General features: G+C 59.5%; 55 protein-coding genes (2 of these 55 cut by a window edge). 26 read left to right on the plus strand and 29 right to left on the minus strand.

The features are described 5' to 3' along the window. From AC1RS8_RS10230 to AC1RS8_RS10240, 3 genes are all read left to right on the plus strand, one after another. Positions 1-79: the 3' portion of an ABC transporter substrate-binding protein gene (locus AC1RS8_RS10230; protein ID WP_090456239.1), read on the plus strand. The gene continues 962 nt to the left of window position 1, outside the view; the window shows 79 of its 1,041 coding nt (coding positions 963-1,041); its start codon lies beyond the left edge, outside the window; it ends in the stop codon at positions 77-79. Positions 80-591: 512 nt separating this feature from the next. Further along, positions 592-2,007, plus strand: a complete 1,416-nt coding sequence (locus tag AC1RS8_RS10235) for a purine-cytosine permease family protein (protein WP_489338710.1) — start codon at positions 592-594, stop codon at positions 2,005-2,007. A gap of 124 nt (positions 2,008-2,131) precedes the next feature. Next, the gene (locus AC1RS8_RS10240; RefSeq protein ID WP_489338709.1) at positions 2,132-3,196 is read left to right on the plus strand and encodes a GGDEF domain-containing protein; all 1,065 of its coding nucleotides are present in this window, start codon (positions 2,132-2,134) and stop codon (positions 3,194-3,196) included. 118 nt (positions 3,197-3,314) lie between these two features. On the opposite strand, the gene cls is transcribed toward AC1RS8_RS10240, so the two are convergent. Next, entirely contained in the window at positions 3,315-4,610 is a 1,296-nt protein-coding gene (gene cls, locus AC1RS8_RS10245) for a cardiolipin synthase (RefSeq protein WP_224795422.1), read from the minus strand. Positions 4,611-4,896: 286 nt separating this feature from the next. After that, entirely contained in the window at positions 4,897-6,798 is a 1,902-nt protein-coding gene (locus tag AC1RS8_RS10250) for a potassium transporter Kup (protein WP_090456231.1), read from the minus strand. 415 nt (positions 6,799-7,213) lie between these two features. Here AC1RS8_RS10250 and AC1RS8_RS10255 point away from each other — a divergent pair, with 415 nt between their 5' ends. Continuing rightward, the gene (locus AC1RS8_RS10255; protein WP_489338708.1) at positions 7,214-8,029 is read left to right on the plus strand and encodes a lytic transglycosylase domain-containing protein; all 816 of its coding nucleotides are present in this window, start codon (positions 7,214-7,216) and stop codon (positions 8,027-8,029) included. A 70-nt stretch (positions 8,030-8,099) separates the two neighbouring features. Here the strand turns inward: AC1RS8_RS10255 and AC1RS8_RS10260 are convergent, their stop codons facing one another. From AC1RS8_RS10260 to AC1RS8_RS10270, 3 genes are all read right to left on the minus strand, one after another. Then, positions 8,100-8,669, minus strand: a complete 570-nt coding sequence (locus AC1RS8_RS10260) for a DJ-1/PfpI family protein (protein ID WP_489338707.1) — start codon at positions 8,667-8,669, stop codon at positions 8,100-8,102. A 792-nt stretch (positions 8,670-9,461) separates the two neighbouring features. Next, positions 9,462-10,421, minus strand: a complete 960-nt coding sequence (locus AC1RS8_RS10265; protein WP_150814616.1) for an HlyD family secretion protein — start codon at positions 10,419-10,421, stop codon at positions 9,462-9,464. Between the two features lie 3 nt (positions 10,422-10,424). Further along, entirely contained in the window at positions 10,425-10,796 is a 372-nt protein-coding gene (locus AC1RS8_RS10270) for a DUF3302 domain-containing protein (protein WP_090456221.1), read from the minus strand. Positions 10,797-10,914: 118 nt separating this feature from the next. Here AC1RS8_RS10270 and AC1RS8_RS10275 point away from each other — a divergent pair, with 118 nt between their 5' ends. Both AC1RS8_RS10275 and AC1RS8_RS10280 read left to right on the plus strand, forming a co-directional pair. Further along, entirely contained in the window at positions 10,915-11,577 is a 663-nt protein-coding gene (locus AC1RS8_RS10275) for a VIT1/CCC1 transporter family protein (protein ID WP_090456219.1), read from the plus strand. Positions 11,578-11,654: 77 nt separating this feature from the next. After that, positions 11,655-12,737, plus strand: coding sequence for a sterol desaturase family protein (locus tag AC1RS8_RS10280; protein ID WP_489338706.1), 1,083 nt, complete (start codon positions 11,655-11,657; stop codon positions 12,735-12,737). Between the two features lie 168 nt (positions 12,738-12,905). Here AC1RS8_RS10280 and AC1RS8_RS10285 read toward each other — a convergent pair whose 3' ends face one another. Continuing rightward, on the minus strand, positions 12,906-13,346 hold the full coding sequence (locus AC1RS8_RS10285; RefSeq protein WP_102671896.1) for an Lrp/AsnC family transcriptional regulator: 441 nt from the start codon (positions 13,344-13,346) through the stop codon (positions 12,906-12,908). A gap of 139 nt (positions 13,347-13,485) precedes the next feature. On the opposite strand from AC1RS8_RS10285, the gene AC1RS8_RS10290 reads away from it, so the two are divergent. The 5 genes from AC1RS8_RS10290 to AC1RS8_RS10310 all read left to right on the plus strand — a co-directional run bounded on the left by AC1RS8_RS10290 (position 13,486) and on the right by AC1RS8_RS10310 (position 19,667). Then, complete coding sequence (locus tag AC1RS8_RS10290) at positions 13,486-16,533, plus strand: aminotransferase class III-fold pyridoxal phosphate-dependent enzyme (RefSeq protein ID WP_489338705.1); 3,048 nt, start codon at positions 13,486-13,488, stop codon at positions 16,531-16,533. A gap of 200 nt (positions 16,534-16,733) precedes the next feature. After that, positions 16,734-17,522: an ABC transporter substrate-binding protein gene (locus tag AC1RS8_RS10295; protein WP_489338704.1), complete on the plus strand. Its 789-nt coding sequence runs from the start codon at positions 16,734-16,736 to the stop codon at positions 17,520-17,522. Between the two features lie 63 nt (positions 17,523-17,585). Beyond that, complete coding sequence (locus AC1RS8_RS10300) at positions 17,586-18,233, plus strand: amino acid ABC transporter permease (protein WP_102671893.1); 648 nt, start codon at positions 17,586-17,588, stop codon at positions 18,231-18,233. A gap of 10 nt (positions 18,234-18,243) precedes the next feature. Beyond that, a complete protein-coding gene (locus AC1RS8_RS10305; RefSeq protein WP_154861997.1) occupies positions 18,244-18,903 on the plus strand; it encodes an amino acid ABC transporter permease in 660 nt (219 codons plus the stop codon). Beyond that, positions 18,900-19,667 carry an amino acid ABC transporter ATP-binding protein gene (locus AC1RS8_RS10310; protein ID WP_154861996.1) on the plus strand — a complete coding sequence of 256 codons (768 nt, stop codon included), beginning with the start codon at positions 18,900-18,902 and terminating at the stop codon, positions 19,665-19,667. Before AC1RS8_RS10305 ends, AC1RS8_RS10310 begins: the two co-directional genes overlap by 4 nt. A 117-nt stretch (positions 19,668-19,784) precedes the next feature. Here AC1RS8_RS10310 and AC1RS8_RS10315 read toward each other — a convergent pair whose 3' ends face one another. Further along, positions 19,785-20,543 (minus strand): DUF899 domain-containing protein, encoded by a 759-nt coding sequence (locus tag AC1RS8_RS10315; protein WP_489338703.1) that lies wholly within the window; start codon positions 20,541-20,543, stop codon positions 19,785-19,787. A gap of 84 nt (positions 20,544-20,627) precedes the next feature. On the opposite strand from AC1RS8_RS10315, the gene AC1RS8_RS10320 reads away from it, so the two are divergent. Both AC1RS8_RS10320 and AC1RS8_RS10325 read left to right on the plus strand, forming a co-directional pair. Beyond that, positions 20,628-21,848: a helix-turn-helix domain-containing protein gene (locus AC1RS8_RS10320; protein WP_489338702.1), complete on the plus strand. Its 1,221-nt coding sequence runs from the start codon at positions 20,628-20,630 to the stop codon at positions 21,846-21,848. Between the two features lie 35 nt (positions 21,849-21,883). Then, complete coding sequence (locus AC1RS8_RS10325; protein WP_090457930.1) at positions 21,884-22,516, plus strand: Vgb family protein; 633 nt, start codon at positions 21,884-21,886, stop codon at positions 22,514-22,516. A gap of 253 nt (positions 22,517-22,769) precedes the next feature. Here AC1RS8_RS10325 and AC1RS8_RS10330 read toward each other — a convergent pair whose 3' ends face one another. From AC1RS8_RS10330 to AC1RS8_RS10350, 5 genes are all read right to left on the minus strand, one after another. Beyond that, the gene (locus tag AC1RS8_RS10330; RefSeq protein WP_489338701.1) at positions 22,770-23,171 is read right to left on the minus strand and encodes a GFA family protein; all 402 of its coding nucleotides are present in this window, start codon (positions 23,169-23,171) and stop codon (positions 22,770-22,772) included. Positions 23,172-23,559: 388 nt separating this feature from the next. Beyond that, positions 23,560-24,420, minus strand: a complete 861-nt coding sequence (locus AC1RS8_RS10335; protein ID WP_150814604.1) for a CAP domain-containing protein — start codon at positions 24,418-24,420, stop codon at positions 23,560-23,562. A 175-nt stretch (positions 24,421-24,595) separates the two neighbouring features. Then, positions 24,596-25,261, minus strand: a complete 666-nt coding sequence (locus AC1RS8_RS10340) for a helix-turn-helix transcriptional regulator (protein ID WP_223502976.1) — start codon at positions 25,259-25,261, stop codon at positions 24,596-24,598. A 19-nt stretch (positions 25,262-25,280) separates the two neighbouring features. Continuing rightward, on the minus strand, positions 25,281-25,910 hold the full coding sequence (locus AC1RS8_RS10345) for a hypothetical protein (RefSeq protein ID WP_407516464.1): 630 nt from the start codon (positions 25,908-25,910) through the stop codon (positions 25,281-25,283). A gap of 133 nt (positions 25,911-26,043) precedes the next feature. After that, positions 26,044-26,832 carry an alpha/beta hydrolase gene (locus tag AC1RS8_RS10350; RefSeq protein ID WP_489338700.1) on the minus strand — a complete coding sequence of 263 codons (789 nt, stop codon included), beginning with the start codon at positions 26,830-26,832 and terminating at the stop codon, positions 26,044-26,046. Between the two features lie 129 nt (positions 26,833-26,961). Here AC1RS8_RS10350 and AC1RS8_RS10355 point away from each other — a divergent pair, with 129 nt between their 5' ends. After that, positions 26,962-27,906 (plus strand): aldo/keto reductase, encoded by a 945-nt coding sequence (locus AC1RS8_RS10355; protein WP_174245523.1) that lies wholly within the window; start codon positions 26,962-26,964, stop codon positions 27,904-27,906. A gap of 123 nt (positions 27,907-28,029) precedes the next feature. Continuing rightward, positions 28,030-28,683: a peroxiredoxin gene (locus AC1RS8_RS10360; protein ID WP_056727305.1), complete on the plus strand. Its 654-nt coding sequence runs from the start codon at positions 28,030-28,032 to the stop codon at positions 28,681-28,683. A gap of 141 nt (positions 28,684-28,824) precedes the next feature. Here AC1RS8_RS10360 and yghX read toward each other — a convergent pair whose 3' ends face one another. The 6 genes from yghX to AC1RS8_RS10390 form a co-directional block, all read right to left on the minus strand. After that, positions 28,825-29,712, minus strand: a complete 888-nt coding sequence (yghX, locus tag AC1RS8_RS10365) for a YghX family hydrolase (protein WP_218497703.1) — start codon at positions 29,710-29,712, stop codon at positions 28,825-28,827. Positions 29,713-29,862: 150 nt separating this feature from the next. Next, positions 29,863-30,264 (minus strand): heme-binding protein, encoded by a 402-nt coding sequence (locus AC1RS8_RS10370; protein ID WP_218497701.1) that lies wholly within the window; start codon positions 30,262-30,264, stop codon positions 29,863-29,865. 19 nt (positions 30,265-30,283) lie between these two features. After that, positions 30,284-31,501 (minus strand): glycolate oxidase subunit GlcF, encoded by a 1,218-nt coding sequence (gene glcF, locus AC1RS8_RS10375; protein ID WP_407516459.1) that lies wholly within the window; start codon positions 31,499-31,501, stop codon positions 30,284-30,286. 3 nt (positions 31,502-31,504) lie between these two features. Continuing rightward, positions 31,505-32,569 (minus strand): glycolate oxidase subunit GlcE, encoded by a 1,065-nt coding sequence (glcE, locus tag AC1RS8_RS10380; RefSeq protein ID WP_150814590.1) that lies wholly within the window; start codon positions 32,567-32,569, stop codon positions 31,505-31,507. Beyond that, a complete protein-coding gene (glcD, locus tag AC1RS8_RS10385) occupies positions 32,569-34,068 on the minus strand; it encodes a glycolate oxidase subunit GlcD (protein ID WP_489338699.1) in 1,500 nt (499 codons plus the stop codon). The genes glcE and glcD overlap by 1 nt, the downstream gene beginning before the upstream one ends. 220 nt (positions 34,069-34,288) lie before the next feature. Then, entirely contained in the window at positions 34,289-36,052 is a 1,764-nt protein-coding gene (locus tag AC1RS8_RS10390; RefSeq protein WP_218497691.1) for an L-lactate permease, read from the minus strand. Positions 36,053-36,231: 179 nt separating this feature from the next. Between AC1RS8_RS10390 and AC1RS8_RS10395 the strand changes: the two genes are divergently transcribed. After that, positions 36,232-36,468 (plus strand): hypothetical protein, encoded by a 237-nt coding sequence (locus AC1RS8_RS10395; protein ID WP_090456183.1) that lies wholly within the window; start codon positions 36,232-36,234, stop codon positions 36,466-36,468. Positions 36,469-36,506: 38 nt separating this feature from the next. Here AC1RS8_RS10395 and AC1RS8_RS10400 read toward each other — a convergent pair whose 3' ends face one another. Then, positions 36,507-36,767, minus strand: coding sequence for a hypothetical protein (locus AC1RS8_RS10400; protein ID WP_090456182.1), 261 nt, complete (start codon positions 36,765-36,767; stop codon positions 36,507-36,509). Between the two features lie 383 nt (positions 36,768-37,150). Here AC1RS8_RS10400 and AC1RS8_RS10405 point away from each other — a divergent pair, with 383 nt between their 5' ends. After that, positions 37,151-38,215 (plus strand): hypothetical protein, encoded by a 1,065-nt coding sequence (locus AC1RS8_RS10405; protein WP_489338698.1) that lies wholly within the window; start codon positions 37,151-37,153, stop codon positions 38,213-38,215. A gap of 17 nt (positions 38,216-38,232) precedes the next feature. Then, positions 38,233-38,586 (plus strand): DUF1428 domain-containing protein, encoded by a 354-nt coding sequence (locus AC1RS8_RS10410; protein ID WP_090456179.1) that lies wholly within the window; start codon positions 38,233-38,235, stop codon positions 38,584-38,586. Between the two features lie 14 nt (positions 38,587-38,600). Here AC1RS8_RS10410 and AC1RS8_RS10415 read toward each other — a convergent pair whose 3' ends face one another. Next, positions 38,601-38,795 (minus strand): hypothetical protein, encoded by a 195-nt coding sequence (locus AC1RS8_RS10415; protein ID WP_056727280.1) that lies wholly within the window; start codon positions 38,793-38,795, stop codon positions 38,601-38,603. 122 nt (positions 38,796-38,917) lie between these two features. Here AC1RS8_RS10415 and thpR point away from each other — a divergent pair, with 122 nt between their 5' ends. Further along, entirely contained in the window at positions 38,918-39,460 is a 543-nt protein-coding gene (thpR, locus tag AC1RS8_RS10420; RefSeq protein WP_489338697.1) for an RNA 2',3'-cyclic phosphodiesterase, read from the plus strand. A gap of 269 nt (positions 39,461-39,729) precedes the next feature. Here the strand turns inward: thpR and AC1RS8_RS10425 are convergent, their stop codons facing one another. The 5 genes from AC1RS8_RS10425 to AC1RS8_RS10445 all read right to left on the minus strand — a co-directional run bounded on the left by AC1RS8_RS10425 (position 39,730) and on the right by AC1RS8_RS10445 (position 45,068). After that, positions 39,730-40,827, minus strand: a complete 1,098-nt coding sequence (locus tag AC1RS8_RS10425) for a polyamine ABC transporter substrate-binding protein (RefSeq protein ID WP_489309378.1) — start codon at positions 40,825-40,827, stop codon at positions 39,730-39,732. A 178-nt stretch (positions 40,828-41,005) separates the two neighbouring features. Continuing rightward, a complete protein-coding gene (locus AC1RS8_RS10430; protein WP_090456174.1) occupies positions 41,006-41,890 on the minus strand; it encodes an ABC transporter permease subunit in 885 nt (294 codons plus the stop codon). After that, the gene (locus AC1RS8_RS10435; protein ID WP_150814396.1) at positions 41,887-42,801 is read right to left on the minus strand and encodes an ABC transporter permease subunit; all 915 of its coding nucleotides are present in this window, start codon (positions 42,799-42,801) and stop codon (positions 41,887-41,889) included. Before AC1RS8_RS10435 ends, AC1RS8_RS10430 begins: the two co-directional genes overlap by 4 nt. Beyond that, positions 42,798-43,940, minus strand: coding sequence for a polyamine ABC transporter ATP-binding protein (gene potA, locus AC1RS8_RS10440; protein ID WP_102672777.1), 1,143 nt, complete (start codon positions 43,938-43,940; stop codon positions 42,798-42,800). Before potA ends, AC1RS8_RS10435 begins: the two co-directional genes overlap by 4 nt. Before the next feature lie 366 nt (positions 43,941-44,306). After that, complete coding sequence (locus AC1RS8_RS10445; protein WP_090456170.1) at positions 44,307-45,068, minus strand: gamma-glutamyl-gamma-aminobutyrate hydrolase family protein; 762 nt, start codon at positions 45,066-45,068, stop codon at positions 44,307-44,309. A 283-nt stretch (positions 45,069-45,351) separates the two neighbouring features. Between AC1RS8_RS10445 and AC1RS8_RS10450 the strand changes: the two genes are divergently transcribed. The 4 genes from AC1RS8_RS10450 to AC1RS8_RS10465 all read left to right on the plus strand — a co-directional run bounded on the left by AC1RS8_RS10450 (position 45,352) and on the right by AC1RS8_RS10465 (position 50,724). Further along, positions 45,352-46,728 carry a glutamine synthetase family protein gene (locus AC1RS8_RS10450; RefSeq protein ID WP_090456168.1) on the plus strand — a complete coding sequence of 459 codons (1,377 nt, stop codon included), beginning with the start codon at positions 45,352-45,354 and terminating at the stop codon, positions 46,726-46,728. A gap of 184 nt (positions 46,729-46,912) precedes the next feature. Continuing rightward, a complete protein-coding gene (locus tag AC1RS8_RS10455; protein ID WP_493162559.1) occupies positions 46,913-48,403 on the plus strand; it encodes an aldehyde dehydrogenase in 1,491 nt (496 codons plus the stop codon). A 51-nt stretch (positions 48,404-48,454) separates the two neighbouring features. Continuing rightward, on the plus strand, positions 48,455-49,738 hold the full coding sequence (locus AC1RS8_RS10460) for an NAD(P)/FAD-dependent oxidoreductase (RefSeq protein WP_150814400.1): 1,284 nt from the start codon (positions 48,455-48,457) through the stop codon (positions 49,736-49,738). A 437-nt stretch (positions 49,739-50,175) separates the two neighbouring features. Continuing rightward, positions 50,176-50,724 (plus strand): cupin domain-containing protein, encoded by a 549-nt coding sequence (locus AC1RS8_RS10465; protein ID WP_007975263.1) that lies wholly within the window; start codon positions 50,176-50,178, stop codon positions 50,722-50,724. A gap of 128 nt (positions 50,725-50,852) precedes the next feature. On the opposite strand, the gene AC1RS8_RS10470 is transcribed toward AC1RS8_RS10465, so the two are convergent. Continuing rightward, entirely contained in the window at positions 50,853-51,560 is a 708-nt protein-coding gene (locus AC1RS8_RS10470; protein ID WP_489340633.1) for a CatB-related O-acetyltransferase, read from the minus strand. A gap of 340 nt (positions 51,561-51,900) precedes the next feature. Between AC1RS8_RS10470 and yecR the strand changes: the two genes are divergently transcribed. Beyond that, complete coding sequence (gene yecR, locus AC1RS8_RS10475; RefSeq protein WP_349736854.1) at positions 51,901-52,371, plus strand: YecR family lipoprotein; 471 nt, start codon at positions 51,901-51,903, stop codon at positions 52,369-52,371. A gap of 135 nt (positions 52,372-52,506) precedes the next feature. On the opposite strand, the gene AC1RS8_RS10480 is transcribed toward yecR, so the two are convergent. Next, a complete protein-coding gene (locus AC1RS8_RS10480; RefSeq protein ID WP_489338695.1) occupies positions 52,507-52,800 on the minus strand; it encodes a fructose-bisphosphate aldolase in 294 nt (97 codons plus the stop codon). 648 nt (positions 52,801-53,448) lie between these two features. Here AC1RS8_RS10480 and AC1RS8_RS10485 point away from each other — a divergent pair. Then, positions 53,449-54,252: a hypothetical protein gene (locus tag AC1RS8_RS10485; RefSeq protein ID WP_489338694.1), complete on the plus strand. Its 804-nt coding sequence runs from the start codon at positions 53,449-53,451 to the stop codon at positions 54,250-54,252. Positions 54,253-54,285: 33 nt separating this feature from the next. Here the strand turns inward: AC1RS8_RS10485 and AC1RS8_RS10490 are convergent, their stop codons facing one another. Both AC1RS8_RS10490 and AC1RS8_RS10495 read right to left on the minus strand, forming a co-directional pair. After that, entirely contained in the window at positions 54,286-55,023 is a 738-nt protein-coding gene (locus AC1RS8_RS10490; RefSeq protein WP_090456159.1) for a hypothetical protein, read from the minus strand. 190 nt (positions 55,024-55,213) lie between these two features. Then, positions 55,214-55,450 (minus strand): hypothetical protein, encoded by a 237-nt coding sequence (locus AC1RS8_RS10495; RefSeq protein ID WP_090456158.1) that lies wholly within the window; start codon positions 55,448-55,450, stop codon positions 55,214-55,216. Between the two features lie 341 nt (positions 55,451-55,791). Here AC1RS8_RS10495 and AC1RS8_RS10500 point away from each other — a divergent pair, with 341 nt between their 5' ends. Next, a protein-coding gene (locus AC1RS8_RS10500; RefSeq protein WP_349736859.1) for an anti-virulence regulator CigR family protein crosses the window boundary here: on the plus strand, positions 55,792-55,999 show its start. 239 nt of this gene lie beyond the right edge of the window; the window shows 208 of its 447 coding nt (coding positions 1-208); it begins with the start codon at positions 55,792-55,794; its stop codon lies beyond the right edge, outside the window.

A 55,999-nucleotide genomic window follows, 5' to 3' on the forward strand; every position in this document is an offset into this window, starting at 1 on the left:
GCGGGCCGTGGACGCGGAGTTCTGGGTTGACCATGGCGAGGAACTTGAACAGCGCTTCAATGCCTGGGCTGCGCGCTAACACAGGCACCACATAACCCCTGTGGGAGCGGGCTTGCTCGCGAAAGCGGTATGTCAGTCACATCGATGTTGGATGTGCCACCGTCTTCGCGAGCAAGCCCGCTCCCACAAAAAGCACAGTGCAATACCTCGGGTTCATGCTTTGCCGTCTTCGCGCAGTGGTGATGGCAGTCAATTCGGATGCAGGACCCTGTGGGAGCGAGCTTGCTCGCGATGAGGCCGTCAGATTCAACATCGCCGTTGACTGACTCTCCGCCATCGCGAGCAAGCTCGCTCCCACAGGGATTTCGTCGTTCAGTTGTCATGGCGTTCTGATCAATATTTTATTTTTATTGGTTATTTCTGCCGGTTATTCCGGAAAACCACGCAATCTTTTTTAAGGTTTAAAGGCACAAATTAACTAATTTTCCTCCTCTCGCTCTTTGTCCATGATCGCCTCCAACAAGAAATGCGCAGGTATGCCCGCGCACACCGAAGTACGAACACGTACTCATCCTTGCCTTGGAGTTCGTCATGTCCACCACCGCTTCATCCGCCCCGCTCATCGAGAAACACACGATCGGGTACGTCCCCCCTGAGGATCGCCACGGAAAGGTCAAAGATCTGTTCACCCTGTGGTTCGGCGGCAATATCGCGCCGTTGCCCATCGTTACCGGCGCGCTTGGCGTGCAGTTGTTTCACCTGAACCTGGTCTGGGGCATCGTCGCGATCATTGTCGGCCACCTGGTCGGCGGTGTGCTGATGGCGCTGCACTCGGCGCAAGGCCCGCAGATGGGCATTCCGCAGATGATCCAGAGTCGCGCTCAGTTCGGTTCGCTGGGCGCGTTGCTGGTGGTGGTGATTGCCGGCGTGATGTACATCGGTTTCTTCGCTTCCAACATCGTCCTGGCCGGCAAGTCGCTGCATGGCGTGGTCGAGAGCGTGCCGGTGTCGGTCGGCATCGTCCTTGGCGGCCTTGGCTCGGGGATCATCGGCATCATTGGCTACCGCTTCATCCACGTGCTCAATCGCATCGGCACCTGGGTGCTGGGCCTCGGCATCGTGCTCGGTTTCGGCTACATCCTGACCCACGTGCAGACCGATGACTTCCTGACCCGTGGCAGTTTCAACATTTCCGGCTGGCTGGCCACGGTGTCGCTGGCGGCGCTGTGGCAGATCGCATTCGCGCCCTACGTGTCCGACTACTCGCGCTACCTGCCCAAAGACGTGAAAGTCAGTTCGACGTTCTGGGCGACCTACCTCGGCTCCTCGCTGGGTTCAATCCTGTCCTTCGTGTTCGGCGCCGTCGCCGTGCTGGCCACGCCGGTGGGCATGGACACCATGGACGCGGTGAAACTCGCGACCGGCGCCATCGGCCCGCTGATGCTGGTGCTGTTCCTGCTCAGTGTGATCAGCCACAACGCCCTGAATCTGTATGGCGCCGTGCTGTCGGTGATCACCTTGCTGCAAACCTTCGCCCACCGCTGGATTCCGACTGCTTCGAGCCGGGCGGTACTGTCGCTGATCATCCTCGCCGGTTGCTGCGTGGCGGCCATCGGCGCCTCGGCGGATTTCATCGGGCATTTCGTTGACCTGGTACTGGCGTTGCTGGTGGTGCTGGTGCCGTGGACCGCGATCAACCTCATCGACTTCTACGCGATCCACAAGGGCGAGTACGACATCGCCTCGATCTTCCGCATCGACGGCGGCATCTATGGCCGCTTCAACCCGCAGGCGTTGTTGGCCTACGCCATCGGCATCGTGGTGCAGATCCCGTTCATGAACACGCCGATCTACACCGGTCCCGTGGCCGTGCACATTGATGGTGCGGATTTATCCTGGTTGGTCGGGCTGGTGGTCACCACACCGCTGTACTACTGGCTGGCGAACCGTGATACGGCTTATCGTCGGCGCCAGAACATGGCCAGTCTGATGCCGACCAACAGTTGAGCGGGCCTGTGGCACAGGCGTACCGGGTTGAAATGATTGTGTAATTCGGGATGGTCGTTTGCCGGGCGTATGGCTATGCTCAGCAAGTTTGCCAAACGCCAATGATAACAATCACAGTGAAACCATGAGCCAATCAGACACGCGTGCGACTGTTCTAGCGCTGTATCCAGAAGACTCCCGCGAGGCGGCGGCATTGCTCAAGCAGGCAGTGCCGCTGATGGTTCGTCACAACATTCCGCCCAACCCGGTGCACTACGCGCTCTGGTACACCTACAGCAAGGGCCAGGAGCCGGAGCTCAATCGGCACCTGGACCGGGTGGTCAACGACTTCGACTACTTCCCGCCGGAGTCGGCCGCCAAGCTGTTTCGCGAGTACATCATCCGCGATGAACTGGCGGACGCCCGCTCCGGGCAGCAGGACGCGATCAATCTGGTCGACGACATGGAGCGCGATGTGTCGCGCAGCGTGAAGGGTAACCAGGATTTCCAGGCCAGCCTCGGCCAATACCTGCAGATGCTTGAAGAGCCCGCCAGCGAGCGCTTGCCGAGCATCCTGACCCAACTGCAACAGAGCACCCGGCTGATGCAGGGGCAGCAGGAACACTTCCTCGCCCAGTTGCAATCGGCACAGCATGAAATCAAAAGCCTGCGTGACAAGCTGGAGCGCGCCCAACTGGCCGCGACCCTCGATGGCCTGACCGAATTGCTCAACCGCACCACCTTCAACCGCCAGCTTGAACAGGCCTTGAGCAACGTGGCGACGGGCGTGGCGCTGGTCATGCTGGATATCGACCACTTCAAGCAATTCAACGACCAGTACGGCCACCCCTTGGGCGACCGCGTGCTTCAACATGTCGCCCGGGTGTTGCGCGATTCGCTGCCTGGCGAAGCGTTCGCGGCGCGTTACGGCGGCGAGGAATTTTGCGTGGTGCTCAAGGATTGTCCGGACCTGGCCGCCGCGGGCGCTTTTGCCGAACGCCTGCGTTTGAAAATCCAGTCGCTGCGGGTCAAGGCCCGGGGCACCGACACGGTGCTGGACACCATCACCGCCTCGTTCGGCGTGGCCCATGCACAACCCGGCGATACACCGGAAAGCCTGGTGACCCGCGCAGACGACGCGCTGTACCAGGCCAAGCGCAACGGGCGCAATCAGGTGCGTCAGCAGCCTGACGTAGCGGTCGGGTCGTAGATTTCAGTTTCACGGGGGGCAAGGTCGCTGGCAAAAGTCTACGCTGCTTCCTGGGCATGGGTTAGCGACATACCCATCAGGGTGCAGAACAGCACATCCCGGTGACACGCCACTCAACTCAGAGCCAGTACTCCCAAAGGCGCGCCATCTGCTCCTTGGCTTTCACACCGAGCGAGCGGCTCTGCCACTTTTCCATCTTGATTTCGTTCGACTTGGCCAGATCGGCCAGGAATGCCGCCTGCATTTTTTTTCCAAACCCGGCGCCCAGCACAACAACGTTGACTTCATCGTTATGCAGGAAGCTACGCCAGTCGAGGTTGGTGGAGCCGACAGTCGACCACACGCCATCGATTACTGCTGTCTTGACGTGGAGTAGCGCGTCTTTGCGTTCGTAAAGCTTGACGTTGGCTTTCAGCAGCTCGCTGTAGTAGGCGCGTCCAGCATGGAACACCAGCCACGAATCGGTGCTGCTGGGCAGCACCAGCTTGACGTCGACGCCACGTGCTGCAGCCTCCTTGAGTGCCGCCAGCAACTGCGGGTCGGGAATAAAGTAGGCGTTAGTCAGCCATATCTCGGATTGCGCGCTACGCAGCGCCGAAATCAGCGTGGCATAGATCAGGCTGAACGGCTCATTTGGCGAGCTTCCGATGGCCCGCACCACCTCGGTGCCTTTGCGCTCCGGTGGCGGAAAGTAGTGGCGAGCCGCGAGTGGTTCGCCTTTCTGGGTAGCCCAGGTTCCGATGAACAGCTTCTGGAGTTCCGCAACCACAGGCCCCTCGATGCGCAAGTCGGTATCGCGCCAGGGCAAATCACCATTTGGGCGAGTCTTTGAGTAAGAGTTGAACGAGCTCCCCGAATAGACGCTGCTGATGTTGATCCCGCCGAGAAAGGCAATACGGCCGTCCACGATCAGCAGTTTTCGGTGGTCGCGCTGGTTCACGTCCCAGCCCGCTTTGGCCGTCACCGGATTGACTGGGTTGTACTCCAGCACCTTGACGCCCGCGTCGGTCAATTGAGAGAAAAACGCTGATGATGTTTTAAGGGTTCCGACGCTGTCACGGATCAGATTGACCTGTACGCCTTGCCGTTGCCGAGCGATCAGCGCGGTGGCGAAGCGCTGGCCGACTTCATCATCGTCGAGGATGTAGGTCTCCATGTTGATGTGGTCGCGCGCTGCTTCCACGGCTTTGATCATCGACTGGTAGGTGGTGGGGCCGTCCTGCAGCAAGTCGACCTTGTTTCCTTCCGTCAGCGGGCTGCCGACGATGGACTCTTCGATTGCGAGGTGCACGTCGAAGATGTCGGTCTCTGCGCCGGTTGGCTCGAGTCGCTCGAGAATGGCCTTGCTGCGCTCGGCTGACAGAGGCCCGTGTACCCCGTCGAGCTGCACTGGCGCAGAGGGCGCGCGAGCCATATCGGGCACTATCCTGGGCAATGTACTGCAGGAAACCACAAATGCCAGGAGCACAGCCATGCACAGAGCCAGAGGAACACACACACCCTTACATGTGGCAAAAAGATTCATCAGGCCCCCTCTTTGTGAGGACGGTGATAGCGAGTGGCGATGCCGTCACTTGCTTTGACTACTGCGTAAGGGCAGGGTTCGTCGTCAGAGAGTGCTTTTGGCCGATTGTTGCTTTTCGGGAATGGGTCGATTGCTGCCGAACAAACAAGACCGCCAGTGCGATCTTGCCAGTTCCTTACATCTCCACCTGTGTGCCCAGTTCTATCACCCGATTCAACGGCAACTTGAAGTACTTAAGGTTGCTGTTGGCGTTCTTGAGTAAAAAGGCGAAAAGGCTTTCTCGCCAACGGGCCATACCGATGCGCTTGGTCGGGATCACCGTTTCCCGGCTCAGGAAATAGGTGGTGCGCATCGGGCTGAAGTCCAGCTCGGCCAAGTGACAGAGACTCAGCGCCAAGGGGACATCGGGCTCTTCGATAAAGCCAAAGTGCAGACTGACCCGGAAGAACCCTTCGCCATACGCTTCAACCTCAAACCGTCTATCAGCACTCACACGAGGGCTGTCTTCAGACACCACCGTAAGCAATACCACTTGCTCATGCAAAACCTGGTTATGCAGCAGGTTGTGCAGCAGCGCATGCGGAACGGCATCGGACCTGGCTGTCAGAAATACCGCCGTACCTTGTACCCGATGAGGGGGCTGCGTGCGGATGCTACCGATAAACAGTGGTAGCGGCAGCGCGGTTTCGTCCAGCCGTTCAACAATGATCTTGCGGCCACGTTTCCAGGTGGTCATCAAAATGAACAGACCAATGCCAGCAATCACCGGGAACGCACCGCCCTGGAAGATCTTCGGAGCATTGGCCGCGAAGTACAGGCTGTCTACCAGCAGAAAACCGAGCAGCATCGGAACGGCCAGCCAGCGCGGGGTTTTCCATAGCAGCAGGACGACGGCCGAGGACAGGATGGTGGTGATCAGCATGGTGCCCGTTACAGCGACCCCATAAGCGGCGGCCAAAGCACTGGACGACTCGAAACCAAGTACCAGCAGCACAACACCGACCATCAACGCCCAGTTAACGGTACCGATGTAAATCTGTCCCTGCTCCTGGCTGGAGGTATGCTGGATAAACATGCGAGGGACATACCCAAGCTGGATGGCCTGGTGTGTCAGGGAAAATGCGCCGGAGATCACGGCTTGAGAAGCGATGATGGTTGCCAGTGTAGAGAGTGCGACCATCGGCAGCAGTGCCCAGCCCGGCGCTAGCAAATAAAATGGATTGCGCACCGCCTCAGGGTTTTCCAGGATCAAGGCACCTTGGCCAAAATAATTGAGTACCAGTCCTGGCAATACCAAAATGAACCAGGCGCGGGCAATGGGTTTGCGACCGAAGTGCCCCATGTCTGCATACAGTGCTTCGGCGCCCGTCAGCGCGAGTACCACTGCCCCGAGGATGGCCACACCGATTCCCGGATGAGCGATGAAAAAATGCGCTCCCCAGTATGGATTGAGCGCTTGCAGCACTTCCGGCCGCTGTAAAATGCCATAGACCCCCAGCGCACCCAGCACGACAAACCACAGCACCATCACAGGTCCGAACAGAATGCCGATGCGAGCCGTGCCGTGTTTCTGTATCAAGAACAGCGCCACCAGCACGATCACTGACAAAGGCACGACCCAGTGTTCAATCCCGTCAAACGCCAGCTGTAGCCCTTCAACCGCAGAGAGCACCGAAATAGCCGGGGTGATCATGCTGTCCCCGTAAAAAAGTGCCGCACCAAACAGGCCAAGCAGTACGAGTATTTTACTCATGCGCGGATAAGGGGCGGCTGCGCGGCGAGCCAAAGCCGTCAACGCCATGATGCCGCCTTCACCCTGGTTGTCGGCACGCAGGATGAACAGCACATATTTGATCGAGACGACCCAAATCAGTGACCAGAAGACCAACGACAGAATACCCAGCACGCCGTCGTGGTTGGCCTGAACTCCGTAGTGGCCAGAAAATACTTCTTTCAGCGTGTAGAGGGGGCTGGTGCCAATGTCCCCGTAAACCACTCCGACCGCGGCGACGAGCAAGCCCACTCCTGACGCTTTGGATTGCGAGTTTTCATGTGCTCCGATTGCTGTTTCACTCAAGGGTCGCTTCTCTCGAATTACGGGGAGGAAATACATGCCATCCTTGGGCAAAACGATGCGCCTGGGCCACTGAAGCTTCAAGGCGCATGGACGATCTAAAAAGTCGCGGCCAGTATCTTTGAGGGCGCAAACAGCAGTCGTAAAGAAAGCGTAAAAAATTTACGGCAGATACTCGAAACATCAGATCCAGTGGCTTGGGCCTGTCACGCCCCGGCCCGACGCGTCGTGCGAGCAATCAGACCTGCGTCTCGCCCGGGAACGTCGGCAGCCCGTACGTCAACGCAAGTTCCAAGACCGGTTACAAGGGGTATAACTATCAGAACAAAAGGGGGGTCACCCAGAATAGGCCCTCCAAAGGCAGCGCCCGGTCCGGGCGCCCCAGGCCTGATCGGCGCCTGCGGTGCGGAGCGATGTGATGAGTTCCAGAGCATGGCGATGGGCTCGCAAGAGCTTTCTTGGCTGCATCGAGCTGGCCGTGCTGGTCACTCCACTGTGCGCCAGCGCCATGTTCAAGTGCCAAGCCAGGGACGGAGCGATCAGCTACACCAGCCAAGCCATCGCCGGCGCCCGCTGCACTCGCCTCAATGGCATGGCGGGCGCCGGTGTCGGCGCCAAGGCAATGGCCCTGCCACGGGTTGTGCGGGACGACACCCCAGGCGCGGTGCGGATCCGGGTGTGGACTTTCATCCACAAGGGTAATCGTCAATATGTGAGCCGGCGCCCCGTCGGGATCTCCGCACGGGTCGATGTCCTTGAGCTCTATTACATCAAGGGCTGCTATCTGTGCATGGCGCCGAAGGATTTCAAGGTCGCCTCACTGCGACTGGACACCCATTCCTATCGGCGGGAGATCGAAGCCGCTTCGGGTCATTATGGTGTCGACAGGGCGCTGGTCCGCGCAGTGATACATGCCGAATCGGCGTTTCGCCCCAACGTCATTTCCGAAGCCGGCGCCCAGGGGCTGATGCAGTTGATGCCCGCCACCGCCGAACGCTTCGCCGTGGACGATCCGTTCGACGCACGACAGAACATTCGTGGCGGCGTGCGCTACCTGGCCTGGCTGCTCAAGCGCTTTAACGGCAACCAGATGCTGGCGTTGGCAGGTTACAACGCCGGCGAAGCGTCCGTGGTCCAGTACAACGGGGTGCCTCCCTACGCCGAGACGCAATCCTACGTCACCCTCGTGCAGTCCTTGACCGAACGCTATCGCAACCATAACGGCCGTCCGTGAGGGGCAGAAACCGGCCAGGAGCGGACCTCGAACACATCACCTGATCGGCTGTTTTTATAGGACGAAGCGGTCACCCGTGTTCCGCTGCCAACATTGACCTGAACTGCGAAATGATCTCTGAAGATAACCCGGCAGCTTCGAACACTGCGCAGGTAAAGCTAACGGGAGCAGGACCTGGAGCAGTTATGATGCGGTCGGCAACCACCGCTACTTGACTGCTTCGATAAAGCGTGGCCCCGTCATAACCTACGGCATTCTGTTGTAAGAAGTCAGCGCTGTTCGAAGTATGAGGGACCGTGTCGAGAAGCCCGGCCCTCGCAAGTGCCAGCGTCCCCCCACAGATACCGGCAATTGTCGCTCCACTTGAACGACTAGCATGAAGAAAGTCCCGAATATCCGGTGCATCTGCACGCTCCCAGATCATTCCACCGATGACGACAACAACGTCCGGCTTCCAGTCCAGGCATTGTTGCAAGCTGCTATCCACAGTTACAGCCAATCCGCCCTGCGAGTGGAACTGCCCCGTAGTAGAGGTGAAAAACCTGACGTCGATCCCGTAAAACGGGGATGCGGTTCCTGCAATGAAAGCGTATTCCCAGTCCGCAAAACCGGGTGTCAGTATCAAGCCCAAGCGTGCCATCAGTCCGAATCCTCCATGAAAACGAACAACATAAAGCGACAACAAACAGATCTCAACGTCGGCTTCGAGTCTATTGTGTTGAAAAAAATCCCAACGCCATCCTGACTGTTACTGGACTTGAGAAAAAATCAATGAAGTTGCCGTTGCCTCTGTAGTTCCCTCTGCAACCAGGTGCTTGCCGGTTCTTCGCCTGCCCTCCATCCACATCCGCATGATTGATCCTCGTCCTGAAAGTGAAATGAATGGAGCTACCTCCAACAGATACCATAGAGGACAACCACTGACACGCCTCTGGCCGATTGATGCAGGGAAATGGGATGACTGGAAAAACGGTGGGCAAGTCTGTGCAATCACCCAGCCGGTGGAACTGCAAACCATTCTGGCAATCGAAACCTTAAAGGGCGAGGCGGGCGTAGTATGGGTTACGCATTCGCATTGAACGCCCTGTAGGGCTGTAAAGCCGGGAGGGTTGCGTGGAAAGGGACGCGATGTTCAGGTTCCTCGCGGGCTACCTGTTGATGTGTGCCCTGCTGGCATGGGGGGTGATCCAGGCGTCTCACTGGATTGCTTCTCGCCTGCTGCTGTATTGGATTATTTAGCGCCGACCCTCGCTGCTTCGCTCCTCCTTGTCGATTCTTCCAGTACCACATTGGTGCGATCCACTGTCTGGCCTTCTCCCTCTGACCCTCAGCCTGCTCGATCAGTCGCTGCAATAACAACGCGATCAGGCCGGTTCGCTGAGCCGGCAACTGGCCCCATTCAAGGATTGAGCCAGTTGCCGGTGCTGCCAGGTTAGTGGAACGGAAAGATGTAATTCATCCATGCCGCCATGCGCAGAAGGATTTTGCGCATCATCGCGATGTGGTGGAAATGCTGGCTGTACAACGCCGCCTGGCCGTAGGCGCCGCCGGGCATCTGGTCGGCGTACTGGGCATAGTCGGGATCGGTGATCTCAATGATCACCGGAACCCGGCCGGCCGGTGGTGAACCGGTAAAGCTGATCAGTGTGCCTGACGGTTGGATCTGGCCTTCGGCGATGACCGAAACGACGGTCTTGACCTTGCCTTCGAAAACCTTGCCTGGAATGCCGTCGAAAGCGACCTCGGCCTCGTCGCCCTCGGTCAGGCGCAACAGGCTGTTCTGGCGCATCCACGCGGAGAAGTAATGCCCTTCGGCGGGAATGAAGACCATTGAAGGGCGCAGCGGCAACTTGGTCGCCATCATGCCCGGACGCAGTGAAACATGGGTGACGAAGCCTTTGCTCGGCGCACGGACGGTGGTGTTGTCGAGTTCGTACTGCGCGTTGTCCAGTTGTGCCTTCAGGTCGTCACTGCGAGCGACCACCATATCCAGTTCCCGTTGGGTACTGAAGTTACGCTTGATCAACTCGGTGATCCGGGCGCGATCGGCCTGGGCGGCAATCAGCTGTGCCTTGAGGGATTTCACCCGGTATTCGAAAGGTGCAGGGTCGATGCGAAACAGCACATCGCCTTTTTCCAGGGGCTGGTTGGTCTTCACCGATACATCGATCACCTGGCCGCTGACCACGGGTATCACTGGAACCGATACGAAATAGGACCGCGCCACCTCGGAGTAGGGGTGGTTGTAGTTCATCGTGAAAATCAGCGTGCCGATAATCACGATCCCGCCCAGCACCGCCGTGGGCACCGTCCATTTGTTCAGGGGGATGCGGAAGATCTTGAAGATGGCTACGCAGAGAGCGGCATACGTCAGAATGAGTAAGAGATCCATGGCTCAAATGCCCTCGCCGAGATTGTCCGTTGGCACACGGTTCTGTGCCGTACCCATCGCTGACTCCAGGCGCTCGATCCGGCCTTGCAGCTCGGCGACCTGTTGTTCGAGGTGAACCACATGACTTTTGGGTGAGTGTCCGTCACTGAAACCCCAGCCCCGGTCCTCCCGATAGGCCATCGCCCAGATCCACAGGAACGGCCAGAGTGCGTGCAAGGTGAAGAGGCTGACCCAGCCGGTGGCGTGGATCGCATCCTGGTGAGGGTGGTTGCGGTGGACGGCAATTTCATAGGGGATGTCGTGGAGCAGGATGATCCCGTAGAACAAGAAGAGTCCTACAAATATCAGTACGCCCAGGGCGAAGTATTCAAGCATGAACCAGTCCTCTTGAAGCAGATAGCGTGTGCGCCTGAGTGTAGCCGTTCAATCTACACTTGACGGGGATGCGGATATCCAGCCGGAACAACCGGTACCTGACCGACGAGGTGAGTTCATGCCAACCAATGCTCAATTCGAGAGGGCGCCTGTACTTGACCCTGTCGAGCGCATTACCGAGGTGATCTTCGGCCTGCTGATGGCCATGACGTTCACCGGCACCATCAGCGTGGCCACGGCAGACCAGGCCGCCGAACGCACGATGATGATTGCCGCGCTCGGCTGCAATCTCGCCTGGGGACTGGCCGATGCGGTCATGTACCTGTTGCGCGCACTGGTCGAGCGCACGCGCAGGATCAAGCTGTACATGGCCTTGCGTAATGGCACGGACGCCGCGGTCGGTCAGGCGCTCGTTGCGCAAGTGTTGCCGTTGCAGTTCGCGACGGCGGCCGGCAGTGAGGGCCTGGAGTTGTTGCGCCGTCGGCTGCTCGAGCAGCCCCCCTTGCCGATCAGGGCCGGCCTCGGCTGGAGCGACTTCAGGGGCGCCCTCGGTGTTTTCCTGTTGGTCGTGTGCTCGACATTTCCGTTGGTGGTGCCGTTCATACTGCTCGATCAGACGGCGCTCGCCATCCGCCTGTCCAACCTGATCGGACTCGTGGTGCTGTTCATCGCAGGCTGGCTGCTCGCCAGATACGCTGGCGCCACGCAATGGCAGGGTGGGGTGATCATGGCCGCCACGGGGGGCGTGCTGATCCTTGCAATCATTGCGCTGGGTGGATAAAAACCGGGCATCATTCAACACACTAAAGACTCGTTCTCATTTACAATTGCCCTTCCATTTACGTCGGGCAGCCTGGCATGGATGTTTTCGCCGCAATCCATCTTCATTTATCCCAGTGGGTGATCGAGCCGGTCACCCGGCAGTTCCTGGGCATTTTCGACTTCAACGGCAGACTCGGTCTAGCCTTTCTCTGCATGTCTTACAGCGTCGCCTATTGCCTGTTCCGCTACCGCAAATCCCGGGGCTTGACCGACGCGCGCTCATTCGGGCAGTTCATCGGCGGCTGCCGGGTGTACCTGCATCGCTCGGCGCTGCTCGACTACCGCTACTACTTCGTACTCGCCATCCTCAAGGTTGCCCTGGTGCTGCCCATCGTCGGCCTGGTCGATCCGTACGTCTTGCGTTCAGCGGACTACATCGCGTTCTTCACCCAGCTGTGGGGCGCGCGTACGCAAGTGGAAGAGAACCTGGCGCTGACCCTGCTCTATGGGCTGGGGGTATTTCTGGTCAAGGATTTCAGCCATTACTGGGGCCATCGCGCTTTCCATTCGCGGTATCTGTGGGCCTTCCACAAAGTCCATCATTCGGCGCCCGTGCTGGTGCCGGCGACGGCCAGCCGCGTGCACTTTCTGGAAGAAGTGGTTGAAAAGCTCACGGATATCATCTGCGTCGGTGCATTTGCCGGGGTCTTCTGGTACGCCTGCGGCGGGGAGATCAGCCGCTATACCTTGTTTGGCGTGACCTACATGGTGTTCATCTTCAATGGCCTGGCGGCCAACCTGCGTCACAGCCATGTCTGGTTATCCTTCGGGCCGGTGCTGGAACGGATGCTGAGCAGCCCGGCGCAACACCAGATTCATCACAGCGATGCGCCGCGACACTTCAACAAGAACTTCGGCATCAATCTGTCACTGTGGGACTGGATGTTCGGCACGCTCTACGTCACCCGGTCCACACCCGAGGCCATTCACTTCGGCACCGGTGAACAGGATCACGAGCGTTACCTGACGCTGCAGGGGTTGATCGTCACGCCTTTCGTGGACATCGCCCGCAAACTCCTTCCGGGAAAACCCCCGAAAGCACAGCCTGAAAACGGATCTGATCCGTATTTTTCAGCGCAATCTGCCTCTGTAACGGATACAGCCGCCAGCCCACAATAAGTCTTCGGTACGCCGCTCGGGCAGCACACGCCGCCCCTGTACCGCCAATTCATAGTGTGGGAGGCCCCATGGCCAAGATGACGATTTTTCTCGGCGGTTTTCTGCTGTTGACCATCCTGATCGGTATGCTGGCGACGATTCCGCCGACTTGATTACACCCGTTGCCAATCAGGAACTCTGCCGATCAATATCGCGCCGCAGAACGACAGCGGTGGTGATGTCTTCAACGATTTCGTGACTGGCTACTGCATCTCTGACTCGATTCAGATCATCAATAGTTCGCGATTCGACCTCAATGACCAGATCGAGTTGGCCACTGACCGAGGAGACTCGTCGTACCTGCGAGTTTTGGGCAAGCAGGTCCAGCAAGCTGATTGCGGGTGTGCGTTTCAGGCATACAAGAAGGATTGCGCGAATCACGTTGGCATCGATTTCGCCGATATCAGCTCGGTAGCCTCTGATCACACCATTGCGTTCAAGGTTGATGACTCGCTCGCTGGTAGCACTTCTTGAAAGCCCGATTCTTGCTGCCAAGGCCTTCAGGGCAATTCGAGCCTCTTTGGAAAGAATTTCGAGTATTTCGCGATCTTTCGTGTCCAGGTCGCGCATCAGAACTCCCTAATTTTGCTACCGAAATTGTGCCGGTCGATTCCGACAATATGCAGGCTGAAGCCGACCGTATACCTACTGCCGTCCAAGGCTTTGCGTGCCAAGCTATCTGAAAAAAATGGCTTGGAAAACAATTACCATGACAAATCTTTCCCATCCTGCCCCCCAGTTCTCGACAGGGGATGCCGAAAAACTGAGTGAGCAGCTTTTCAACGTTATCGGTACGGCCACGCCTCTGGATGGCGAGCGCGACCGCAACTACCGGTTGAATACAGGAACCGATGCCGGATGGATTCTGAAAGTTGTTAACTCGACTGAACCTCGAGTTGAAAGCGAGTTTCAGACAGCCATTCTCAGTCACCTCGCCACGCACAGTCCCGAGCTTACCGTGCCTTTTCTCAAGAAAAGCCTTGCCGGTGAATACCTGGCCTCTGCGGTAGCGCCCTCCGGCGAAACCCATGCGGTCCGCCTGGTCAGCTGGTTGCACGGAACACCGCTTGCCGAGGTCGAGCGCACGTTCGAATTGATGCGCAGCCTTGGCCAATCGTTCGGTGAGATAGATCGTGCACTTCAGGGCTTCATGCATCCAGGCGCGGTACGTGATCTCGACTGGGATTTGCGTCACGCCGCACGTTCGAGTTCACGCCTGCATTTCGTGAAAGATCCTGGCAGAAGGGCCATTCTGGAACGCTTCATTGAACGTTTCGAAAAAACCGTTCAACCGAAGCTTTCGCGACTGCGTGCACAAGTCATTCACAATGACGGCAACGACTGGAACATCCTCGTCGATTCCCGCAATCATCAGAAAGTCTCGGGCATCATCGATTTTGGCGATGCGGTCCATACGATTCTGATTGCCGAAGTCGCCATCACCTGCGCCTATTCCATTCTCGACACGGAAGATCCAATCGGCGCGGCTGCCGCCCTCACGGCCGGTTTCCATGAGAAGTACCCTCTGCAGCCGGAGGAGCTTGACGTCCTCTTCAATCTCATTGCGATGCGCCTGGTCACGAGCGTCACCTTGTCGGCATCGCGATACGACCGAACGCAAGACAATCCCTACCTTGGCATCAGCGAAGCGCCGGCCTGGCGCCTTCTGGAAAGGATGGATCGCATGAACCCTCGTCTGGCGACTGCGATCTTGCGTAAAGCCTGTGGTTTTGACGCGATCGAAGGCGCTGGTGCGGTTCGCCGCTGGGTGGCCGAAAACAGCAAGTCCTTCGCGGATATCGTGCGTCCATCCGCTGCGACGATGAACAAGGTCATTGCTCCGTTCGGAGACGCTTCGCATGTGATGACTATCGCTTCAGCCGAGCAACGTCCAGCGCAGGCAACGAAGTGGTGGAACGATTTTTCTGCCGAACACAAGGTGCCGCTCGGTATCGGGCCATGGGGCGAGGAAAGGACCATCTACACCGACACGGCGTTTGAATCACGATTCATTGAAGGGCAGCGTCGGATCCTTCACGTCGGTGTCGACTTGATCATGCCCGCTGGAACGCCTCTCTATACGCCCGTTGCCGGTGTGGTGCAGAGCGTCGAGGTCGAGCATGAGCCGCTTGGTTATGGTGGTTTGATCATGCTCGAGCACTCGCCTGAAGGTTGCCCGCCATTCCTGACGCTGTGGGGGCATATGGCTCATGAAGCCTTGGCGCGGCTCAAGCCCGGTGACCGCCTGGAGGCTGGCGCGCTTGTGGGATACATGGGAGCGGATACGGAAAATGGCGGATGGATTCCCCATGTGCATTTTCAAATGTCCACGGACACAGCGTTGAAAGCGAGCGAATTCATCGGCGTAGGTGAACGGGCTTATCTTGAGGTATGGGCCGACATTTTTCCCGATGCATCGACACTCGCGGGGATTCCTCCGGAAACCTACAGCCAGGACGGACGCACCAAGGCAGAGATTGTTGCGAAGCGTAAGGAGTTGTTGCTTCCAAACCTGTCGATTTCCTATTCAGATCCGATCAAGTTCGTTCGCGGTGACGGGGTCTGGTTGATCGACAACTTTGGTCGGGCGTATCTGGACTGCTTCAATAACGTGTGCCATCTCGGCCACTCCCACCCAGATGTGGTGCAAGCGCTTTCGCGGCAGGCATCACGCCTGAACACGAACACGCGTTATCTGCACGATAATATCGTTGAGTATGCAGAGCGGCTCACGGCTACCTTGCCTGAAGGTCTGGCGGTCGCTTCCTTCGGGTGTTCGGGAAGTGAAGCAAACAGCCTCATGCTGCGTATGGCGCGCAATCACACGGGGCGTAACGATGCAATTGTGCTGGATTGGGCTTACCACGGCACTACGCAGGAACTGATCGACCTCAGCCCTTACAAGTACAAGCGTAAAGCCGGTAAAGGGCGTGCAGATCATGTGTTTGAGGCGGCCGTCCCGGATGCCTACCGTGGTGTGGATCACTGGTCGTTCGAGGAACTTGGCAAGCGTTTCGCTGAAAGCGTGGCGGATCAGATTGAACTCATGCGCAAGCAGGGCAGATCCCCGGCGTTCTTTTTGGCGGAGTCCATTCCAAGTGTGGCCGGGCAACTTTTCTTCCCGGAAAACTACTTGAAAGAAGTCTATGCAATGGTTCGTGCAGAGGGCGGTCTTTGCCTGGCTGACGAAGTCCAGGTCGGCTTTGGTCGCGTAGGTAGCCATTGGTGGGCTTTTGAAACCCAGGGTGTCGTTCCCGATGCAGTGTCCATGGGCAAACCCATTGGCAATGGGCATCCCATGTCGGCGGTTGTGACCACGCGAGAAATTGCAGACAGCTTCAACAATGGCATGGAGTACTTCAATACCTTCGCCGGCAGTCCGGTTTCATGTGCTGTAGGGCTCTCGGTGCTCGATGTAATTGAGCGCGATAACCTGAAACTCAACGCACTTACCGTTGGCAACTATCTGCTTGACGGCTTCCGTAAGTTGCAGCAGCGATACGATGCAATAGGCGATGTGCGCGGGTTGGGTCTTTTTCTCGGGATAGAACTTGTCACGGACCGCAAAACGAAAGTTCCAGCCACGGAGCTGGCCAGGAAAGTAGCCGATGGTGCCAGGGAGCGAGGTATTTTGATCGGTACTGAAGGCCCCCATGACAATGTTCTGAAAATGCGCCCATCGATGATTTTCAGTCAGACAAACGCTGATTTTCTGCTTGAGGTCCTGGACGAAAGCTTTAAGGCCGCACTCCGGTAGATCGCAGAGGGCGGGGCGTGCGACAAGACACCAGGTTGGACGATGTGGCTCCCCGACATAGTGTCGGCCAACTCCGGCAATGTGTCAGGTTGGCTGACACCTTGCCGGGTGCTTTCCAGAAGTGCCTATGCAAGACTTTTCATGAAGGCCGGGTGAATAACCCCAAGAAAATAATAAACAATTCTTCCAAGGTGCCATCCATGCTAACTAAAAAGCTCAAGGGTTTGATTGTCGCTTCTACCGTGGCGGCAGCGGCGCTAATTTCCACCTCAGCTGTTCATGCTGATGATTTGAAGTCGATCCAGGATTCCAAAGAGATCCGTATCGCGATGAGCGGTCAATACTCTCCCTTCAGCTTTGCAAACGAGCAGAACCAGATCGTCGGATTCGACGCCTCCATCAGCGAGGCGCTGGCTGAGCGGATGGGGGTAAAGGTGACGATCATCACGACGCCATTCGACGGGATAATTGCAGGACTTCTCGCGAAGAAATATGACGCCATCATCGCTTCGATGACCATTACCCCGGAACGCCAGAAAGCAGTGGATTTTGTTGGGCCTTATTACCACGCTGGCCGAACGATCGTAGTGAAGGACAACTCTTCGATCAAAAGTCTTGATGATCTTAAAGATGTTGTTGTCGGCGTTACCCTTGGGGATGCACACGATAAATGGGCCAGGGCCCGCGGCAACCTGAAGGTGAGAACGTACAAAGGTCTTCCCGAAATGCTTGTCGACCTGGAGGCCGGGCGCATCGATGCGATAGTGATGGACAGTGTTCCGGTGTTGGTCGCTGTCAAAGAAACAGGGCAGAAGGTTCGCATCATTACTCCACCGGATAGCGATGGTGGCATTGAAGGCATGGGCATTGCCCTGCGCAAGAATAACCCTGAGCTCAAGGCGACCATGCAGAAGGCGCTTGAAGACATGCTCGCCGATGGCACCTACGAAAAGATCTCGATGAAGTGGATTGGCAACGATATCCGCTGATTCATGTTCAGCATGGCCCGACCTGTCGTCGGGCCAGCCAATCCGACTTTTCCGAGCGTTCCCATGGATCTGACTCTCATACAACGCACATTCCCGTTTTTCCTGGAGGCGGCCTGGATTACGGTGCAAATCTCTGTACTTGCTCTTCTGCTTGGTTTTCTGGTCGCAATCGTGCTGGTTGCTGCCCGGTTGTCCACTGTTCTCGCATTTCGATACCTTGCAAGACTCTACATCAGCGTTTTTCGCGGCACTCCCTGCCTGGTTCAGCTGTTCATCATTTACTTTGGTGGGCCGCAGATCGGAATTGAACTGGAGCCGTTTGCCGCAGGGGTAATCGGCTTGGGCCTGAACATCGCTGCCTACATGGCGGAATCCATTCGTGGCGCTATCACCAACGTTGACCCAGGCCAGGAAGAAGCTGCACGTTCGATTGGTTTCGGGCGTGGCCAGACCTTATGGTTTATCACGCTGCCACAAGCTGCAAAGTTGATGATCAGGCCGCTGGGAGTGAACGCTGTCGCTCTTATCAAAGGTTCTGCACTGGTGTCGACGATCTCTGTTGTTGAGCTTTCATATACAGCGCAACGCTTTATCAGTTCAACGTACAAACCTTTTGAGATTTTCATGGTGTCGGCACTGCTTTACATCGTGATGGTCTACTCGGTCAGATTTGTTGTTGACTATCTCGATAATCGCTTCGCGGCAAGGTGAGAGCATTCAGATGCAAAGCCTGGATCTTAGTATAGTTACACCCTATTCCGAGCTACTTGCGACCGGTCTTTGGTGGACGGTTGTGATGTTTGTAAGTTCCAGCATATTGAGTTTGATGGCAGGGGTAGCCTTTGCACTCATCGTTCTTTATGCGCCCAGGATCCTGGCGCTGCCCGTGCGTTTTATGACGTGGTTGCTCATGGGCACTCCACTGCTTCTTCAGTTGTACTTGATTTATTATGGTCTTGTACAAGTGGGGATTGATATTCCTGCCCTGGTGGCAGGCATCATAGGCCTCAGTTTGCACTTTGCCGTCTACAATGCCGACGTTATTCGTGCCGGTGTGGTATCGGTGGACCCTGGTCAAATTGAAGGTGCCCGCTCCATTGGTCTCAGTCGCGGACAGACTCAGCGTTACATCATCGTACCGCAGGCGCTTCGCAGGACTATTGCGCCGCTGGGAAACAATCTGATTGTCCTGTTGAAGGACACCTCTCTGGTTTCCATAATCGGTATTGCCGAGTTGGTGTACAGCGCGCAACTTGCCGTGAGCGAGACCTATAGCCCGTTTGAGTTTTATCTGACTGTCGCGGTTATTTATTATGCAGCCAATCTAGTTCTCGAAGCCGGTCTGCATCTTCTCGAAAACAAGGTAGAGATGTCACGATGATCAGCAAGGAATTCATGGTTGAGGTGAAGGGCGCTCGCAAGGCTTACGGAGCACTTGAAGTACTCAAGGGAATCGATCTTTCCATATCTCGCGGACAAATTGTCGCCATCATCGGCCCAAGTGGATCTGGCAAAAGCACGCTTCTGCGGTCAATCAACCACCTGGAGGTGCTTGACGATGGCGAGATATGGTTAGAGGGTGAGCAAGTCAATCGGCCATTGAAAGGTCGTGCGTTTGAACAGCATATAAATGCTGTGCGTCAGCAGATGGGTATGGTATTTCAACACTTCAATCTATTTCCGCATTTGACCGTGTATGAAAACATCGCTCTTGGTCCGATAAAACTCAAGGGCCTTACAAAAAAGGCATCTCGTGAGTTGGCAATGGAATACTTGTCAAAAGTTGGCTTGGCCAACAAGTTCGATGAGTATCCTTCTCGCCTGTCAGGCGGACAGAAACAGCGCGTTGCCATAGCAAGGGCACTGGCGATGCAACCAAAAGTCATGTTGTTCGATGAGGCTACATCGGCACTGGACCCTGAGCTTGTCGAAGAGGTCAACCTGGTCATGAAGCAACTCGCTGCGGAGCACATGACGATGTTGATCGTCACTCATGAAATGCGCTTTGCCGGCGAAGTGGCAGACCGGATTGTCTTTATGGACGGCGGGGTTGTAGTAGAGGAGGGGGCGCCGCAAGAGATCCTGCAAAACCCTGTCCAGGAACGAACCCGGTCATTCTTGAAAAAACATCTGCACGATAGATAAGTTGCGCCTTCCCACAAATCTTGCGTGATCTTGCAAAACCTAGTCTCGCAGACCAAGCCTGCGCTGGTGGACAAACTGGCGGACGTTTTCATCGGCGGTCAGCGACACCGCTGGCGCTCACCGGTACTCATCATGCCGACGCCACCAAGGCCCCGTTTCATTGCGGCCCTTGGGCGCGCGGTCGAGCCATTGGTACATGCTCCACAATCCGTCCAGGCCCCGCGCGTAGGTGGAGTAGGTGTGATAAATCTCGCCGTCCTCCAGCACAAACGTACTCAACCCCGGCCGGTCGCGGGTATAGGTCGGCGCATCGGTGCCACAGGTCGCGGCGAACTGTTTCACCGGTTCCGGGATCTGGCTGGCGTCCATGGCATGGCCGCCACGCTGGTAGTTGTATTCGATCAAGCCTTCGCGCTGCTGCGCTTCGGTGAAGTAGACATTGAAGTCGGCGGTGAAGTCGCTATCGGCGGCCGAGGCCCAGGGGAAGGTCCAGCCCATTCGGCGCTTGTAGGCCTGCAGTTTCGCCAAGGGTGCGCGGGATATCGCCATCAGGGTCACGTCGTGGTTCGCCAGGTGGACGACGATGGGGTCGAAGCCATCGGCGATGGCTGAGCAGGAAGGGCAGCCGGCCGTGTAGTCGGGGCCGAACATGAAGTGGTAGACCAGCAGTTGCGAGCGCCCTTGAAAGAGTTCGGCCAGGGTGGCGCTGCCGTTGTCGGTATCGAAGCGGTACGTCTTGTCGAGGCGAAACCATGGCAATGCCTGGCGTTGCCTGGCCACATCATCGCTGCGTCGGGTCAGTGCCTTTTCCGCTTCAAGCAGTTGCAAACGTGCCGCCAGCCACTGTTCCCGGGTCGCGGTTTTGTGGGTGTTCATCGTTGTACGCTCCTGGTGAAAGGTCGTGATTTAGACTAAACCCGGGTATCGAATGATGGGAGTGACAAGCGTGGCGGGATTACGATGGACTCGATGATCACGGCAGCTGCACAGGCGCTGGCGGCGGGCAATCCGCTGGGCGCACTGGACCGCGTGGCCTTGCGCGACGATGCGCCGGCCCTGGCCCTGCGCGGTATCGCCATGGCGCAACTGGGCGATCTGGTGCGGGCCAGGGCGCTGGTCAAGCGGGCGCAACGGGCCTTTGCGCCCAAGGAAGTGCTGGCCCGGGCGCGCTGTGTGGTGGCCGAGGCCGAAATCGCCCTGGCTTCGCGGGAGCTCGGGTGGCCGGTCAAGGCGCTCGAAACGGCGCGGGTCACCCTTGAACACCACGGTGACCGGGTCAATGCCGCCCATGCGCGATATCTGCAAATCCGCCGTTTGCTGCTGATCGGCCAGCTCGATGAGGCACAGCAGTTGCTGGCCGGACTCGACCCCGGCCCATTGCCACCGGCCTTGCGGGCAACCCATGAACTGGTACTGGCGGGGATTGCCATTCGGCGCCTGCAATCGCACGCGGCGCGGGAAGCGTTGAACAGGGCCGGGCAGGCTGCCGGTCGAGCCGGGATTGCCGCGCTGATGGCTGAGGTCCAACACGCTGTGTATCTGCTCGATGCCCCCGCGGCACGCCTGATTGCCCAGGGTGAAGTACGGCCGCTGTTGCTCGATGATGTTGAAGCATTGTTCTGTTCAACGTCACTGGTGGTGGACGCCTGCCGGTACGTTGTGCGCGGTTGTGGCATGTCGGTGTCGCTCGCGACGCGGCCAATCCTGTTCGTGCTCGCCCGTGTGTTGGCTGAGGCGTGGCCCGCCGACGTTGAGCGGGAAGTGTTGATCGCCCGGGCGTTCCGTCTGAAGCTTTCGGATGAATCCCATCGCGCCCGGCTTCGCGTGGAAATCGGCAGGCTGCGTAAAGCACTCAAGCCGTTGGCCGGCGTCATCGCGACAGCGCGCGGTTATGCCCTGCAATCGCCGGTGTGTACGCAAGTGGTGACGCTGGCGCAACCGGTCGAGGAAAAATTTGCCGCGGTGTTTGCCTGCCTCGCCGATGGCGAGTCGTGGTCCAGTTCCGCCCTGGCACTGGCGCTGGGTACCAGCCAGCGCACGGTGCAACGGGCGCTCGATGCGCTGGCGGAGCAGGGCAAGGTGCAGTGGTTTGGCCGTGGTCGCGCGCGGCGCTGGATGACGCCGCCCGTGCCGGGATTCGCGACGACCTTGTTACTCCCGGCGCCGCTGCCCGGTGGTTAGGATGAACGGCACCAAACCCCATCGAGGAATGCCAGATGAAACACGCAACTGCTGAAATCATTCGTGAATATGGCCCGTTTGCCGATGTCGACCACGTGTGCGGCGTCACCTGGGATGGCGAAAAGGTCTGGTTCGCATGCAACAGCAAAATCAACGCCCTGGACCCGGAAAGCGGCAAGTTGCTGAGCTCGATCGATGTCGCTGCCCATGCCGGCACCGCGTTTGACGGGGAGCACCTGTTCCAGATCGCCGAAGACCGCATCCACAAGATCGACCCCCGCACCGGTCGCATCCTCTCGACGATTCCTGCTCCCGGCGCAGGCGCCGATTCGGGGCTGACCTGGGCCGAAGGGACGTTGTGGGTGGGCCAGTACCGCGAACGCAAGATCCACCAGATCGACCCCGAGAATGGCAAGATCCTGCGCACCATCGAATCCAACCGTTTCGTCACCGGCGTGACCTGGGTGGACGGCGCGCTGTGGCACGGTACGTGGGAAGGCGATGAAAGCGAGCTGCGCCGGATCGATCCGCAAACGGGCGAAGTGCTGCAGAGCCTGAAAATGCCCGAAGGCGTGGGCGTGTCGGGGCTGGAGTCCGATGGTGGCGAGCGGTTGTTCTGCGGTGGCGGCGATAGCGGCAAGGTGAGGGTGGTGCGCCGGCCTGCATGAGTGTGGCCGGGTTACCAAGTGCAACCTGTGTGGGAGCGAGCTTGCTCGCGAATGCAGGGTGTCAGGCAACATCGATGTTGACTGATTTGACGCCATCGCGAGCAAGCTCGCTCCCACAGGGTTAGTGGATGTACGCAAAATCTGCGAGCAACCGAAATCACTGTGGGAGCGAGCTTGCTCGCGATAGCGGTGGGTCAGTCGATATCAATGTTGAATGTGCTGACCTCATCGCGAGCAAGCTGGCTCCAGTCACTCAGTCCGTTCGTGGATGCTGATCGTTGATGTCGTACCAATCCGCTTTCGAGCTGACAAAAACATGTTTTTGCTTGTTTGGCCGGAACGGCGTATCCAGCGTACCGAGGGCAATCGAAATCCACTCGGAAAACGCTCCTGTCGAGTCAGACCAGAACAGTGAAGATCCGCAGTGAGAACAGAACTGCCGTGTGACACCCCTGGACGATTCATACGCCTTCAGCGAATCTGCACCGGTCATGATGCCAAGCGCCGAGGCGGGTGCGCTGGCATAGGTTGCAAATGCAGCCCCATGGCCCTTTCGGCATTGGCTGCAATGGCAATGGGTGACGGCTTTCAGCTCGGTCGACAAGCGATATTTGACGGCGCCGCAGAGGCAACTGCCGTGGTGAAACTCATCCATGTAAAGTCATCCGTGGATCGATAGTATTTTTCCGTCCTGCCATGTTTTCTGCTGGTCGAAATCGGTCTAAAAGCCCGGTTGGCAAATGTGTCTGTTTTGCTATCCTCAAAACTGTAGGTGAAGACGCAGACTGATGCGCAAAAGGATAGCAAGGAGACGTGGGGCGCGTTCCGAAGGGTACACGGTTAGAAAGATCCCCGCGCTGGGATCCAGCCCTTATGCCGTGTGAAGCAGAAGAGTTCCATTACAGTTTCACGACTCTTTTGTGGGAGGCCTGATAAACCTTGTAAGCCGGAGACCAGCACCGGCCACCTACTTGTTACATTCACCCACAAAGCCCGCTCAGTGCGGGCTTTTTAATGCCCGCAAGGTGAGTCCGGTCAGCGGCTCAAGGCGCGCCAAACAGCATCGTCCAGTAAACACCGTTGTCGCTGCGCGCGTTGGCGGCGTAAGCGGCGCCGACCTGGGTGAACATCGGGTTCATCAGGTTGGCGCAGTGCCCGGGGCTGGCGAGCCAGCCGGCCATGGCCTTGCTGGGTGAACCTTGCCCGGCGGCGATGTTTTCACCGATCTGCCGGCCACGGTAGCCAGCGGCCCTGGCGCGGTCGGAGGGCATGTCACCGTCGGCGTCCTGGTGGGCGAAATAGTTGCCGTAGGCCATATCCTTGCTGTGGCTTTGTGCCGCGGAGCCCAAGGCTGCACTCCAGGACAGCGGCCGTGCGGCGGCGAAACGCTGGCGACCACACAGTCGCGGTTTGGCCCGGGCTGCGTTTACCTGCGCCAGCAACGCCTGAGCGGCGCTGCGTGGATCGCCGGTTTTCCCGTCGAGCACCGGCCGTGCCAGCACCACTTGCCACTCACTTCCGGCGCGGCTGACGCCGATGTCGGCGTATTGATTGTCGAGCAGTGCCGCGCAGTGCTCGTCCTGGAACATATCGAAGGCTTCTTCGGCATCCCGTGCACCCACCACGCGGATGGACCGCACCATGGTGGCCTGATAGCCGGAAGCCTTTAACCGGTCCCGCAACCCACCGCCATAGCCAACGGGCAGGGCCAGGTTCGACTTGAGCGTCAGGGGTGATAAGCGTTGCGTCGGCCGCCGGTCGCAGCGTTGCGGATGGGCGCGATAGTCATTGATGGCGTCTACCAGTTGCCGTTGCCCATCGGCGTGGGCGGGGCTTGCAAAAACAGGGAGCAGGGAAAACAGGCACAGCGAAGAAAAGCGCAAGGCAACGACAGTTTGGCGCATGGACGGACAACTCTGATGAGATGACAACGAAGAAAGTGGGGAAAAACGCTGGGCTATGACTGGTGCCTTGAAACAAGGTTCACGGCGGGCACCTGTCTATTTACGGGCGAAGCCATGAGTCCGACGAAGGGTGTCAGGTCGTCGGAAACCGGCAGCAACGGTTGTCACGCCAGCGCTAGGCTGGCTGATCGGTATTGCCTGAAGCAGGCTCTGTCGCGACGTCCGGGGTTTCGCTCGGACGCAGCCTGAAGCGACAGACATGCCCGCCGCGCACCATGCACTCGCTGTGCTCGACTTCACCGCCGCCCAACGCGCCAATCAAGGCCAGGTCCAGTTCGCAGACCACCGGGTGGGCAGCGGCCAGGCGATGGAACACGCAGTTATGCGCGACGATTTCCGGGGTGCCGCCTGAGCGAAAAAACACCTCGGCTTCGTAGCCTGCCTGGTTCATGTGCTGCACGATCCTGGCTTCATCCACGACCTGCTGTTCACGGTCCGAAGCCAGTTTGCGGCCCATGCTGCGCATCAGTGAAGCCAGGGCTTCAGGGCCGATGATGGCAGCGACTTCATCAATCAATACGCTGGCCAGTAGCTGATAATGGCGAGGGAACTGCTCCCGCGCGTGGTCGGTGAGCTGATACAACTGCTCAGGGCGGCGGCCCGTCGGCCGGGTTTCGCCGCGCAGCACCAGAGCGTCACGCTCCAGCGCCGCCAGGTGTTGGCGGATCGCCGTGCGCGTGACTGCCAGGTGCTCAGCCAACTCGTCAATGCTCATGCCGCCCCCATGGTGCAGCAGTGCGTTGAGCAGGTCCTGCTGTGTTCGGCCCAGTCCTTCCAGCATGGTGTGCCCTCGCGCGATATCAGAACTTGTCCGGGAATTGCTTGACCAGCGCGCCGGTCAAGGCATCGGCCAGGGCCAGGATGTGCGTGCGCATCATCGCCCAGGTGCGGGCTTCACCGGTGTAATCGTGTGCCGAGAATTCATCGATCTGGGCGACGTGGTGACCGCCATGGGCCGACAACATGTTGACCAGCGTGGCTTCAGGCAGATTGGGGTTGGCGGTGGCCAGGAAAGCCGCAATCGCCTTGGCATTGCCGGTCAACTCGGTGACGGCAGCCTGCTTGCCTTTCGCGTCTTTCGCGACGGTGGCATCGCTGTAGTGTTTCACCGCGCCCCAATGACCGGCAAGCAGCTTGAGCAACTGATCGGCTGCCGGTTGGCCGTAGAGCGGGGCGATGCTGTTGGCGATTTTGGTGGCGTTGTCGACCACCTGGTCCGCCGCCACTTTGGCTTGCTTCTGGTCGGCGGATTGATTGGCCAGCGCGTAGTTTCTGATCCAGAAAATGTGTTCGACCCAAAGGTCGCGAAGGGCCAGGCGTGTGCTCAGCGCGGGGCTGTCGGCAGCGGCAGGTGAGGCGGCAGGCGTCTGGCTCCAGACCGGTTGCGCACAGAAAGCCAGCAGGAGCAAAGCCAGGATCTTGATATTCATGACGGCACCCTCTGAGAGTGGGAATGTTCGACAATATCAATATAAGCATAAAAATATGTTTTTAATGGGCGTGAGTGAACTCTCGGATTAACGGTCGTATTTCGTCATGGGAAAGGCATGTTGCACTCAGGTTTTACAACCCTTCACGCAGACGTTTGAGGTAGTCGGGGCTGTCACTGATCGAGTTATGGCCCGTCCCCGCAATGACCTGCAATGACGCCACACCACGGGTGAAGTGACTCAACAGGCGCTCGGTGCTTGAGCGCGCAATCACCTCGTCATGCTCGGCCGCGATCAACAATGTCGGCACGGTGATGCGGGCGGCGTACCGCCAGGACTGAAACTTGTCCTTCAACAACCAGCGCACCGGAAACCAGCGGAACTGACGGGCGGCGAGCCCTTCGAGGCTGTTGTAGGGCGTGATCAGCACCAGTCGCGCCGCCGGACGCTCGCTGGCCAGGCGCACGGCCACCCCGGAACCCAGGCTGCGTCCGACCACTGCCACATGCGGATGGCTGGCATGTACCTGGTCGAACAAGGTGATGGCATCGCGGGCAATGGCCTCTTCGGAAGGCGAGCCGGAACTCCCGCCATAACCCCGGTAATGCAGCAGATACAGGGCGTAGTCAGGGAACGCTTGGGAGAACCCGGGCAGGTTGCGCGAGACGTCTTCGGCATTGCCGCCAAAATAAATCAGCGCGTTGGGTCCCTTGTGCGGTCGGATGGACACCAGCACCTGTGCGTCGGCAGTCGGCAGGGTGAGCAGCGTCGCGTCTGTACCGACGGCGCGCGGTTGCGGGTAGTAAATCAGCGCTCGCTGGAAAACGAACAGCGCCACGCACAGCGCCAGGTACAACGCAGCGACGAAGACGACGAGTAACAACAGGGTGCGCGACATTCGACTAACGTTAGTGGGCGGCATTGACTGCTCGGGGTTTGAAAATGGCTGGCGCCACAAGGCTTTCTGAGTGTAGTCAATCGACCCTTTGCGAGGGTTATCCGTATTGTCGGCGCAACAGGCCGGACCCTGGCGACTGGTGAGAAGCGTTTTATGAGCCATCCTGTGGGGTACACCCGTCGAGCAATACTCACGCTGGCTGCCGGTGCTTCGGCGGTCTTCACGTTCGGTCAGGCGGGGGCACAACCCGTGCCGTCGACGGGAACAGGAGGCAAGACCATGCAGACCCGCGCCATTCCTTCCAGCAACGAGTCCTTGCCGATCGTAGGGTTGGGCACTTATCGCGGATTCGATGTCGAGCCTTCGCAACCGGCCTACAAGGACTTGCCCGCGGTGCTGGACGCGTTGTTCGAGAAGGGTGGCAAGCTGATCGACAGCTCGCCGATGTACGGTCGCGCCGAACAGACCACCGGCGAACTGCTGTCGATCCATGAGCCGCGCTCGCCGGCCTTTCTGGCCACCAAGGTGTGGACCCGGGGCCGCGAAGAAGGCATCGCGCAGATGGAACAATCCTTCGCCCTGTTGCAGACCGACCGGATCGACCTGATGCAGATCCACAACCTGTTGGACTGGCGGACGCACCTGCCGACCCTGCGCCACTGGAAGGAAGCTGGGCGCATCCGCTACATCGGCATCACCCATTACACGGCGTCGGCCTATGAAGAAGTGGAAGCGGTACTCAAGGCCGAGCCAGTGGATTTCTTGCAGATCAACTACGCCCTGGATGATCGCGGCGTCGAGAAACGCCTGCTGCCGTTGTGCCGCGAGCGGGGAGTGGCGGTGATCTGCAACCGGCCGTTTGGCGGTGGCGGCTTGCTGGCCAAACTGAAAGATAAGCCGCTGCCAGGCTGGGCGGCGCAAGTCGGAGTCAAGAGTTGGCCGCAACTGGCACTGAAGTACCTGCTGTCACATTCGGCGGTGACCTGCGTGATTCCCGGCACCGGCAACCCGCGCTACATGGCGGAAAATGTCCGGGCCGGTTTCGGCCCGATGCTCACCGATGCCCAGCGTCAGCAACTGATTGCGCTGGTGGGCTAGCGACGTGTTCAACCCGTTGCGGCGAGTCGCCGAACCTCTCCTATACTGAGTCGCGTCCATGCCGTTGAAAGCGCATTCGCTGCCCTGACGGCGTCCCTGTCCATCACTGCAAGGAGATCGAACATGGCTATCCGCATTGGCGACGAAGCACCGGATTTCACCGCCGACACCACCGAAGGCACCCTCAACTTTCACCAATGGATCGGCGATGGCTGGGCCATCCTGTTTTCCCATCCCAAGGATTTCACCCCGGTGTGCACCACCGAACTGGGTTACCTGGCCAAACTCAAACCGGAATTCGACAAGCGCAACACCAAGGTCCTGGGCCTCAGCGTCGACCCTGTCAGTGACCACAACCGTTGGGTCGGTGACATCGCCGAGACCCAGGGCACGGCGGTGAACTACCCGCTGATCGGCGACGAAAACCTGGTGGTGGCCAAGCTCTACGACATGATCCACCCCAATGCCAGCGGCGGCGCGCGCACGGCAGTGGACAACGCCACGGTGCGTTCGGTGTTCATCGTCGGCCCGGACAAGAAGGTCAAGGCCATGCTGATCTACCCAATGAGCGCCGGGCGCAATTTCGATGAAGTGCTGCGTCTGCTTGATTCCCTGCAACTCAATGCCAAACACACCGTCGCCACGCCAGTGAACTGGCGGCCGGGTGAAGACGTAATCATCCCGACCTCAGTGTCCGATGAAGACGCGAAGAAGAAATACCCGGATGGCTTCAAGACCCTGAAGCCGTATCTGCGGACCGTGGCTCAGCCGAAGTAGTCCCAACAGTCATACCGCCATCGCGAGCAAGCTCGCTCCCACAGGGATCTTTGGTGAACACAAAATCTGTGTACTACAGAGATCCAATGTGGGAGCGAGCTTGCTCGCGATGAGGCCAGTCCTGCCTGCCTCAACTTCTGGTCAAACCAGATACTTGCGAAACCACCCCAACGTCCGCTCCCACGCCAGCTTGGCCGCCGCCTCGTCGAAGCGCGGCGTCGAATCATTGTGAAAGCCATGATTGCAGCCCGGATAAATGTAGGCCTCATAGGTCTTGCCCCCGGCCTTCAACGCTTGCTCATAGGCGGGCCAGCCTTCGTTGATCCGCGTGTCCAGTTCGCCGTAGTGCAGCATCACCGGGGCCTTGATCCGGGGCACTTCCTCGGCCGTTGGCTGACGGCCATAAAACGACACGGCGGCCCCCAGTTCCGGGTAGGCCACCGCGGCGGCGTTGGTCACGCCACCGCCGTAGCAGAATCCGGTGATGCCGACTTTTCCCGTAGCGGCAGGGTGTTTCATCATCCATTCGACGGCGGCGAAAAAGTCGTTCATCAGCTTTTCCGGGTCGACCTTGGCCTGAAGCTCGCGGCCCTTGTCGTCATTGCCCGGATAACCGCCGACCGAACTCAGGCCGTCCGGGGCGAGGGCGATGAAACCGGACTTGGCCAGCCGCCGGGCCACATCTTCGATGTACGGGTTGAGCCCGCGGTTTTCGTGCACGACCACCACTGCTGGTACTTTGCCGGTGGCTTTGGCCGGACGCACCAGATAACCGCGAACTTGGCCGTGGCCCTTGGGCGAGGGGTAGGTGATGTACTCGGCAATAATCTCCGGATCGGTGAAGGAGACCTGCTCGGCCAGCGCATAGTTGGGGCTTAGCGCGGCGAGCAGGGCTCCAGCGGTCAAACCGCCGAAGGTAAACAGCGCCGCACGGTCGAGAAACTCCCGGCGGTTGATCTTGCCGTGGGCGTAGTAGTCGTACAGTTCCAGCAGTTGCGGGGAAAAGTCTTTGGCAGTTAGACGGGTCATTGCTGCAACTCCTCATGACTGGCTTAACACGGACCCTGTGGGAGCGAGCTTGCTCGCGATGGCGGAATGTCATTCAACATAGATGTCGACTGGTCTGCCACTATCGCGAGCAAGCTCGCTCCCACAGGGGGAAGTGGTGATGCCAAAACCTCATTTCACGCTCTGCGCCCCGGCCTTCGCTACCTGCGCATCCTGTTCAGGCTTGACCCCCGACACCCCGACAGCGCCTATCACCTGCCCATCGAAAACAATCGGTACGCCACCCTCAAGCGAAGTCAGCAAGGGTGCCGAGAGGAAAGCGTAGCGCCCGGCGTTGACCATGTCCTCATAGCTTTTCGATTCGCGTCGCCCGAGGGCTGAGGTGCGTGCCTTTTCGGTAGCGATATACACGCTGGCAGGTGCGCAGCCGTCGAGGCGTTCGAGGGCCAGCGGGTGGCCGCCGTCATCGACCACCACTATGGTCACGGCCCATTGATTGGCCTGTGCTTCGGCGCGGGCGGCTTTGATGATCTGGCCGACTTCGGCCTGGCTCAGGACAGCTTTGCGGTTCATGGGCATCTCCAGGGTTCGGTTAAGGCAAGTTGGCTTCGACCAGTTCGATCCAGTGCCGCACCGGGGTTCGCCCTGCGCCGTCGAGGTGCGACTGGCAGCCGATGTTGGCCGTGACAATGACCTCGGGATGGCCGCTTTCCAGGGCGTCGAGCTTGTTGTCTCGCAGTTGTCGCGACAGTTCGGGCTGGGTCAGCGAATAGGTGCCCGCCGAACCGCAGCACAGGTGCCCGTCGGGGACGGACGTCAGGTTGAAACCGAGTCCGGTCAGCAGCGCTTCCACGGCACCGCCGAGTTTCTGCCCGTGCTGCAAGGTGCACGGGCAATGGAAAGCCAGACGTTGCGAGGCGTGGATGCCGAGTTGCTCCAGCGGTTCGTCGCGCAACACTTCCACCAGATCCCTGGCCAGCGCACTGACCTTTTTCGCCTTGTCGGCATAGGCCGGGTCGCTGGCGAGCAGGTGGCCGTAATCCTTGATGAAGGCGCCGCAACCGCTGGCGGTCTGCACAATCGCCTCGGCGCCTTTTTCCAGGCTCGGCCACCACGCGTCGATGTTGCGCCGGGCACGATCGAGGCCGGCGGCCTGGGCGTCCAGGTGGTAGTCCACGGCGCCGCAGCAACCGGCTTCGCGGCTCGCGATGACGCTGATCCCCAAGCGGTCCAGCACCCGCGCCGCCGCGGCATTGGTGTTGGGTGACAGACTGGGCTGCACGCAACCTTCGAGCATCAGCACCTGACGCTCGCGCAGGGTCATGGGTCGCGGTTTGGCCGGGTATGCACTGCGCGGCAATTTGCTTTGCAGGGAGTCGGGCAGCAGTGCGCGGAACACTTGGCCGCCATTGATCAGGCTTTTAAACAAATCTGGATGCGGCACGGTCTGCCGCAACCCTTCGCGCAACAGGCGCTGACCGAGGGGGCGTGGCACTGCCGCATCGACCACCGCCCGCCCGATGTCCAGCAGGTTGTGGTAGTCGACGCCCGACGGACAGGTGGTTTCGCAGTTGCGGCACGACAGGCAGCGGTCCAGGTGCTGCTGGGTCTTTTGCGTGACGTCGTTGCCTTCCAGCACCTGCTTGATCAGGTAAATGCGACCCCGTGGTCCGTCCAGTTCATCGCCGAGCAATTGATAGGTCGGGCACGTGGCATTGCAGAACCCGCAGTGCACGCAGGTGCGCAGGATGCTTTCGGCTTCTGCGGCGCGGGGCAATTTGCTGGCGCGTTCACTCAAGGTCGTCTGCATGGTTCAAAGCTCCGCGTACAGACGTCCGGGGTTGAAGATACCCCGTGGATCGAGCTGTTGTTTCAGGTTGCGGTGATAGCGCATCAGGGCCGGGGGCAGAGGCTGGAATGGAGTGTCGGTCAGGCCGTGGCTGAAGCAGGTGGCATGGCCACCGACCTCGTCGACGACCTGGCGGATGTACGCCGCTTCGGCATCGGATTTCAGCCAGCGCTGGGCGCCCCCCCAGTCGATCAACTGGCGCCCCGGCAACGACAGAAGCGGCGTGTTGTGCGGCAGTGACAGGCGCCAAAGCGGTTGGTCTTCATCGAAGAAACTCAAGCGCTGTTCGTTGAGATCGTCCCACCAGCAAGATTCCAGCCGTTCGCCCCCGAGGCGCTCATGGGCCGCCGATACCGAACCTTCACCGCCCTCAAGCCGCAGGTGCAGGCGTGAACCGTCGTGACATGCCGCGCTGATCGGCAACGGCTGCTGGCCCCATTCCGCCAGGCGCAACAAGGCCCGTTCGGCGTCCATTTCCAGGCTGATACTGAGGCACTGCCGGGGTTTGGGCAGCACTTTGAGGGAAACTTCGGTAATCAGCCCTAGGCTGCCGTAACTGCCGGCCATCAGGCGCGACAGGTCGTAGCCGGCGACGTTTTTCATCACCTCGCCACCGAAGCGCAACAGCTTGCCTTGCCCTGTGATGACCCGCGTGCCGAGCACGAAATCGCGCACCGAACCGGACCACGGGCGCCGTGGCCCGGACAGCCCGCAGGCGATCATGCCGCCGACGGTGGCGCCGTCGCCGAAGGACGGTGGTTCGCAGGGCAGCATCTGTTGCGCGGCGTCCAGTACCTGCGTCAGTTGCGACAACGGTGTGCCGCAACGGGCGGTGATCACCAGTTCAGTCGGGTCGTAACTGACGATACCCCGGTGCGAGCGGGTGTCGAGAATCTCCCCGGCCGTGGTGCGGCCGAGAAAGGCTTTGCTGTTGGAACCCTGGATGCGCAAGGGCGTGGCGTTTTCCAGCGCCTGATTGACCTGTTCCAGCAGCGACTGGCTGTCATCGAAATCTTCAGGGCCGTGCATCAGAAGCGCTCCAGCTCGGGGAAGGGCAATTGACCGCCATGTATGTGCATGGCGCCGAATTCGGCGCAGCGGTGCAGGGTCGGAATGTTCTTGCCGGGGTTGAGCAGGCCGCTGGGATCGAAGGCGGCCTTGATGGCATGGAACAGGGTCAGCTCATCGCTGTTGAACTGCGCGCACATCTGGTTGATCTTCTCGCGGCCCACGCCGTGTTCACCGGTGATGCTGCCGCCGACCTTCACGCACAACTCCAGAATCTTGCCCCCCAGGGCTTCGGCTCGATCAAGTTCACCGGGTTGATTGGCATCGAACAGGATCAGCGGGTGCATGTTGCCGTCGCCGGCATGGAACACGTTGGCCACCCGCAGGCCGTATTCGTTCGAAAGCTCGGCGATGGCGTGCAGTACGCCGGGCAGTTCGCGACGGGGAATGGTGCCGTCCATGCAGTAGTAGTCCGGCGAGAGGCGACCCACCGCCGGGAAGGCATTCTTGCGCCCGGCCCAGAACAGCACGCGCTCGGCTTCGTCCTTGGCCTGGCGTAACTCGGTGGCGCCGGCCTGTTGCAGTACCTGGCGCACCCGGTCGCAGTCATCTGAGACATCGGCTTCAACACCATCGAGCTCGCACAGCAGAATGGCCTGGGCATCCACCGGATAACCGGCGTGGATGAAGTCCTCGGCGGCGCGGATGGCCAGGTTGTCCATCATTTCCAGGCCTCCGGGGAGGATACCGGCGGCAATGATGTCGCCGACGGCGCGCCCGGCTTTTTCCACGGAATCGAACGCCGCCAGCAGCACTTTGGCGGTCTGCGGCTTGGGCAGCAGCTTGACCGTGACTTCGGTGATCACCCCGAGCAGCCCTTCGGAGCCGGTGAACAGCGCCAGCAGGTCGAAACCGGGGGCGTCGAGGGCGTTGGAGCCCAGGCTCAGGTGCTCGCCATCGACGGTGAGGATGTCGACCTTGAGCACGTTGTGCACGGTCAGGCCGTACTTAAGGCAGTGCACGCCACCGGCATTTTCCGCGACGTTGCCGCCGATCGAACAGGCGATTTGCGAGGATGGATCCGGCGCGTAATACAGGCCGAAGGGTGCCGCTGCCTGGGAAATCGCCAGATTGCGTACGCCGGGCTGAACCCGTGCGGTACGGGCGGCTGGATCGATGTGCAGGATGTTGTTGAAGCGCGCCATCACCAGCAGCACACCTTTCTCCAGGGGCAACGCGCCGCCGGACAACCCGGTGCCCGCGCCACGGGCCACGACGGGGACGCGCAGTTCATGGCAGACCCGCAGCACCCCCTGGACTTCGTCGATGGATCGGGGCAGCACCACCAGCATCGGCGTGGTGCGATAGGCCGACAGCCCGTCGCATTCGTAGGGCTTGGTTTCCTCGCGCTGATGCAGGATCTCAAGAGCTGGCAAGCGGGTTTTCAGGGCGTGCAACAGCGCCTGTTTGTCGACGTCGGGCAAGGCGCCGTCAACGCGTTCATCGTAGAGAATGTTCATCGGCGCTCGACACTCGTTTTGTTGATGCGTGAGGTCTGTTTTCGCGGTCCACTGTCTTAATCATTGGCCCGTCAGGCTCAGCTGTCCATGGGATCGTTGTCTGCTCGACGTACCACCATCCATAGATGTGGGAGCGAGCTTGCTCGCGATAGCGGCAGACCAGTCGACATCTATGTTGAATGACACTCCGCCATCGCGAGCAAGCTCGCTCCCACAGGGATCAATGTCCGCCCACCACCATATGGCTGAACGGTGCGACGTAGGCCTGCAGCGTCACCAGGCCACCGACCAGGATCGCCAGCACAATCGAGTGGAAGAACACGTAGCGCAGGATTTCCCCTTCATGGCCGTACCAGCGGGTGGCGGTGGAGGCGACCACGATCGACTGGGCGTCGACCATCTTGCCCATGACCCCGCCGGAACTGTTGGCTGCAGCCATCAACACCGGGCTGATACCCAACTGCTCGGACGTCACCCGTTGCAGGCCGCCGAACAGCACGTTGGACGCGGTGTCCGAACCTGTCAACGCCACGCCGAGCCAGCCGAGCAGGGTGCCGAACATCGGGTAGAAAATGCCCGTCGCGGCGAAAGCCAGGCCCATGGTCGCATCCAGGCCCGAGTAGCGCGTGAGGAAGCCCAGCGCGAGCATCGCCACTATGGTGATCAGCGAATAACGCACCACCCACAAAGTGCGCAGGTACTGGTGAATCAGTTGCGGGATCGAGTACCCCATCAGCAAACCGCCGACAATCGCCGCCAGCAGAATGCCGCTGCCGGTGGCGGTGAACCATGTGAACTTGTACACCGCTTCTTCGGTTTTCGGCGCGGCCACCACGGGCGGGACTTTCTCGACCTGCAAGTGCAGGGTGGTGAAGGTCACGACCGGCGCAAACAGCGGGTTCGCCTCGCGCATCGGCTTGCCCTGAGGATCGAGCTTGGCGGCACTGGTTTGCGGGTCGATGGCGGGGCGGGTGTCGAAGGTGTTCTTGAAGCCCTGGGTGCCCCAGATGAACACGAAGACCGTGAGGATGAGCCACGGCATCCACGCCCGCATCACTGCCGGTTTTGCTTCATTGGCAAAGGTTGCAGTGGGTACAGGCTTTTCGTCGTGCTCGGCATCGATCTTCGAGTTGTCGACCCGGCCGGACAGGGCGGCGGAGGTATGCACGGTGGCCGGTTTCCACACCTTGAGGAAACCGGTCAGGCAGGCCATGGAAATCAGTGCGGCGATCACGTCCACCAGCATCGGCCCGTGATAGTTGGACACCAGGAACTGCGGCACGGCAAAACTGACCCCGGCCACCAGGATCGCCGGCCAGATTTCCACCATCTTGCGCCAGCCGGCAAAGGCCCAGATCAACCAGAACGGCACCAGCACCGAGAAGAACGGCAACTGCCGGCCGACCATCATCGACAGCTCCATTTCATCCAGTCCGGTGACCTTGGCCAGGGTGATGATCGGTGTGCCGAGGGCGCCGAACGCCACGGGGGCGGTGTTGGCGATCAGTGCCAGCCCTGAAGCGGCGAGCGGCGAAAACCCCAGCCCGATCAGAATCGCCCCGGTCACCGCCACCGGCGTACCGAAACCGGCCGCGCCCTCGAAAAACGCCCCGAAGCAGAAGGCGATCAGCAGCAATTGCAGGCGCCGGTCATCGGTGATGCGCGCCAGGGAGTCTTGCAGCACCTTGAACGAACCGTTCTCGGTGGTCAGGCGATGCAGGAAGATGATGTTCAACACGATCCAGCCAATCGGCAGCAGGCCGTTGGCCGCACCGAACAGCGCCGCGGAACCGGCCATGCTCGCCGGCATGCCGAAGGCGAAGATCGAGATCAGCAAGGCCGAGACCAGGGCGAGCAACGCCGCCAGGTGCGCCTTGATATGAAAAAAAGCGAGGGCCGCCAGCATCACCACCACCGGCACAGCCGCCATGAGCGTTGAAAGCACCGGGTTACCGAACGGATCGTAGACTTGCTGCCAGACCATGTTCCACCTCTGCTTTTTATTGTTGGACGTGCAGATCCCCAGGGGGGAGGTGGCCTTGAGTATAGGTGGCGTTGCGCCGCTGTCAGGGCCGGCCTCCGGTCCTGCCAATCGGCGCATTCCGGAGGGCTGAGCTAGCATGGCCAGTAGGGTTTGAATTCAGTCAGGGGAGCAATGCAGTCATGACCGAGCGCCATATGGAGCACAAGGAAACGCTATCGAACGGATGCAACATCAAAGTCAAGGCAGAGATATTGAAGGACGGTTCGTTGGGCATGTTCATCGGTGTCTATCGGCCGGACGGCTCGGCCATCGATGAGAACCACGACCCGCGGCCGCACATGCTGGACATGGAGGCGGCGATGGATTGGGGGATTGATATTGCCAAGGGGATCGGCAATAGCCAGCGAACGTTGTGAGCGGTTGCCGTCCGTGCCCGGGCGACCGGCGGTCGCTGTCAGAACCCGAACGAACGGGCCGAGCCTTTTGCCAGTTCGACGTCCAGCAGATGCTCGACCAGCACGTCATTCAAAAAACGGAACTGATCATTGAGCCCGACCACTTCGTTGCTGAAGTGATGATCGGCTGCCGGGATCAGCAACGCCTCGAACTTCTCGTCGAACAGAAGAGTCAACTCTTTACGTGACTCGAACTCCTGCGCGTAGAAATTGTTGCCGAACACCGGAAAACGTACGGCGAGGGTGACAGTGTGAATCATGATGTTTGTTCCTCGCTCAGGACGTACCAGGCAAACACACTCAATGTGAACGCCGTCAGGGCCAGGCAGGTCAGCAGATGGATCAGCATGAGGTTCCCCTCCGATTCGGGGTTTCGTGTTGGCTTGGAATTGATCCTACGCTGACGGCGTTCAAGCGGAAGGCAATCGCGGCGATGGTGAATATCGACGCAAGTGATGGTGGTTTTTGTGTTGTTGATGCGGACCCCTTCGCGAGCAAGCCCGCTCCCACAGGTTCACCGCCGACCAGGGTGGGAGCGGGCTTGCTCGCGAAGGCGGCCTCAAGGGCACCGCCACCTATACTTAAACCGATGGTTTCGAGTGTCGGGCATTTCGTCCGGTGCACACTGCGGGAAGTCGCAATCTTGAGCCTGCGTTCGCTGATCGTCGCCGTGCTGGTGGTGTTGGCGGGGTGCGCCACACCGCCGCGTGCGCCGGTGGAAGTGGTGCCGGTCATCGTCTCAACGAGCACCTGGCAGCAAGTGGACCGGGAGATCGTCGCTGCGTCGCAGTCAGCCACCGAGCAAACCAGAATCTACGCCCGCGGCGCCATGGAGTACTGGCGCACACGGGTCTATGAGTTGACCGAACAGAATTTCATTCCGTGGTTCAGCAGCTACTGGACCCAGGAATGGCTGTCGGTGAAGGTCAGCTGGTACACCCTCAGCGCCAAGGGTGAGCAGGACGCATCGGAAAAACGCCTGGCGGCGTACCTGCTCGAAGCCTATCAGGAGAAGGTCCTGGCCCCGGCGGCATTGGAAGTCGATCCCGATGCGATTCTCGGTCTGGCAGCGGCGTTCTACGTCGACATCCTCAAGGAAGAGCTGCAGAAAATCTCCACCCGCCACGGCGTGCCGATGGCCCAGCTCAACGGGCGCATCCAGAAAATCCCGGCCATCGCCCTCGGGCCGCCGCCGGCGCGGGACGCCTCGTTGTACCAGATCGTGCACACCGAATCGCTGATCACCTTGCCGGCCTTCGCCGCGCTGGTCGACAAAATCCACAAGGCCGGTGGCGACAAGGGGGTGGGCTCGACCGACACCGCGATGGCGCCGGTGGCCAGGCGCGCCAGCCGGCGGATGGAAGCCGAGATGGCCCCGCGCGGGGCCGCCAGCGCCGTGGCCGCGGCGGCCGGGAGACTCGCCGGTGGCTTGATCACGGTAGGGGTGGCGGGCATTCGCGCACTGATTCAGGCCAATGACCGGCCCGACAGCGAGGCGCTGATCCGCAGCAGCCTGGGCAATACCTTCGACAAGGCCTGGCTCAAACTGGTGCAGAACCCGACCACCGGCGTCATGGCTGGCACGCTTTACATGGCGGGGCAGATCGAAGGCAGCCTGGCGGTGCGTACCGAACCGCCGGTCGGTTTGAGTACCGGCACTGTCGATTGGACGCCAGCGCAATCGACTACCCAGCAGAACACCCCATGACCCAAGGAGAAATACTCATGTCTTATGTCGATGGTTTTATCGCTGCCGTACCCACCGCCAACCGTGAGCAATACATCAAACACGCCGAAATCGCCGCCTCGATTTTCAAGGAAAACGGTGCCTTGAGCGTGGTCGAATGCTGGGGCGAGGATGTCCCGGAAGGCAAGGTCACCTCGTTTCCAATGTCGGTGAAGCTCAAGGAAGGCGAAACCGTTGCCTTTGGCTGGATCGTCTGGCCGGACAAGGCCAGGCGCAATGCCGGAATGGACAAGATGATGCAGGACCCGCGCATGAAGCCGGACGTCAATCCGATGCCCTTCGATGGCCAGCGCATGGTGTACGGCGGGTTCGAATTGCTCCTCCAGGCCTGACGCCTTACGCGGGATCACTCCGGCGTCGGGGTGATCCTGCAACTCTTGCGCTGGCGGATCTCGTCGTCCGTCGGCCGCTCGCGGATGAACTCGAAGCGCGGCTCGCCTTCGCTGTAGTGCACCAGCCAGCCCCATTCCAGCTTGAGTTCATCCTGGCCGGGCTCGGGCGGTCTGGCCCACCATGGTTCCTTGCTGATGATCTGTCGCATGGCCCCCTCCGGTTTTTCGGGATGCTAAAACTATAACGCGCCTGCCCCACGATGCCAGAAATGCGCTGGTCGGCAGGCGGGTGTTGAGTACACTCAGGCAGTCTTCCCAGGAGGTGTCCGGCATGAACGACGAATCCCGCGAGCCGTTCAAGCGTCTGTTCTTTGCGCTGAACTGCGCCCCGGCCCAGCGCCGGGAGATAGCGCAGTGGCGCAGTGCGCTGCAACTGCGCAACGGACGGCCGGTGCCGGCGGAAAACTTTCACCTGACGCTGAAGTTTTTGGGGGCGGTGGGCGCGGCGCAGATTGCTGATATCTGTACCGCTGCGGCGGCGATCCGTACACCGGGCGAACGCTTGACGGTGGTGCTGGATCGGCTGGACGTGTGGCGCAGGACAGGGGCGCTGGTGCTCGCACCGGAGCAGGCGCCCCCGGCATTGTTGCGCCTGGTGTATGCCCTGGAACAGGCGATGTTGCCGTTCGGGCTGGAGGAAGCGCCAAGGGAATACCGTCCGCATCTGACCCTGGCACGGCAGTATCGGGCACCGGTGCCGGAGTCCGCAACGGCGCCGGAATTCCTCCTGCGTGCCGACCGGTTCACCCTGTTCGAATCCCACAAGGGCCGCTATCGGGCACTGGCCGAATGGCCTTTGATCGATCCCCAATAAAAAAGGCGCCCGAGGGCGCCAAAATTCACCTGAACCGAGGGAGCCAGGTGAGGCCGTTCTACTTGCAGGAGAGGCAGCGGTGGTAAGGCGCTGCGTGAACGGAAATGGGTAAAGCTGAAATGTGTGCTGGCTGTTCTGGCCTCATCGCGAGCAAGCTCGCTCCCACAGGGGGGTAGCGTCGTTCGCACATCATTGGTTCAACACGGACCACTGTGGGAGCGAGCTTGCTCGCGATGGCAATGTCAGGCTCAGCAGATCAACTGAGTGAATTACTGGCCCAACTTCACCTTGGTCCAGCCACGGGTCATGATCCGCTGGACGGCAATCGGCTGGTCCGGCACGGCATAGAGCGTGGCCATCACCGCTTCCGGCGGGTAGGAGCCCGGATCGTTGCGGATCGCTTCATCGACCAGTGGCGTGGCCGCAGCGTTCGCGTTGCTGTAGCCGATGTTGTTGGTGATGTCGGCAATCACGTCGGGGCGCATCAGGAAGTTCATGAACAGGTACGCGTTCTCGACGTTGGCGGCATCGCGCGGGATGGCGAGCATGTCGTAGAAACTGGCGGCGCCTTCTTTCGGGATGCTGTAGTCGATCTTCACCTTGTCCCCGGCTTCCTGGGCGCGGGCCTTGGCCTGCAGCACGTCGCCGGAGTAACCGACGGCCACGCAGATGTTGCCGTTGGCCAGGTCCGAGATGTATTTCGACGAATGGAAGTACGCCACGTTCGGGCGAATCTTCATGAACAGCGCCTCGGCTTCGGCAATGTGCTGTTTGTTCTGATCGTTCACCGGGTAGCCCAGGTAGTGCAGGGCGGTCGGGATCATTTCAGTCGGCGAATCGAGGAAACTGATGCCGCAGGCTTTTAGCTTCTCGGCGTTTTCCGGTTTGAACAGCAGGTCCCAGGAGTTGGTCGGGGCGTTGGCGCCGAGCACTTCCTTGACCTTCTGGGGGTTGAAGCCGATGCCGATCGAACCCCACATGTACGGGATGGCGTGGGCGTTGTCGGGATCGCTCGCGGAGGCGTTTTTCAGCAGCACCGGGTTGAGGTTTTTCCAGTTCGACAGCTTCGACTTGTCCAGTTCCTGATAGACACCGGCCTTGATCTGCTTGGCCAGGAAGCTGTTGGACGGTACGACGATGTCGTAGCCGGATTTGCCCGCCAGCAGGCGTGCCTCAAGGGTTTCGTTGCTGTCGAAGACATCGTAGGTGACCTGGATGCCAGTCTCGTCCTCGAACTTCTTGACGGTATCCGGGCCTATGTAATCCGACCAGTTATAGACGCGCAGAACCTTGTCATTGGCCTGGGCGCCGGTGGCGATTGCGCCCAATAAGGACAGTGTCAGCAGAGTCCTGCCAAACATTTTCATCGGTACAACTCCATTTTTTTTCAAGATCACACGGCAAACATTTGTGGCTGGAACGCTTGCGCGCTCCCTTGTAGGAGCGAGCTCGCTCGCGAAAAACTCAAGGACGCCGCGTTAATTCGGGTAGCCCGCGTCATCGTTGACGTCCATCGCGAGCGAGCTCGCTCCTACAGGGGCGGCCTCAGGCCGTCGCTTCTGCCATTTGCTTTTTCGGTTGCTGCCAGGATTCGCTGGCGGTCTGGTCCATGGCTTCCTGGATCGCGCGCTTGCGGGTGGCTTCGGCACGGCGGCTGAAGTACCAGACCATGAAGGTCACGATCGACACTGCCAACAGGATCAGGCTGGCCACGGCGTTGATCTCGGGCTTGACGCCCAGACGCACCGCCGAGAACACCTCCATCGGCAGGGTCGTGGAACCCGGGCCGGACACGAAACTCGCCAGCACCAGGTCATCCAGCGACAGGGCGAACGACATCATGCCGCCGGCCGCCAGTGACGGCGCGATCATCGGAATGGTGATCAGGAAAAACACCTTGAACGGCTTCGCACCCAGGTCCATGGCCGCTTCTTCGATGGACAGGTCCAGTTCGCGAAGGCGGGCGGAGACTACCACTGCCACATAGGCGGCACAAAACGTGGTGTGGGCGATCCAGATCGTGACGATGCCACGCTCCATCGGCCAGCCGATCAACTGCGCCATGGCCACGAACAGCAGCAACAGCGACAGGCCGGTGATCACTTCAGGCATCACCAGCGGCGCGGTGACCAGGCCACCGAACAGCGTGCGGCCCTTGAAGCGTGTGACGCGGGTCAGGACGAACGCGGCCAGCGTCCCTAGTGCGACTGCCGCAATCGCGGTGTAGCAGGCGATTTCCAGCGAGCGCAGCACCGAACCCATCAACTGGCTGTTGTCGAGCAAACCGGCGTACCACTTGATCGACCAGCCACCCCACACCGTCACCAGCTTGGAGGCGTTGAACGAGTAGATCACCAGAATCAGCATCGGCAGGTAGATAAACGACAGGCCGAAAATCAGCATGAACTTTGAAAATCCGAAGCGTTTCATCCCCGTGCCTCCATCTCTTTGGCCTGGCTGCGGTTGAACAGCAGAATCGGCACAATCAGGATCAACAGCATTACCACCGCCAGGGCGGACGCCACTGGCCAGTCGCGGTTGTTGAAGAACTCTTGCCACAACACACGGCCGATCATCAGGGTTTCCGGGCCGCCCAGCAGTTCCGGAATCACGAACTCACCGACCACCGGAATGAACACCAGCATGCAACCGGCGATGATGCCGTTCTTGGCCAAAGGCACGGTGATTTTCCAGAAGCTGTTGAAGGTGCTCGAACCCAGGTCCGATGCGGCCTCCAGCAGGCTCTGGTCATGTTTGACCAGGTTGGCGTACAGCGGCAGCACCATGAACGGCAGGTATGCATAGACGACGCCTATGTAGACGGCGATGTTGGTGTTGAGGATCTCGATCGGGTGCGAGGTCAGCCCGGTCCACATCAGGAACCCGTTGAGCAGGCCGTTGTTGCTGAGGATGCCCATCCACGCATAAACGCGGATCAGGATCGCGGTCCAGGTCGGCATCATGATCAGCAGCATCAGCACGTTCTGCGCTTCCTTGCTGGCCTTGGTGATGGCGTAGGCCATCGGGAAACCGATCACCAGGCACATCACGGTGCTGAAAAACGCCACCTTCAACGAACCCAGGTAGGCGGACAGGTACAGCTCATCCTCGCCCAGCAGGGTGTAGTTGCCGATGTTGAGCAACAGCTGGAATTTCTGCTCGGCGAAGGTGTAGATCTCCGAGTAGGGCGGAATGGCCAGGGCCGCTTCCGAGAAGCTGATCTTCATCACCAGGAAGAACGGCAACATGAAGAACAGGAACAGCCAGATGAACGGAATCCCGATGACGAACTTGCGCCCGCTGGGGACCCACCTCAGGAATTGCTGATTGAAGGTTTTCATGCGCGCAGTACCACGCCGCTGTCGTCTTCCCACCACACGTAGACCTGATCGTCCCAGGTCGGACGCGCACCACGGCGCTCGGCGTTGGCCATGAACGATTGGACGATCTTGCCCCCAGGCAGTTCGACGTAGAACACCGAGTGCCCGCCCAGGTAGGCGATGTCATGCACTTTGCCAGCGGACCAGTTGTAGCGGTTATCCGGCTTGACGGTGCTGACCAGCAGTTTTTCCGGGCGGATCGCGTAGGTGATCGACTTGTCCTGCACCGAAGTACTGACGCCGTGACCGACGTAGATCTTCTGCTCCAGGTCCGGGCTGTGGATGATCGCGTGACCTTCCAGGTCCTCGACCACGGTGCCGTCGAAGGCGTTCACGTTGCCGATGAATTCGCAGACCATGCGGCTGACCGGTGCTTCATAAATGTCCACCGGGCTGCCGATCTGGGCGATCCAGCCCAGGTGCATGATCGCGATACGCTGGGCCATGGTCATGGCCTCTTCCTGGTCGTGGGTCACCATCACGCAGGTCACGCCCACGCGCTCGATGATCTCCACCAGCTCCAATTGCATCTGCGAACGCAGCTTTTTATCCAGTGCGCCCATCGGTTCGTCGAGCAGCAGCAGCTTCGGACGCTTGGCCAGGGAACGGGCCAGGGCCACGCGCTGACGCTGGCCGCCGGACAGTTGGTGCGGCTTGCGCTTGGCGTACTGGGTCATGTGCACCAGGCGCAGCATCTCCTGCACCCGGGCGTCGATTTCGGCCGCTGGCAAACGGTCCTGCTTGAGGCCGAAGGCGATGTTCTGCGCTACCGTCATGTGCGGGAACAGCGCGTAGGACTGGAACATCATGTTGATCGGTCGTTCGTACGGCGGCATGTCGGTGATGTCGACACCGTCGAGCAGAATCCGGCCTTCGGTCGGGCGCTCGAAACCGGCGAGCATGCGCAGCAGGGTCGATTTGCCGGAACCGGAACCACCGAGCAGGGCGAAGATTTCACCCTGGTGGATTTCCAGGGACACATCGTCCACAGCGATGGTTTCGTCGAACTTCTTGGTGACGCGATCGATTTTCACCAACACCTTTTTCGGTGCCTGGTGACCCTCAAGAGCCTTCCTGTAGATGCTGGAGGCGTTTGCCATGTGAAACTCCCAACAGGTTTCAGTCGCCCGGCCAACACGGCCCGGCTTAATAGTGGATTGCAAACCCGTATCGGGGACTTCGGTCAGAACGCAGACCCTGTGGGAGCGAGCTTGCTCGCGATGAGGCCGGCACAATCGACATTGATGTCACCTGACACATCGCTATCGCGAGCAAGCTCGCTCCCACAGGGATTTGCGTTTGCTGATCGAACTCACCCATACCGCTCGGGTTTATTCGGCGCCGCCATCCTGGCTGCCTTTCGTACTTGTTGTTATTGCAGTGTGTTGTTGTCGCGGGTGACGGGCGCGCAAAGGCACGCCCGCCTGACCCACGGGGGCAGAAAATCGTTTGTTCGTGTTTTTACGTCAGCTCGAGTGACGCAGCGCCGCCCGTTGCCGGCAGGCTTCGCCGAACGCCTGGAAAATACTCAAATAAGGAGGGTTGTTCAGCACTTGCCATTCCGGGTGCCATTGCACGCCGAGGGCAAAGGCCTTGCTGTGCTCGACGGAGATCGCCTCGATCAGGCCATCGGGCGCGACGGCTTCTGCGCGCAGGCCGGGCGCGAGGCGGTCGATGCCCTGGCTGTGAATCGAGTTCACCTGGAACACCGCAGGCAGCTCCAGCGCTTCGAACACACCGCCGGGCTGCACATTCACCTCATGGGCGGGGGCGTATTGCACGGCCAGGTCCGGATGGTCGGCCTCGCGATGGTCGAGCAAGCCAGGCAGCTCATGGACCTTCTGATGCAGGCTGCCACCGAACGCCACGTTCATTTCCTGGAAACCACGGCAGATGCCGAGCACCGGCACGCCCGCTGCAATAGCGGCGCGGATCAGGGGAAGGGTGGTGGCATCCCGCGCCGGATCATGATCCGTGCCGGGGGCGCTGTCGGGGCCTTGATAGTGGAAGGGTTCCACGTTCGACGGCGAGCCGGTCAGCAACAGACCGTCGAGCTGCGGCAGCAGGTCATCGATTTCGGTCAGGTCGCCTAAGGAAGGAATAACGACAGGCAGCCCCCGCGCCGCAACGCTGACAGCACGCAAGTACTTGTCACCGCTGATGTGGTAGGGGTGCAGGCCAATCTGTTTGACGCACGCAGTAACGCCGATCAATGGCTTGAGTGCCATTTTTATCACCTCGAAGTTTCACACTTGAACGAGCTTTTCCGGAGCTTAGCCTTGTTGATTTTAATTAACAACTCTCATGTAAAAAATTCTAAACGCCGCACGTCCGATCTTCAGGGTTTACGCGTGTTTGAGGGCGTATCTGGCACTCTCGTCCCCCTGAGAGGCCCGAAAATAAACGTTGAAAGGCCAGGTGTTCGCTATTGACTTCACTTTGCCTTTCGGATTGACTGGGCTCGTGAAAGGGCGGTGAACATAATAATTAACAGTAAAAAATAGGTGCATCATGTCGGTCCCTCTGCGTGCCGTTCAACTCAACGAAGCAAACGCATTCCTTAAGAAACATCCTGAGGTTTTGTACGTCGACCTTCTGATTGCGGATATGAACGGTGTGGTGCGCGGCAAGCGCATCGAGCGCACCAGTCTTCATAAGGTTTACGAGAAAGGCATCAACCTGCCGGCCTCTCTGTTTGCTCTGGACATCAATGGTTCCACGGTGGAAAGCACCGGCCTGGGTCTGGACATCGGCGATGCCGACCGGATCTGCTACCCGATCCCCGGCACCCTCAGCATCGAGCCATGGCAGAAGCGCCCGACCGCGCAACTGTTGATGACCATGCACGAAATCGAAGGCGAGCCATTCTTCGCCGACCCGCGTGAAGTGCTGGCCAATATCGTGCGCAAGTTCGACGACATGGGCCTGACCATCTGCGCCGCGTTCGAACTGGAGTTCTACCTGATCGACCAGGACAACGTGAACGGTCGTCCGCAATCGCCACGTTCGCCGGTGTCCGGCAAGCGTCCGATGTCGACCCAGGTGTACCTGATCGACGACCTCGACGAATACGTCGATTGCCTGCAAGACATCCTCGAAGGCGCGAAAGAGCAGGGCATCCCGGCTGACGCCATCGTCAAGGAAAGCGCCCCGGCGCAATTCGAAGTCAACCTGCATCACGTGGCTGACCCGATCAAGGCCTGCGACTACGCGGTCCTGCTCAAGCGTCTGGTGAAGAACATCGCCTACGACCACGAGATGGACACCACCTTCATGGCCAAGCCGTATCCGGGCCAGGCAGGTAACGGTCTGCACGTGCACATTTCGATTCTCGACAAAGAAGGCAACAACATCTTTGCCAGCGAGGATCCCGAGCAGAACGCCGCGCTGCGACACGCGATCGGCGGTGTGCTCGAGACCCTGCCGGCGCAGATGGCGTTCCTTTGCCCGAACGTTAACTCGTACCGTCGTTTCGGCGCACAGTTCTATGTACCGAACTCGCCGAGCTGGGGCATCGATAACCGCACCGTGGCCGTGCGTGTACCGACCGGCTCCAAGGACGCCGTGCGCATCGAGCATCGTGTAGCCGGTGCCGACGCCAACCCGTACCTGCTGATGGCATCGGTATTGGCCGGTGTTCACCACGGTCTGACCAACCAGATCGAACCGGGTGCACCGGTGGAAGGCAACAGCTACGAGCAGAACGAGCAGAGCCTGCCGAACAACCTGCGCGACGCACTGCGCGAGCTGGACGACAGCGAAGTCATGGCGCGCTACATCGACCCGATGTACATCGACGTGTTCGTGGCGTGCAAGGAAAGCGAGCTGGCCGAGTTCGAGAACTCCATCTCGGACCTTGAGTACAACTGGTACCTGCACACTGTCTGACGGCGTTGGCGGCACACACAAATCCTGTGTGCACCGCCAAACCCTGTGGGAGCGAGCTTGCTCGCGATGAGGCCATCACATTCAACATGGATGGTCTCTGACCCACCGCTATCGCGAGCAAGCTCGCTCCCACAGGGATTGCGGTTCTTTTCAGATTCTTATTCCCCTGCGTCGAGTCACAACCATGACAAACACTCGCAGCGATTGGGAGCAGCGCTTCCAGTCCCTAACCATCGAAGGTCGCGCATTCATTGACGGCCAATACTGCGCGGCCGCCAGCGGCGCGACGTTCGAATGCATCAGCCCCGTGGATGGTCGTTTCCTGGCGAACGTCGCCAGCACCGACGAAGCCGATGCCAATGCAGCGGTCGCCGTGGCGCGCCGCACCTTCGAATCCGGCGTGTGGGCCAACCTGGCCCCGGCTGAGCGCAAGCGCATCCTGATCCGTTTCGCCGACCTGATCCTGGCGAACCAGGAAGAACTGGCCCTGCTCGAAACCCTCGACATGGGCAAGCCGATCAGCGACTCCATGAGCATCGACATTCCGGCGACCGCCAACGCGATCCGCTGGACCGCCGAAGCCATCGACAAGATCTACGACGAAGTCGCCGCCACGCCCCAGGATCAACTGGGCCTGGTGACCCGCGAAGCGGCCGGCGTGGTCGCGGCCATCGTGCCGTGGAACTTCCCGTTGATCATGGCCAGCTGGAAATTCGCCCCGGCTCTGGCGATGGGCAACTCGTTCATCCTCAAGCCTTCGGAAAAGTCCCCGCTGACCGCGATCCGCATCGCGCAGCTGGCGCTGGATGCCGGCATCCCGAAAGGTGTGTTCAACGTCCTGCCGGGCTACGGCCACACCGTTGGCAAGGCGCTGGCGTTGCACATGGACGTCGACGTGCTGGCCTTCACCGGCTCCACGGCGATTGCCAAGCAGCTGATGGTCTACGCCGGGCAGAGCAACATGAAACGCGTCTGGGCCGAAGCCGGGGGCAAGAGCCCGAACGTGGTGTTCGCCGACGCGCCGGATCTGCGCGCGGCAGCACAGGCGGCGGCCAGTGGCATCGCCTTCAACCAGGGTGAAGTCTGCACTGCCGGTTCTCGCTTGCTGGTGGAACGTTCGATTCGCGAGCAATTCATTCCATTGTTGGTGGAAGCCCTGCAAGCCTGGAAACCGGGCCACGCCCTCGACCCTGCGACCACCGTCGGCGCGGTCGTCGACCAGCGTCAACTGGACAACGTACTGCGCTACATCGGCATCGGCAAAGAGCAGGGCGCCGAACTGATCGCCGGCGGCAACCGCACCCTCGAAGACACCGGTGGCCAGTACGTGGAACCGACGATTTTCGACGGCGTGACCAACGCCATGACCATCGCCCGGGAAGAAATCTTCGGCCCGGTGCTGTCGGTCATCACCTTCGACACCTTCGATGAAGCCCTGGCGATTGCCAACGACAGCATCTTCGGCCTGGCCGCCGGTGTATGGACCAGCAACCTGAGCAAGGCCCACACCTTCGCCCGTGGCCTGCGTGCCGGCAGCGTCTGGGTCAACCAGTACGACGGCGGCGACATGACCGCGCCGTTCGGCGGGTTCAAGCAGTCGGGTAACGGTCGGGACAAATCGCTGCACGCGTTCGACAAGTACACCGAACTCAAGGCGACCTGGATCAAGCTCTGATAACAATAAAGCGACGGTCGCCGGCTCTGTCGGCAGCCATCGGAGAACTGTATGAAACAAGCACATGTAAACAGCTACTACGCCGCCACCCGCAACTTCACCGGTGATTTCCCGGTGCTGGAAGGGGCGGTGGACTGCGACGTCTGCGTGATCGGCGCCGGCTACACCGGCCTGTCCTCGGCCCTGTTCCTCGCTGAAGCGGGCTACAGCGTGACCGTGCTCGAAGCGGCCAAAGTCGGCTTCGGCGCCAGCGGTCGCAACGGTGGTCAACTGGTCAACTCCTATAGCCGCGACGTCGATGTCATCGAAGAGCGCTACGGCGACAAGACTGCCGAAGTCCTCGGCAGCATGATCTTCGAAGGCGCCGACATCATCCGTCAGCGCATACAGCACTACGACATCCAGTGCGACTACCGCCCCGGCGGCATCTTCGCGGCGATGAACAAAAAGCAACTCAAGGGCCTGGCCGAACAGAAGAAGAGCTGGGAACGTTACGGCAACAAGAACCTGAAAATGCTCGACGCGGCCGACATCAAGCGCGAAGTGGGTTCCGATGCCTACGTCGGCGGCCTGCTGGACATGCAGGGCGGCCACATTCACCCACTGAACCTGGCCCTGGGCGAGGCCTCGGCCATCATCGGCCTGGGCGGCAAGATCTACGAGCAGTCGGCGGCGGTGGAAATCACCTACGGCGAGCCCATCACCGTGCGCACCGCCAAAGGCGTGGTGAAGGCCAAGTACCTGCTGATCGCCGGTAACGCCTACCTGCCGCAGGGCCTGGACAACCGCGTGACCAGCAAGAGCATGCCGTGCGGTTCGCAGATCGTCGTCACCGAGCCGTTGTCTGAAAAGCAGGCCCGGAGCCTGATCACCAACAACTACTGCGTGGAAGACTGCAACTACCTGCTCGACTACTACCGCCTGACCGCCGACAACCGCCTGCTGTACGGCGGCGGCGTGGTCTACGGTGCACGCGAGCCGGACGACATCGAACAACTGATCCGCCCGAAGATCCTCAAGACCTTCCCGCAATTGAAGGACGTGAAGATCGACTACCGCTGGACCGGCAATTTCCTGCTGACCATGTCGCGCATGCCGCAATTCGGCCGTATCGAGAAAAACGCCTACTACATGCAGGGCTACAGCGGCCACGGCGTCACCTGTTCGCACCTGGCCGGCAAACTGATCTCGGAAATGATCCGTGGCGACGCCGAGCGCTTCGATGCGTTTGCCTCGCTGCCGCACATGCCGATGATCGGCGGGCGTACCTTCTCGGCGCCGTTGACCGCCCTCGGCGCGGTGTACTACTCGCTGCGTGACCGTTTCGGCATCTAGGTTTTACCTCACCGGCGGCTGCCCCAAAAAGGTGCCGCCGGTTTTTTATTTCAGCAACACAGCAAATCCCCCTGTGGGAGCGAGCTAGCTCGCGATAGCGGTCTGATATTCGACATTGATGTTGACTGACCCACCACCATCGCGAGCAAGCTCGCTCCCACAGGTCTTGTGTCTTGACTCAGAATTATCATCAACAGGTTCTTTTTTTCTGCCGTTTATCGAACCTGCTGAGCATTACGAACAAACGTGATTTAATAGCCGCCTTTCACGTTTCCGGGACCGGAAAACGGCGTGATCCGCGCCTGCACTCCACCCCTCCATTATCCCTGTAGGAGCGAGCCTGCTCGCGAAAGCGTTGGTTGAGTCGACATCAATGTTGAAGGTCAGATCGCAATCGCGAGCAAGCTCGCTCCTACGGGTTGGCACATAAGGCTGTCATGGACACGGGCTCACGACTCAAATTAGTACGCGAAAGCTACAAACTGTCCCAGCGCGAGCTGGCCCGGCGTAGCGGCGTCACCAATGCAACCATCTCCCTGATCGAACAGAATCGGGTCAGTCCTTCCGTCAGCTCCCTGAAGAAATTGCTGGAGGGCATCCCCATGTCCCTGGCCGACTTCTTCACCTTCGATCAGCCGCCGCGCGAACACCAGTACGTCTTCCGCGCCAACGAACAGCCCGACCTCGGCCGCCATGGCCTGCGCTTGCTGCTGATCGGCGCGTCCGTGCCAAGCCGGCAGATGCGCCTTCTGCGCGAGCAATACGCACCGGGCGCAAGCTCGGGCGAAGAGCCGATCGTGCATTCTGAAGGCGAGGAGTGTGGGTTGGTGACCCGGGGTACCGTGGAGTTGACCGTGGATGGCCAGGTGAGTGTGCTCAACGCCGGGGACGGCTATTACTTCCCGACGACCTTGCCGCACCGGTTTCGCAATATCGGGGCGGATGAGGCGGAAATCATCAGTGCCAACACACCGGCGAACTTCTGATAACCGCTTTTTGGGCAGGGATCATCAGGATCCAGCCGTTAAAACCCGCCTCTGATGCGGGTTTTTTTATCATTTGAATCTGGTTTGGCCGGGCCTCTTGAATGTGCAGTGTTGGTCATTTCCAATGCTCAAGACGAAATTCTGCACCCTTTGCGGGTTATTTCGATCTGTTGGTAGTCGGCACGCGTTTCTTTCTGCAGGGTGGCCAACAGAGATAAAGTGGCTTGCGGATCATTGAGCGGTAATGTCTTGAGTACCTCGACATCAACATCCCACCACTTGCTGTCGATCAGCGCCTCAATCAACTCGGGTGTATGCCGATACTTGACAACTTTTGCCGGGGTGCCGGCAACAATGGCATACGGTGGCACGTCATGGGCAACCAGGGCGCGGGTTGCGATGACAGCGCCGGTGCCTATGGTCACGCCTTCCAGGATCATCGCACTATGGCCGATCCAGACGTCATGCCCAATCGTGATGTCCGCAACCTCCGGGTCGTAAACCAGCGCCGTGTCGGTATATTGAAAGGGATGTGAACTGAGCCAGTCCAACGGATGCGAGCTCTTTTGTTGGCCGATAAAACAGCTGCTGCCAATGGAGCAAAACCTGCCAATGGATGAGACTGCCGAAAGGACGCAGTCACTGCGGATATAAGTATGCGCACCAATTTCCAGCTTTTTTGACTCTATGACCACATGCCCAAGCGTCACGCCTTCTTCTAGGGTCACTGTCGATCTTTTGTGCAGCGACAATAAACCGCCCGCCACTTTGCATTTGTGTTTGCGGATCCATCTTTTCCAGTAACTATTTCGCAAATAACTAATTATTGTTTTCATGAACAGCTGTCTTGGATATCCGTTATCGGGCATGGCCCGGCCCCATGAGCCAACGGCCGAGTCTAAATGAATCGGCCGGGGTAGATGAACTTTTTAGACGTTACTCAACAACCGCTTTTGTGCGTCTCGGTCCCTGATCAGTGCAGGAGTTGTGCCGAATGTGGGTCGTGAGCAATGCGCTGCGAATACACCAGCGAATTTCTGATCAGGGATTCAAGGATCATTGTTTGGCCGCAAATTTCCGTCGTTGTTGATCGTCCATCCCAAAATCGTTTTTGTGGACAGGAAGAAGGCGCATTGCCATTATTGCACTTCTTGCACCTCAAAAGGATTTCTTCTCATGCGTAAGCTACTGCTTCTGGTCATGTTAGCCGTTGTAGTAACGGGTTGTTCCAGTCGTAAAGAATTTTACGCAACCGGCGGGAGCCGGGCGGATGGCTCGATTGATATGGCTTACGACTTCAAAGCTTTCGAGACTCCGATTGTTGATTTAAAGCAGGCTGAGTCAATTGCAAACAACAAATGCGCGGTGTGGGGTTACGAGCGCGCAGAACCCTTCGGGGGTAAAACCCTGAATTGCCATTCAAAGGATGGTTGGGGTAACTGCAACGCCGGGCAGATGATCGTCAAGTATCAATGCATTGGAAATATCACGCCATCAAACCAGGCATCAGCGTCTGCGGGGTCGTCTGTACCGGTTGGAATGCTGACTCCTGCTCAGTACAAGGAAGCGCGAGTAAAGGCGCTGATGGACAAAAAACTCCCTTACGCTGAGTACCAGAAGGAATATCAGGCGATCATGGCTGAATAGTTCAGTCGATATCGTTTCCGCTGCCCGGATTCAGTTCTTCATGTGAGTGCGGTTGTCGGTTGAAAAGCAAAAAGTGAGATTTTGAGTGAGCAACAAAAACCCGCAGAAATGCGGGTTTTTTGTGCGTAAAAAGTTTCACTCTCCCTTCGCGACCTCAAATCCCCGCTGCTCAATCACCCCAAACACATCCCGCACATCCTGAAGCAGAATCCGCGAAATGTTGGTGACGGTGTTGATGTCGTTTTCGGCGTAGTCGGGGAGGCTGGTGCAGGCCATGAGGTTGAGGTATTGCAGGACGGCGTTGAGGCGTTCGGCGGCGCAGTTGTGGAGCTCGCGCAGCGGGGCGTCGCTGTCGATGAGGAGGACGGGGTAGCTGGTGGCGATTTGTTTCATGGGGGTGAAGCGGGGATCCGGACGGTTAGTCGTCATAAGTAAAACTTCCTCGTATCTGTAAGAAGAACTACTCCCGGTCGCTGCGATTCGAATGGGGTGGTAGCTATGTGCGGGTTCGCAGACCGAGGATACGAGGAACCCGGCAGACCCGAAGATCTCCCACACACAGCCACCATAAAGCGACATGCGGGCGCAGATGCGACCGTCATCGGCTTGATGGACTGCAAGGTTACTACACGTATCTACAGGGCTGCGAAACCCTGTCGCCAACTCAAGTCAGCGACGGGCGCACATTAGGTGTCGATCTCCAGCACTGCAACCGGCCTGTAGGACGCCAAATGCCCCCTGTGGCGAGGGAGCTTGCTCCCGTTCGGCGGCTCTGCCGCCGTAAAACCGGGCACTGCGATGGGTCTGAGGAAATGAGTTGCAAAGGATCAGGGCCGCTTCGCAGCCCAGCGGGAGCGAGCTCCCTCGCCACAAAGGGACAAGTCCTACAAATATTCCAGACGTCAAGATTGAACGTTCGTCGGATGGCGGGTTGCTACCATCGCAATTGCCTGCCGATATCAACACGGCTGCTACGCTTGGTCGTTGCAGTGCCCGAGTTCCATTCCTGCTCACGCTGCAAGGGTAATCACGGAGTGCGACATCCATTCCTGTCGGCAACCTGCACGGAGGCAGGCGATGGTGATCAAAAGCATGGCCGATTCGACTGCGGCGGGGAGTCCCGAGCCGCTCGATCGGGAAGAAATCGAGCGGGTGCTGGCGCTGTTGCTGGTCAGCCCGTTGTTTGCCAAGTCCAGGCGCATGGGCAGTCTGTTGCGCTTTCTGGTCGAGCACGACCTTCAGGCGTGCAACACGCCGCTGACCGAACACGCCATCGGCATCGCGGTGTTTCGTCGTGACCCGGCAGTGTATTGCACGGGCGACGATCCGGTGGTTCGAGTGCAGGTGGGGCGCTTGCGGCGCAAGCTCGCAGCGCATTACGCCGGCAACGGCCAGCAGGACCCGGTGCGCTTCAGCATTCCACCCGGGTGTTATCGCTTGACCTACCAGCGGCTGCGGCCCAAGGGCGTCGGCACTCGCCATCCTGTGGTCCAGATCCAGCCGTTTACCTGCCTTACCCGCGATGGCGATGACTTTACCCGGGGTTTGTGCGAGGAGTTGAGCTGCCGACTGTTCGAGTCGTTCGAGCAGGCGCAGACCGGGACCAATCATGTGTTGATGCGGGTGGCACGCAACAGCGAGCCGGTACCTGACTTCAAGCGTGGCGGGCGTTACAGCTATTGCCTGGAGGGCAGCGTGCGGGTCGAGCCTTCGCGGGTGCGAGCGTCATTGCGCCTGGTGGATGTGGCGCAGGGGCGGATTCGCTGGTCTGGGCAGTTCGATCGCGATCGACCCCATGGCATCGCCACCCAGGAGGACCTCGCGCAGTCGATCTGTCGCTCGCTGACGGGCTACTTCGCCACGGCGGGCAAAGAGGAGTGAAAGGGCAACCGCAAGGTTGCCCCGGCATGACGGTTACACGGTTTTCCACTGACCGCCTTCGTAAAGGCGACCTGCGGTGTTATCGAACGTCAAGTCGATTTCGATCGCCTTGGAGCGTGAGGTACTGAACATGGTGCTGGTCTGTACGTTCTGTTCGAACCACACGAGGATGGTTTCCACCGGCGTCAGCACGGTTTCACCGGTGACCACCTGATCCACCGCAACGTAAATGGGGGTGCTGACCTGATTGCCATCAATACCGGTAGATAACTGGTTGATACCCGGATGGATGGGGGCGTAGTCGTTTACAAAGGTCATGGAAATGTTCGGTCCCCCGGTAACCGCCGAACTCAGCAGACCGTGCTCATCGAGTGTCGATGTTTGCCCCAGGCCGATATTGACGATGTTGGTCGAGACTTTGACCTGCACATTTGCCTTGAACAGGTTGGACGCAAACAGCTGATATTGAGGCGTCCAGCTGAACTCGTTGTTGCTCAGGTAAGCGTCATAGGACTGCCAGACCACGTTGTAGTCGGCGTCACCCACCTTCTTGGCGAAGCACAGCTTGTAGCCGGACTTCTTGAGCTGCGCCAGGTCGCCGGCGGCGATTTCGATGGTGACGGTTTTTTGCGAAGCCGCCAGGGCCGACCTCAGTACCCGGCCGTAATCCGCCGCTTTCAGTTGCGTTGCACCCATGATCGACTTGACGGCTTCTTGCACATCATTGTGAAGCTGCTGGCTCTTTTGGCTGACAGCGATTGATTTGCTCATGGTTTCCCTCTTCCTTGGTGGTGTGTTGGGCAAACAATGGGCTGCTGGCGCTTGGCGCTGCTGTCCATTGACGGCTTCACTCTAGGGGCGAGGGGCAGGGCGGCTAAGTGTCTTGGTGTTACAAGCGGGTATCGGGGGTGTATCAGGGGCCGGGTCAGCGGGGCAGCCGATCGGCCGCCCCGCCTTGACCTCAGGCGGCCCGGGCATCGGCCCAGACGAAGTTCCAGCTGGTGCGTTTGCCCTTGGCGATCTCGATCAGCTTGTTCTCGTACACCGTGTGATTGACCACGCCGGTGTAGGTCAGGGTGCGGGCGGCATTGGTCCCGGTGACCTCGCCCGGCTTGCCGCCCGACTCGACCATGGCTTTTTTCATGTCGGCATCCGACGGGGCGCTGCTCTGGTTTTTTTCCACTTTGACGAAACTCATGATTCACCTCTTCCGTGATGGGGGGATCGGTGCCAACGCGGGCCGACAAGTCGACGACCCAGTTCCACACCGACGGCCATACTCTATTGGCCAGTTCGGCGGCGCAGAAGTGACAACTGCGGCGCTGAGGTAACAATCGGGAAACAGCGCCACGCATTGAAGTATCTGCGACGTATCAAGCGTGGATTCACATCGAAGAACGTTGCGGCGAATGCCCGGACGTGAAACCTGGCTTCGAGCGGATGAGCGCAGACGGTTCATGGCTCTGTGACTCGATGGAACCAACTACGTCAATAGCGTCTAAATTTCAGGGAACATTTCCCACCACGAAGGAGTGACTCATGTTCAGGTCTCGATCTTTGATTGCAGCAATCACCTGTTTGACCCTGATCAGCGGCTCGGCGACGGCGCTGGCTGATCCCGGTAACGGCCAAGGTGGCGGGAAGGCCAACCATGGCAACCAGGGCAGTCATGGCAACAAGAACAAGAATTCCGGCGGCGGGGACTGGAGCAATGGCCCGAGCATCAACCGCAGCAGCGTGCTCCAGA

This window comes from Pseudomonas sp. GW821-FHT12A04 (assembly GCF_058807755.1).

Bases quoted from the DNA above. Each gene is read 5' to 3' on its own strand.
- AC1RS8_RS10235 (WP_489338710.1), top strand. From the start codon at position 592: ATGTCCACCACCGCTTCATCCGCCCCGCTCATCGAGAAACACACGATC.
- AC1RS8_RS10240 (WP_489338709.1), top strand. From the start codon at position 2,132: ATGAGCCAATCAGACACGCGTGCGACTGTTCTAGCGCTGTATCCAGAA.
- cls (WP_224795422.1), bottom strand. From the start codon at position 4,610: ATGGCTCGCGCGCCCTCTGCGCCAGTGCAGCTCGACGGGGTACACGGG.
- AC1RS8_RS10255 (WP_489338708.1), top strand. From the start codon at position 7,214: ATGAGTTCCAGAGCATGGCGATGGGCTCGCAAGAGCTTTCTTGGCTGC.
- AC1RS8_RS10260 (WP_489338707.1), bottom strand. From the start codon at position 8,669: ATGGCACGCTTGGGCTTGATACTGACACCCGGTTTTGCGGACTGGGAA.
- AC1RS8_RS10265 (WP_150814616.1), bottom strand. From the start codon at position 10,421: ATGGATCTCTTACTCATTCTGACGTATGCCGCTCTCTGCGTAGCCATC.
- AC1RS8_RS10270 (WP_090456221.1), bottom strand. From the start codon at position 10,796: ATGCTTGAATACTTCGCCCTGGGCGTACTGATATTTGTAGGACTCTTC.
- AC1RS8_RS10275 (WP_090456219.1), top strand. From the start codon at position 10,915: ATGCCAACCAATGCTCAATTCGAGAGGGCGCCTGTACTTGACCCTGTC.
- AC1RS8_RS10280 (WP_489338706.1), top strand. From the start codon at position 11,655: ATGGATGTTTTCGCCGCAATCCATCTTCATTTATCCCAGTGGGTGATC.
- AC1RS8_RS10285 (WP_102671896.1), bottom strand. From the start codon at position 13,346: ATGCGCGACCTGGACACGAAAGATCGCGAAATACTCGAAATTCTTTCC.
- AC1RS8_RS10290 (WP_489338705.1), top strand. From the start codon at position 13,486: ATGACAAATCTTTCCCATCCTGCCCCCCAGTTCTCGACAGGGGATGCC.
- AC1RS8_RS10295 (WP_489338704.1), top strand. From the start codon at position 16,734: ATGCTAACTAAAAAGCTCAAGGGTTTGATTGTCGCTTCTACCGTGGCG.
- AC1RS8_RS10300 (WP_102671893.1), top strand. From the start codon at position 17,586: ATGGATCTGACTCTCATACAACGCACATTCCCGTTTTTCCTGGAGGCG.
- AC1RS8_RS10305 (WP_154861997.1), top strand. From the start codon at position 18,244: ATGCAAAGCCTGGATCTTAGTATAGTTACACCCTATTCCGAGCTACTT.
- AC1RS8_RS10310 (WP_154861996.1), top strand. From the start codon at position 18,900: ATGATCAGCAAGGAATTCATGGTTGAGGTGAAGGGCGCTCGCAAGGCT.
- AC1RS8_RS10315 (WP_489338703.1), bottom strand. From the start codon at position 20,543: ATGAACACCCACAAAACCGCGACCCGGGAACAGTGGCTGGCGGCACGT.
- AC1RS8_RS10320 (WP_489338702.1), top strand. From the start codon at position 20,628: ATGGACTCGATGATCACGGCAGCTGCACAGGCGCTGGCGGCGGGCAAT.
- AC1RS8_RS10325 (WP_090457930.1), top strand. From the start codon at position 21,884: ATGAAACACGCAACTGCTGAAATCATTCGTGAATATGGCCCGTTTGCC.
- AC1RS8_RS10330 (WP_489338701.1), bottom strand. From the start codon at position 23,171: ATGGATGAGTTTCACCACGGCAGTTGCCTCTGCGGCGCCGTCAAATAT.
- AC1RS8_RS10335 (WP_150814604.1), bottom strand. From the start codon at position 24,420: ATGCGCCAAACTGTCGTTGCCTTGCGCTTTTCTTCGCTGTGCCTGTTT.
- AC1RS8_RS10340 (WP_223502976.1), bottom strand. From the start codon at position 25,261: ATGCTGGAAGGACTGGGCCGAACACAGCAGGACCTGCTCAACGCACTG.
- AC1RS8_RS10345 (WP_407516464.1), bottom strand. From the start codon at position 25,910: ATGAATATCAAGATCCTGGCTTTGCTCCTGCTGGCTTTCTGTGCGCAA.
- AC1RS8_RS10350 (WP_489338700.1), bottom strand. From the start codon at position 26,832: ATGCCGCCCACTAACGTTAGTCGAATGTCGCGCACCCTGTTGTTACTC.
- AC1RS8_RS10355 (WP_174245523.1), top strand. From the start codon at position 26,962: ATGAGCCATCCTGTGGGGTACACCCGTCGAGCAATACTCACGCTGGCT.
- AC1RS8_RS10360 (WP_056727305.1), top strand. From the start codon at position 28,030: ATGGCTATCCGCATTGGCGACGAAGCACCGGATTTCACCGCCGACACC.
- yghX (WP_218497703.1), bottom strand. From the start codon at position 29,712: ATGACCCGTCTAACTGCCAAAGACTTTTCCCCGCAACTGCTGGAACTG.
- AC1RS8_RS10370 (WP_218497701.1), bottom strand. From the start codon at position 30,264: ATGAACCGCAAAGCTGTCCTGAGCCAGGCCGAAGTCGGCCAGATCATC.
- glcF (WP_407516459.1), bottom strand. From the start codon at position 31,501: ATGCAGACGACCTTGAGTGAACGCGCCAGCAAATTGCCCCGCGCCGCA.
- glcE (WP_150814590.1), bottom strand. From the start codon at position 32,569: ATGCACGGCCCTGAAGATTTCGATGACAGCCAGTCGCTGCTGGAACAG.
- glcD (WP_489338699.1), bottom strand. From the start codon at position 34,068: ATGAACATTCTCTACGATGAACGCGTTGACGGCGCCTTGCCCGACGTC.
- AC1RS8_RS10390 (WP_218497691.1), bottom strand. From the start codon at position 36,052: ATGGTCTGGCAGCAAGTCTACGATCCGTTCGGTAACCCGGTGCTTTCA.
- AC1RS8_RS10395 (WP_090456183.1), top strand. From the start codon at position 36,232: ATGACCGAGCGCCATATGGAGCACAAGGAAACGCTATCGAACGGATGC.
- AC1RS8_RS10400 (WP_090456182.1), bottom strand. From the start codon at position 36,767: ATGATTCACACTGTCACCCTCGCCGTACGTTTTCCGGTGTTCGGCAAC.
- AC1RS8_RS10410 (WP_090456179.1), top strand. From the start codon at position 38,233: ATGTCTTATGTCGATGGTTTTATCGCTGCCGTACCCACCGCCAACCGT.
- AC1RS8_RS10415 (WP_056727280.1), bottom strand. From the start codon at position 38,795: ATGCGACAGATCATCAGCAAGGAACCATGGTGGGCCAGACCGCCCGAG.
- thpR (WP_489338697.1), top strand. From the start codon at position 38,918: ATGAACGACGAATCCCGCGAGCCGTTCAAGCGTCTGTTCTTTGCGCTG.
- AC1RS8_RS10425 (WP_489309378.1), bottom strand. From the start codon at position 40,827: ATGAAAATGTTTGGCAGGACTCTGCTGACACTGTCCTTATTGGGCGCA.
- AC1RS8_RS10430 (WP_090456174.1), bottom strand. From the start codon at position 41,890: ATGAAACGCTTCGGATTTTCAAAGTTCATGCTGATTTTCGGCCTGTCG.
- AC1RS8_RS10435 (WP_150814396.1), bottom strand. From the start codon at position 42,801: ATGAAAACCTTCAATCAGCAATTCCTGAGGTGGGTCCCCAGCGGGCGC.
- potA (WP_102672777.1), bottom strand. From the start codon at position 43,940: ATGGCAAACGCCTCCAGCATCTACAGGAAGGCTCTTGAGGGTCACCAG.
- AC1RS8_RS10445 (WP_090456170.1), bottom strand. From the start codon at position 45,068: ATGGCACTCAAGCCATTGATCGGCGTTACTGCGTGCGTCAAACAGATT.
- AC1RS8_RS10450 (WP_090456168.1), top strand. From the start codon at position 45,352: ATGTCGGTCCCTCTGCGTGCCGTTCAACTCAACGAAGCAAACGCATTC.
- AC1RS8_RS10455 (WP_493162559.1), top strand. From the start codon at position 46,913: ATGACAAACACTCGCAGCGATTGGGAGCAGCGCTTCCAGTCCCTAACC.
- AC1RS8_RS10460 (WP_150814400.1), top strand. From the start codon at position 48,455: ATGAAACAAGCACATGTAAACAGCTACTACGCCGCCACCCGCAACTTC.
- AC1RS8_RS10465 (WP_007975263.1), top strand. From the start codon at position 50,176: ATGGACACGGGCTCACGACTCAAATTAGTACGCGAAAGCTACAAACTG.
- AC1RS8_RS10470 (WP_489340633.1), bottom strand. From the start codon at position 51,560: ATGAAAACAATAATTAGTTATTTGCGAAATAGTTACTGGAAAAGATGG.
- yecR (WP_349736854.1), top strand. From the start codon at position 51,901: ATGCGTAAGCTACTGCTTCTGGTCATGTTAGCCGTTGTAGTAACGGGT.
- AC1RS8_RS10480 (WP_489338695.1), bottom strand. From the start codon at position 52,800: ATGACGACTAACCGTCCGGATCCCCGCTTCACCCCCATGAAACAAATC.
- AC1RS8_RS10485 (WP_489338694.1), top strand. From the start codon at position 53,449: ATGGTGATCAAAAGCATGGCCGATTCGACTGCGGCGGGGAGTCCCGAG.
- AC1RS8_RS10490 (WP_090456159.1), bottom strand. From the start codon at position 55,023: ATGAGCAAATCAATCGCTGTCAGCCAAAAGAGCCAGCAGCTTCACAAT.
- AC1RS8_RS10495 (WP_090456158.1), bottom strand. From the start codon at position 55,450: ATGAGTTTCGTCAAAGTGGAAAAAAACCAGAGCAGCGCCCCGTCGGAT.